Raw genomic sequence first — 54,916 nt, forward strand, 5'->3', positions numbered from 1 at the left:
GTGGTCAGCACGACACTGCCGCGCTGAAGGCGTCACGGTCTGGTGCCGCGCGCGCCGGTGCGGGGTGGGCGCAGAGGGCTGCGGGCCGCAGACGGTGTCTGGCGTGGCATGATAGAGCCCTGATTTGATTCACTTTCCGACCCGCTCCCACCGGAGTCCATGCCTGCCATGTCCCTGCTGACCGCCGCCGCTCGCCCTGTTCTGACCTTCGCCGCCGGCCTGGCCTGCGCCTTTGGCGCTCTCAGTGCCGTGAGCGCCGCCAGCGCGCCCGCCGATGGCCCCGCCCCGATGAGCGCTCCGGCGGCCCGCCAGGACAGCGTGCAAAAACCCCTCGCCGCCGCCGACGGCCACAGCAGCCGCGACGTGCTGGACTGGGAAGGCACCTATCGCGGTACCCTGCCCTGCGCCGACTGCGACGGCATCAAAACCACGATCACGCTGCGCGGCGACGGCAGTTACAGCCAGACTTCGATCTACGTCGGCCGGGGCGCCCGCTTCAGCGAAACCGGCCGCTACACCTGGAACCGCGCCGGATCGCGCATCACCCTGACCGGCAAGGATCACGATCCCAGCCTCTTCATCGTCGGCGAAAACCACCTGGAGATGCTCAACCAGGACGGCAGCCCGGTCACCGGGCCGCTGGCCAACGATTACCGCCTGGACAAGGTGTCCTGAATCTTCTGAGCGCTCATCGTCAGACCCGCCGTCGGGCGTTCTGCAAAAACGGGTGACGCAGGCGCGACGCCAGCAGATCAGCGCGCCGCCAGGTGGCGCACAGCAGTTCTTCCTGCGCCGCATCGGCCCAGACGGCGCTGCCGTCGCACCAGGCCAGTGTGCTCAGGCCGCCGTAGTGCAGGGTCGCGCTGGCCTCCTCCGGCGCGCTGCCGGGGCGGGTTTCCGCGCCGCAGGTGTTGGCGTAGGCCAGCGCGACCTGGCTCTCGTAGGCCCGCGCGGGCAGCAGCAGTTGCGGCACGGCCTCATAGCCTTGCATGTTGGCGGTGGGCACCAGCACCGCATCCGCGCCCGCCTGCGCAAGGGCGCGCACATTGTCAGCAAATTCAACGTCGTAGCAGATCAGCAGGCCGAAGCGCCAGCCACGCCACAGCGCCACCTGACTGTGCTGCGGCAGATCGCCGGGCGTGAAAACCGCCGCCTCGTCGGAACCAAACAGGTGGGTCTTGCGGTAGTTCAGCAGCGTCTGGCCCTGCTCGTCCACCAGGATCGCGGCATTGGCCACGCCGCCAGCCGCCAGGCGCTCGGGGTAGCCGCAGACCAGCGCGATGCGGCTCTCGCGGGCGATGTCGCCCAGGCGCTGCGCCACCGCTTCAGGCGGCTGGGACAGCGCGGCCAGCCGGTCTGCCCCCAGGTGGTAGCCGCTCAAAATCAGCTCGGGCAGGACCAGCAGATCAACCCCCTGCCCGCGAGCGCGCTGCGCCCAGGCGGCGATACGCGCCCAGGCCGCTTCCAGCCCAGCGGCATCCGCACACGGGTGCTGGCGCATCTGCGCTACGGCCACGGTCAGGCTGTCCTGAATCATCGGGAGACTCATCGCCCGGCCGTCAGTCGGGCAGCGAGATCGGGCCCCATTCGGGGAAGGTGTCGCCGGGACCCGGGTTGGCCGGGTCGCTGCGCCCGCCCAGGTGGCTCATGATGCCCCAGACTGCATTGAGCGCCGTCTGCACCGCGCCCTCGACCCAGGCCGGCGTCCAGGAAATATCGTCGCCCGCCAGGAAAATGCCCCGGTGCGCGGGGGCCATCTCCTGCTGCATGAAGTGGGCGTACATGCGCTGGTTGTAGCGGTAATGGCCGGGCAGCGCGCCTTTGAAAGCGCCCAGAAAGTGCGGATCGGCCTCCCAGGACACGGTGATCGGATCGCCAATGATGTGGCTGGCAATATCCACGTCCGGATAGATTTTGCGCAGCGCGTCCAGCGCCAGGCGCACGCGCTTTTCGGGCGGATGCGGCAGCATTTTCAGCGCGTCGCTCATCCAGGCGTAGGACAGGCAGATGACGCCAGGCTGGCCTTCGCCATGATCGAACAGGTAGGTGCCGCGCGTTAGCCGGTCGGTCAGCGTCATGCTCATGGTGTCCCGGCCGGTGGCGGGGTTGATGTCTTTCCAGAACGGACGATCCACCATCACGAAAGTTTTGCTGGACTGCATGTAGCGCGTGCGGTCCAGCGCCATCCAGGTCGGCTGGGCGAAAAGGCTTTCGTCGCACTCGATCTGGGTGGTCAAAAGCCAGCTCTGGCAGGTGACCAGCACGGCGGCGTAGTCGCGGCGGTGGCTCCAGCTGTCGACCAGGGTGATGCGCTGGCCATCGGCGTGGCGGCGCATTTCGCGCACGCCCGGACGCGGCGCGCCGCTATGCAGGCTGGCCAGCGTGGTGCCTGCGGGCCAGTGCGTCAGGCGATCGGGCGCGTGCGTCCACAGGCTGCGCGGCACCTGGTCGGCACCGCCCTGAATGAGGAACTGGTGGCTGTCGCATTCGGTCAGCACCACGCGCAGGATCTCCAGCATCGAGTTGGGGAAATCCGAATCCCAGCCGCCCGTGCCGAAACCGACCTGGCCGAACACCTCGCGGTGGCGGAAGCTCAGGCGCGAAAAGGCCTCGGATGTGGCGACAAAATCGTAGAAGGTGCGGTCGTCCCACTGCGGGATCAGCGCGTTCCACAGGCGCTTGAGCTGCGCCGGATCGCGCTCGCGGATGGCCTGCTGGATGGCGCCAAACTGCGCGTGGGTCTCCAGCGCGCTGTCCCAGGCCTGGGCCACTTCTGCGAACATCGGCGGCAGATCCGCCAGGGTCCGCGCGTAATGCGTGCGGCCTTCCAGGTCGATGACGGTGCTGGAGCAGTGCGGCGTCAGCGGGTTGGGAAAAGGCTGGGTGCGCAACCCCAGCTGGCGCACGTAGTGGAAGAAGCCCATGCTGGACTGCGGAAAGCGCATACCGCCCAGCTCGGCGACGATGCCTTCGGGCGCGGCGTCAAAGCGCTGCGAGCGCAGCCGCCCGCCCAGCCGCGAAGCCTCGTAAACCACGGGTTTCAGGCCCATGCGCATCAGCTCATACGCCGCGACCAACCCGGCCATGCCGCCGCCCACCACCGCCACCTCCTGCCCGTGCTGGCTGGCGGGCACCTGGCCCAGCCCGGCCGGGTGCGCCAGCCAGTCGTCGTAAGCGAAGGGGAAATCCGGCCCGTAGATGCTGATGGGACGCTGTCCGGGGCGGGCAGGATCGCTGCGGCGGGTGTCAACGGGCTGGGTCGTGCTGTTCATATTTAGTGTCTCCTTGCTGAAACTATAGCTCGCCCGCCTGCCACCAGCGCCGGTACCTGAGCCGCCAGCAGCGGTTTTGCGGGGCCGCCAGCGCGTCGCCCGAGCGCCAGCGCCAGGCGCCGCAGGTGTCGCTGCGCAGCGCGGTGTAGCCCAGCGCCGCGTAACGCGCCATCACGCCCGCGTCGGGGTGGCCGTAGCGGTTGAAGGACCCGGCCTGAACCAGCACGACAGATTGGTCCCCAGTCGCATCCGATGGCCTGCGCAGGGCCTTGAGCCAATCGGTCGACGACGAGGTCTGACTGCCGTGGTGCGGTGCGACCAGCACGTCCACCGGGCCCAGACGCTGCCCGGCCTGCCGATACAGGCCCTGCTGCTGCGCCCAGAGCATGTCGGCCTCCTGCAGCACGCCCGTGTCGCCGGGAATCAGCGCCGCCCGCCCCGCCGCATCCTGCACGCGCAGCACGCAGCTGCCCGCATTGCTGCCGCGCACGGCATCGCCCAGGCGCTGCTCCAGTACCGGCAGCGGGTGGACGATGTCAAAGCGCACGCCGTCCCAGACCCAGCTCTGGCCCTGCAGGCAGTGGCGCAGCGGCGTGCCTGCGGCGCGCAGGGTTGATTCCAGCGGGTGACCTTCGGGCAGCGCGGCCAGAGCCTGCAGGGCGGGCACCGCTTCCAGCACAGAACGCGCGCCGCCGATGTGATCCAGATCCGCATGGCTGAGCACCAGCGCGTCCAGCCGCCTCACGCCCAGGGCGCGCAGCACGGGCACGATGACGCGGCTGCCCGCATCGGGCGGTGGCGGCCCGGTAGCGCCCTGTGGCCCCGGCGGCCGGCCGTAGACCGGGCCAGTGTCGAAGAGCAGGCTGTGCTGGCGGGTGCGCACCAGCACCGCGGTGCCCTGACCAATGTCCAAGGTCATCAGCTCAAAAACGCCGTCGGGCGGCGTCGCTGGCCAGGGCCACACCGCCGGGATCAGCGCCAGTGCGCCCAGCACGCGCCAGCGGCCCCGGGTGGCCAGTACGGCAGCGCAGACCCCGGCGCCCGCCAGTGGCCCGGCGATCAGCGCGGGCCAGGACGTCTCCTGAGGCAGCCACCACACCCCGCCCACGCTGTGTTCCAGCGCGCGCAGCAGCGTCAGGAGCGCCTGGACCAGGTGCGCCGCCACCGTCCACAGCGGCGCAGCCACCAGACCCCCAAACAGCAAAGGCAAGACCAGCGCCGTCACCCAGAACACCGCCACCAGGTTGGCCAGCAGCCCCAGCACCGAGAACTGGCCAAAGAACAGCACCGTCAGCGGCGCCAGGCCCAATGTGAGGGTGGCCTGCTCGCCCAGCGTCAGCGCGAGGGTGCGGCCCAGGCGCTGCAGCGCAGGCGGACGGGCGAGCGGCGCCAGCCCCTGCACGGCCAGGACATCGGCCTGCGCACGGGCGTCGCGCTCCAGGCGCTGGCCGCGCAGCACCAGCAGCGCGACAGCGGCGAAGCACAGCCAGAAGCCCGACTGCAGCCAGGCCCAGGGATCGAGCAGCAGCACGGCGCCCGCAACGGCGGACAGCGTCATCGCCGCATTCCAGCGCAGTCGCCACAGACCCAGCGCCGTCAGCACGGCCAGCATGCACACCGTGCGCTGTGCGGGCACGCCAAAACCGGCGATCAGGGCATACACCAGCGCGATCACAAGCCCGCCCAGCGCCGCCGCATCGGCCGCCGGACAGCGCCGCATCAGCGCGGGCGACAGCCGCCACATACGGCGCAGCAGCCCTGCGGCCAGCCAGGCCAGCGCAGTGATGTGCAGGCCGCTGATGCTCATCAGGTGCGTGATGCCCGTGTCGCGGTACAGCTGCCAGACTTCGGGCGAAATCGCGGGCTGGTCGCCCACGGCCAGCGCGACCAGAGTGCCGGTCACCTCAGAAGGCCAGTCGCGCAGGTGCTGGCGCAGTGCGTCGCGCCAGTGCTCGCGCAGGGCATCGACGGCCAGACCGGGCTCGCGGATCAGCAGCGCAAGGAAGCCGGGCGCAGCACTGATCTGGTGCGGTTCCAACTGCGGTGGCCCCCGTGCCTGCACCGTCGCGGTCAGCGACACGCCGCGCAGCCAGGCCCAGAGCTCCGGATCGCGCTGAGTGAAGTTGGCCAGGCCCCGCACCGGCCGCCAGCGCAGCGGCAGGCGCCAGCGCTGGCCCACGCGCACCACCGGGACCGCCTGCCCCGCCTCAACCGGCCAGAAAACCTGCACCTGAACATCGTTGTCCGACGGATGCCACCCCCCGTCGCCCGGCACGGGCTGCCAGCGCTGCACACGCAGCAGCAGACGCACGCCATCCGGCTGAACCTGCGGCAGATCGGTGATCTGCCCTTCGGCCAGCACCGCCTGCGGCTGGCCTTGCGGCAGCATCTGGCGCAAGTCGGCGCTGGGCCAGCGGGACAGGGCACGGCATTCAGTGAGCGCATGGCCTGCGCCCGCGCCCCACAGCACCGACAGCAGCAAGGCCAGCGGCCCAGCGCCCAGCACGCACCGACGCAGTAGTGGCAGCACCGCCAGCGCGAGCAACAGGGCGACAAGCAGGGCGATCAGCGCGGCGCAGGCCCCGGCTGGCCACAGCGTCTGGCCCAGCCCCTGCAGCACCGATCCGGCCATCGCCCCGGCCAGAATCGCCAGCACACCGCCGTGGCCCCAGCGCGACAGCGGCGGCCGCATCTGGCAGACCCAGGCCCGCACCCGCCGCCCCTCTGCCCGGGCCGCAGTGCACCGCATTGCGCGGGTTAAGATATGTGTTTTCCACATGGATTTCAGACCCGCCATGACCGCACCCCACGACCCTTACGCCCGTCTGGACGCCCTGAACATCACCCTGCCCACCGTGGCCACGCCCGCAGCGGCCTACCTGCCCTTTGTGCAGACCGGCGATCTGGTTTTCCTGTCGGGTCACATCGCCAAACGCGACGGCCAAGTGTGGACGGGTCAGCTCGGCGTGAACATCCCCACGCAGGAGGGTCAGGCTGCAGCCCGCGCCGTCGCCATCGACCTGCTGGGCACGCTGCAGGCCGCAGCGGGGGGCGATTTGCGCCGCGTGCGCCGCATCGTCAAGCTGATGTGCCTGGTCAACAGCGCCCCTGATTTCACCGAGCAGCACCTGGTCGCCAACGGATGCTCCAAACTTCTGGCCGATGTCATGGGACCGGCCGTCGGCCCGCACGCGCGCAGCGCTTTTGGCGTGGCGCAGATTCCGCTGGGGGCCTGCGTCGAGATCGAGCTCACCGCCGAACTCTCCCGCTGATTCACCCGGCAGCGCAAAACTCCCGATTCCGCCCCCACGTCCGTCCACCAGCCGCTAGGTCCGCCATGTTTGTCGACAACCCCCTGCCCTCCTTCAACCAGAAAATGCTGTGGCTGGTCGCCCTGCTGGGGCTGGGCAGCGTGGGCATCGCGCTGGTGTCGCAGCACGTGTTCAATATGCAGCCTTGCCCCTGGTGCATCCTCCAGCGGGTGATTTTTCTGGCGATCGCGGCGGTGGCCCTAATCGCCAGCCTGCTCCAGGGCATGTTCAGCCGCCCGACCGGCACGCGTTTTGTCGTGGCGCTGCTGGCGCTGGGGCTGATTGCGCTGGCGTTCAGCGGCGTGGCGGCTGCGGTCTACCAGGAGCAGGTGGCGGTCAAGCTCGATTCCTGCGTGATGACTTTCGCCGACACCTTCATGACCGATCTGGGCTGGGGCGACATCTTCCCGGACGTCTTCCTGGCGCGCGCGACCTGCGCCGAAGCCGCCGTGAACCTGTTGGGCATCCCCTACGCCTACTGGGGCATGCTGGTTTACCTGCTGATCGCCCTGCTGGGCCTGATCGTGCTGGTGCGCAACCTGCGCGGCCAGCGCCGCTGACATTCGGCCATGGCGACCGAACTGCCCCCCATTCCGCCCAAGCGCTACTTCACCATCGGTGAGGTCAGCGAGCTGTGTGGTGTCAAATCCTACGTGCTGCGCTACTGGGAGCAGGAGTTCAGCCAGCTCAAGCCCATGAAGCGGCGCGGCAACCGCCGCTACTACCAGCACCACGAGGTGCAGCTGATCCGGCGCATCCGCGAACTGCTGTACGACGAAGGCTTCACCATCAGCGGCGCGCGCAACCGCCTCTCCGAGCCCGATGCACCGCCGCCCGCTGTCGCGCCTGCACCCGCAGCACCTGCCGCAGTTGTTCGCCCGGCCTTCACGCTGACCCCGCCGCCGTCAAGCGCTGTCCCTGCCGCTCCGCTGGCCTGGCCCGAGCTGCGCCGCGAGCTGCTGGCGCTGCGCGCCGAGCTCGATCAGGCGCTCGGCCCGATTGATGCTTAAAAAATTTCAGTACGGCAGAATTTTGCGGATTTCTTCCCTATAATCTTGGATTCAGTCGGGGCGTAGCGCAGCCTGGTAGCGCACTTGCATGGGGTGCAAGGGGTCGCGAGTTCGAATCCCGCCGCCCCGACCAATGAAAATCAGAGGCCTTGCAGACGAAAGTCTGCGAGGCCTTTGTATTTTCAGCCTCCCCTGTCCTGAATGGAGTCCCGAATATGCTGAAAGCCAGTCTGATCCTGCTGAGTCTCCTGCCCGCCGCCGCACAAGCCGTTGACGTGGGTCGCTTCAAAGAAAGCAGCGGTGCGCCGCCAGCGCCCTGGCGGCTGCAGACCCTCAACGACAAGCTGGCGCCCACGCACTACGCCCTGCGGGACTGGGATGGCGTGAACGCCATCGAGGCCAAAGCGAAAGCCAGCATGGCGCTGATGGCCCGCCCGCTGTCCGTGGATCTGGCCAAAACGCCGGTGCTGTGCTGGCGCTGGCGGGTGGATGCCCCGCTGAAAAACGCCGACCTGCGCACGAAAGAAGGCGACGATTATGCGGCCCGGGTCTACATCACCTTCAAGATCAAGCCCGAAGCGCTGGATTTTGCGACGCGCGCCAAACTGCGCATCGGCCGCGCCATTTTTGGTGACCAGCTGCCCGACGCCGCGATCAACTACGTGTGGGACAACCGCTACCCCGTGGGCACCCGCGAACCCAGCGCTTACACCGACCGCGTGCGCCTGATTGTCGCCCGCTCCGGCGCAGCCGACGCGGGCCATTGGGTCGACGAGCGCCACGACGTGCTGGCCGACGCCACGCAGGCCTTCGGCCCCGACATTGCCGCCGCTCGTCAGCTCGCCGTGGCCAGCGACACCGACAACACCGGCGAAGAAGCCCACGCAGGCTTTGCCGACCTTCATTTTGTGGCGCGCGATGCGCCGTGTGTGTTCTGAAAAATCAAGACATCGCGCCGCGAGCCGCGCTTTCAGAGCAGCGTCACAGCACCACGCCGGATTTGACACCGTAATTATTTGGGTGCACAATAAATTCGTTCAACAGCGCGAAAAGAGCAAAAACATGCTGATGACTGTGACCGAAACCCCTGAATTTATTGCCAGCGTGTCCCGGATCTGGAGCGAAGCCGAAAGGCACGACTTCATTGACTGGATCGCGGACAACCCCGATTCGGGCGATGTCATTCCGGGCTCAGGCGGACTGCGCAAAGTGCGCTGGTCGGCCCAAGGGAAAGGTAAGCGTGGCGGAGCGCGGGTGGTTTATTTTATCCGGACCCAGCAGGGTGACCTTGTGTTGGTGACGGCTTACACCAAAGGCCGTATCGAAAACATTCCCGCGCACCTGCTGCGCTCACTGATGGAGAAATTCAATGTCTGAGCCAACCGCAGAACTCGATAAAGATTCCGCCGCTTTGCTCGCCTCGCTCGAGCGAGGTTTGCAGCAAGTCGCAGAGGACGATGTCCAGCGACATACCTCTGCGCAGATTGCTGCCCGTAGGCGCGGTCGCCCGCCAGGCAGTGTGCAAGCTGTCACCAAAGAAGCGGTCAAGCTGCGGCTGGATGCCGATGTTCTGGCCGCGTTGCGCGCTTCCGGGGAGGGCTGGCAGACCCGTATCAATGACGCCCTGCGTGCTTCCCTCAGGCTGACCGGCAAGGTCTCGTCATGAAAATGAGTGCCTGCGCTCAGGTCACACACTGAAGCGCCAGCACCTGCTCCAGCAGTCTCTGCGGCGGCACCGTCGCATCCAGCACCACGCCCCGTTCGTCGGGCCGCAGCGGCTCTATCGTGCCGAGCTGGCTGTCCAGCAGCGTGGAGCCCATGAAGTGGCTCTCCCGCGTGTCCAGGCGCTGCGCGAGCACCTCACGCGGCGCCTGCAGCAGCACGAAAAAGGCGCGCGGGTCGCCCTGGCGCAGGCGGTCGCGATAGCTGGCTTTCAGCGCCGAGCAGGCCAGCACCGCCGGTCCGGATTCTGTCGTAGCCGCGTGGCGCAACTCCTGCGCCAGCGTGTCCAGCCAGCCCCAGCGGTCTTCATCGGTCAGCGCGATGCCTTGGCTCATCCGGGCGATGTTGGCGGCCGGGTGATAGCTGTCGCCTTCGATGAAGCGGCCGTCCAGATGCTGCGCCAGCATCTGGCCCAGCGTGGATTTGCCGCAGCCCGAAACGCCCATGATGATCAGGGGCGCAGGGCGCAGGGGCGATGCCGGGCGGATGTTCATGAAGTCATGTTAGCGCTATCATTGTTCGACAGTAACCGGGAAAACCCTGGGCAACTGGCGCACCAGTCCAGCACGGCAGCGGATGGCGCGATGATGCGGTCTGTGCGTCGCAGCCCAACGAATCCGCGCGGCGCCGGAACGCTGAAGGATTTCTGCCATGCGCGAGCAATTTCTGGCCCATCTGCGCCAGACCACCGGACAGATCCGGGCGGACGGTTTTTACAAGGACGAGCGCACCATCGCCAGCCCGCAGTCGGCGCTGATCCGGCTGCAGGATGGCCGCGAGGTGCTGAACTTCTGCGCCAACAACTACCTGGGCCTGGCCGACGACCCGCGCCTGGTGCAGGCCGCGCGCAGCGGGCTGGACGACTACGGCTTTGGCATGGCGTCGGTGCGCTTCATCTGCGGCACGCAGACGGTGCACCGCCAGCTTGAAACTGCGCTGTCCGCCTTCCTGGGCACGCAGGACACAATCCTCTACGGCAGCTGCTTTGACGCCAACGGCGGCCTGTTCGAAACCCTGCTGGGCGAAGAGGACGCGGTGATCTCCGATGCGCTCAACCACGCTTCCATCATCGACGGTGTGCGCCTGTGCAAGGCGCGACGCTACCGCTACCGCAACAACGACATGGCCGATCTGGAGGCACAGCTCAAAGCGGCGGTGGCCGACGGCACGCGCTTTCGGCTGATCGCCACCGACGGCGTGTTCTCGATGGACGGCGTCATCGCCGATCTGGCCAGCCTCTGCGACCTGGCTGACCGCTATGGCGCACTGGTCATGGTGGACGATTCGCACGCCGTCGGCTTTGTCGGCACCGGCGGCCGGGGCACGCCGGAGCACTGCGGCGTGCAGGGCCGCGTCGACATCCTGACCGGCACGCTGGGCAAGGCGCTGGGCGGCGCGTCGGGGGGGTACACCTCGGGCCGGGCGGAAATCATCGAACTGCTGCGCCAGCGCTCGCGGCCCTATCTGTTCTCGAACACGCTGGCGCCCAGCATCGCGGCGGCCTCGCTGCGCGTGCTGCAGTTGCTGGACAGCCCCGAGGGCGCCGACCTGCGCCAGCGCGTGCGCGACAACGGTGAGCACTTCCGCCGCGAGATGGCTGCCCACGGCTTCACCCTGGCTGGGCGCGATCACCCCATCATCCCGGTGATGCTGGGTGACGCCCAGCTCGCCGGGCGCATGGCGCAGGCGCTGCTGGACGAGGGCGTTTACGTGGTCGGCTTCTCCTACCCCGTGGTGCCCAAAGGCCAGGCGCGCATCCGCACGCAGATGAGCGCCGCGCACACGCCCGAACAGATACGCCAGGCGGTGGCCGCCTTTGCCCGCGTCGGCCAGACGCTGGGTGCCCTTTAAATTCCGGGAGAAATCACCATGAAAGCCCTCGCCAAACTGCAGCCCGGCCCCGGCCTGACGCTGACGGAAGTCCGCGACCCCGAGGTCGGCCCCAACGACGTGCTGATCCGCATCCGCAAGACCGCCATCTGCGGCACTGACATCCACATCTGGAAATGGGACGACTGGGCGCAGGCCACCATCCCGGTGCCGATGCACGTCGGGCACGAGTACGTGGGCGAGATCGTCGCGATGGGCCAGGAAGTGCGCGGCTTTTCCCTCGGCGACCGCGTGTCGGGCGAAGGCCACATCACCTGCGGTTTCTGCCGCAACTGCCGCGCCGGGCGGCGCCACCTGTGCCGCAACACGCAGGGCGTGGGTGTGAACCGCGAAGGCGCTTTCGCCCAGTTCCTGGCGATTCCGGCCTTCAACGCCTTCCGCATCCCGGACGGTATTTCCGACGAGCTGGCAGCGGTCTTCGACCCCTTTGGCAACGCCACGCACACGGCGCTGTCCTTCCCGCTGGTCGGCGAGGACGTGCTGATCACCGGCGCCGGGCCCATCGGCATCATGGCGGCGGCGATCGCGCGGCATGTGGGCGCGCGCCACGTCGTCATCACCGACGTCAACGACTACCGGCTGGAACTCGCGCTGCGCATGGGCGCCACGCGCGCGGTCAACGTCGCGCGCGACAGCCTGAAAGACGTCATGGACAGCCTGCACATGAGCGAAGGCTTTGATGTCGGGATGGAAATGTCCGGCGTGCCCTCCGCCTTCACCACGATGCTGGAATGCATGAACCACGGCGGCAAAGTGGCGCTGCTGGGCATCCCGCCCGCGCAGACGGCGATCGACTGGAACCAGGTCATCTTCAAGGGCCTGGAGATCAAGGGCGTCTACGGCCGCGAGATGTTCGAAACCTGGTACAAGATGGTCGCCATGCTGCAGAGCGGGCTGGACCTCTCGCCCATCATCACCCACCGCTACCCGGTGACGCAGTACAAGGCGGGCTTCGAGGCCATGCTGTCCGGCCACAGCGGCAAGGTCGTCCTGGACTGGGACGCCCTGCCCGCCTGAAAACGCCTTCCGGCCTTACTTGTAGCCGACGCGGTCCAGCATCTGCTGCACTTCGCGCGTGCGCGACGCGATGCTGGCCAGGGGAATCAGCTCGCGCCTGAAATCGCCCAGGGCTTCCAGCGCCGGGTTGCTGGCCTTGACGCCCGTCGCCGCCGGATACTCGTTGTTGCCGTTGGCGAAGTAGATCTGCGCGGGCGGCGTGCTGAGGTATTCCATGAACTTCACCGCGTTGTCGCGGTGCTTGGCGTAGCGCGCCAGCGCCGCTCCGGCGATGTTCTGGTGCGTGCCCAGGCCCTGCTGGTCGGGGAAGACCACGCCGACTTTCTCGGCCACGGCGATGTCCTCGGGGTTTTTCGAGTTCATCAGCCGCGCCAGGTAGTAGGAGTTGGTCAGCGCCACGCCGCATTCGCCCGAGGCCACGGCCTTGATCTGGTCGGTATCACCGCCCTTGGGGTCGCGCGCCATGTTGGCGACCACGCCCTTGAGCCAGGCCTCGGTTTTGGCGGCGCCCAGGCGCTGATCCATGGACGCGAACAGCGACAGGTTGTACGGGTGCGAGCCCGAGCGCGTGCATACCAGGCCCTTGTTCACCGGATCGGCCAGCGATTCGTAGGTGGCGACCTGCGCAGGCTTCACCTTGATTTTGTTGTAAACGATGATGCGGGCGCGCGTGGACAGGCCGTACCAGGTCGAGCCCTGGCCCTTGTCGATGGCGCGCAGGTTGGCGGGAATGCGCTCTTCCAGCACCTTCGATTTCAGGGGCTGGAAGAGGCCCGCGTCGTCGGCCAGCACCAGACGCGCGGCATCGACCATCATCACCACATCGGCCGGGCTCGACGCGCCTTCGCTGCGCAGACGCTCCATGATGCCCGCGTCGTCTGCCTGGATGATGTTGATCTTGATGCCCGTCGTTTTGGTGAAGTTGTCGTACAGCGCCTGGTCGGTCGGATAATGCCGCGCCGAATACAGGTTGAGCACAGCGTCGCCCGACTGCGCCAGGGCCGGGAGCGACAGGCCCGCCAGTCCGGTCACACCCAGAGCGGTCACGGCCAGGGCGGCGCGAGCCAGCAGCGTTCTGCGGTTTTTCATGCGAATACTCCTTGATTGAAATTTGTTACGGATGAGAATATATCTCATTATTTGTCCCCGGAGATCACCGGGTGACAGGATCAGCGTGTCGCACGCGCCAGCAGCAGCACAGGCAGCAGGCCGGTGAGCACGATGGTCAGCGAGGGCAGCGCGGCTTCGGCCAGGCGCTCGTCGCTGGCCATCTGGAAGGCCTGCACCGCCAGCGTGTCGTAGCCAAAGGGGCGCAGTAGCAGCGTGGCGGGCAGCTCTTTCATCACGTCAACAAAGACCAGCAGCGCTGCCGTGCCACTGGCGCGCATCAGCAGCGGGCGGTGGACGCGCCACCAGAGCAGCACGCCGCGCACGCCCAGCAGGCGGGCGTTGTCGTCCATCGACGTGGGCAGACGCGCATAACCCGCCTCGATGGACTGCAGCGCCACCGAGGTGAAGCGCACCAGACAGGCGTAAACCACGCCGACCAGCGTCCCGGTGATCAGGCCCTGCAGCGGGCTGGTCGGCCAGGCCTGCTGCCACCAGCCCAGCGGCAGCAGGATGCCGACGGTAATGACCGCACCCGGCACCGCGTAGCCCAGCGCGACCGTCTGGCGCAGCACCGCCAGCGGCCAGGGCAGTCCGCCGCGCTGCGCAAAAGACAGCCACCAGGCCAGAAGCAGCGCCAGCACGGCGGCGACCAGCGCCAGCGTCAGGCTGTTGGCCGCCGCTTGGGCGTACGGCGTCTGCCACCAGGGCGGCGCGGGTGCAGCCACCATCTGGCCGGTGGCGAAATCGTAAACCGCCGGGGCGTTGTAGTGCATCTGCCGCCAGGCCAGGCGCAGCAGCGCTGCCACGGGCAGGACAAAACCCAGCAGCAGCGGCAGGCCGCACACCGCCCAGGCCGCCAGCCGCGCACCCGCTGAGCGCAGCGGCAGTCGCGCACCTTCCAGCGTGCGCGTCTGGCCCGGCGCCGTGCTGCGCGCGCTGCCAAAGCGCAGGCGGCGCTGGGCCGATTTCTCCACCGCCACCAGCGCGGCGACGCAGACCAGCATCAGCACCGCCAGCTGCGCCGCCGTGCTGCGGTCGCCCAGCGCCAGCCAGGCGCGGTAAATGCCGGTAGTGAAAGTGTTCAGCCCGAAATAGGCGCCAACGCCGTAATCGGCCAGCGTCTCCATCAGCACCAGCACCACGCCTGCAGCCAGCGCGGGCCGGGCCAGCGGAAGCGCCACGCGCAGCACGCGCCGCGACAGCCCCGCACCCAGCAAACGCGCCGCCTGCATCAGCTGCACGCCACGCTCGGCCAGCGCCGCACGCATCAGCAGGTAAACATAGGGATAAAGGCACAGCACAAACACCGCCACCGCACCGCCCAGGCTGCGCACGTCGGGCCACAGCGCGCCCTGCAGACCCAAAGCGCTGCGCAGCGCCGTCTGCAGCGGGCCGCTGTACTGCAGCGTGTCGGTCCAGACGTAGGCCAGCACATAAGCCGGCATGGCCAGCGGCAGCAGCAGCAGCCATTCCAGCGCACGCCGCCCGGGGAACTCGAACAGCGTCACCGCCAGCGCCGCGCTGCTGCCCACCACGGCCGCGCCCGCGCCCACCCCCAGCGCCAGCCACAGCGAGCTGCTGACATAGCCCGGCAGCGTCGTGCCCAGCAGATGCCACCAGGTCTGCGCCATGCTCACGCCCGGCACATCGGGCGTCAGCCACGCCAGCGCCAGAGCCAGCACCGGCAGCATCAGCAGCGCGCAGGCCGCAGCCAGCAGAATCTTGTTCAGGCGCATGAATTAGAATGATTCCTGATTGCCACAGAATCCCGGATGATAGAAGAAAAATGGGCCTGAACCTCGAATCCCTCACCATCCGCTACGGCAGCGCGCCCCCCGCCGTGCAGGGCGTTTCGCTGGCGCTCGGTGCCGGCCGCATCGCCGCGCTGATCGGGCCGTCGGGTTGCGGCAAAACGTCGCTTTTGCGCGCCGTCGCGGGCCTGGTGCCGGTGGCTGAGGGGCGCATCCGCGTGGCCGGAACCGACGTCAGCGGCGTGGCGCCCGAGCAGCGCCAGGTCGGGATGATGTTCCAGGATTACGCCCTCTTCCCGCACCTGCGGGTGGATCAGAACATCGCTTTTGGCCTGCACCGCCGCACGCGCGCCGAGCGCGAGCGCCGCGTCGCGCAGATGCTGGAGATGACCGGCCTGGCCGATCTGGCCCGCGAGCCCATCCACCAGCTCTCCGGCGGCCAGCAGCAGCGCGTGGCTCTGGCGCGGGCGCTGGCGCCACAGCCGCGCGTGATGCTGCTGGACGAGCCTTTTTCCGCGCTGGACGTCGAGCTGCGCGAGCGTCTGGCCCACGAGGTGCGCCAGATCCTGCGCCAGTCGCAGACGACCACGCTGCTGGTCACCCACGACCAGAGCGAGGCCTTTGCCCTGGCCGACGAGGTCGGCGTCATGAACGCCGGGCGGCTGGAGCAGTGGGGCGAGCCCCAGGATCTGTATCTGCAACCGGCCACACCCTTCGCCGCCGATTTTGTCGGACGCGGCACGCTGATCTCGCCCGCGCTGGGTCAGGCGCTGGGCTTTGGCCCGGGCGTGCTGCCCGAAATCGCCGCACCCGACGGCGGCCCGCCGCACTGGCTGCTGCGCCCGGCTGATCTGTGTATCGCGGACGAAGGCATCCCCCCGGGGAGCGCCGCCCGCCCGGTGCTCAGCGCCGAGCTGGTCCGCAAATCCTTCCGGGGCGCCGACTGGCTCTACACCCTGCGCCTGACTGCCCTGCCCGGTCCCCAAGGCACCGCGCCTGAAGTGCGCGTCCAGGTCCCCGCCTGGTCCCGCCACGACTGCGGCACCGCCCTGCCCCTTCGCCCCGCATTCCGCCCGCTGCACCCCGCGCCGGGGATGGATGTGCCGTCAGCGTGAGTGAAGGTGGAAGCCTGCTGCACAGTCCGTCCGGTCGCAGGCACCTTGTTGCTGATGCGCAGCATCTGAGTCAGCGTCTCCGAAGTGGTTGACGACGACAGATTGAGATGCGCCACCATCAAAGTAATGGCAACCGCATCATTTGGGGCATCGACATCGATGAACATTACATCCGGGCATTTGCCCCTTATCGTATTCAAAGCCTGATCCGGCATTCGCTCAGGGTTTCTTATCGGCCCCGCCCCGGGCCATGACATAGGCCACAACCGCATTCGCGTGGCCATGCCCCAGGCCGTACTGCGTTTTCAGCCAGGCCACGCGCTCCATGTGTTTCATGTCGCCCAAGGCCGCGACGAGGCCCAGCCAGTGGCTGATGGGTTGGCCGTATGTCTTTTCGATGCTGGGGAAGTAGGACGCGGGGCCCTGGATTTTGGCTTCGGTGGGCATGGCTCGCTGTCAGTCCGGGCCGCCGCGCTCCAGTTTGCGCACTTTGTCCCGCAGGCGGGAGAGCTGGCGCAGCGTGGCGGCGTTTTTCTCCCAGACGGCATTTTCAGCGATGGGGAAAACGCCGGTGTACACGCCGGGCTGGGTGATGGATTTGGTGACCAGGCTGGCGGCGGAAATGTGCACGCCCGGCGCCAGTTCCAGGTGACCCAGGACCATGCCCGCGCCACCGACCGTGCAGCCCGCGCCAATGCGGGCGCTGCCCGCCACGCCGACGCATCCGGCCATGGCGGCGTGGGCGCCAATGTGGACGTTGTGGCCGATCTGGACCAGGTTGTCGAGCTTGACGCCATCCTCAATCACGGTGTCGTCCAGCGCGCCCCGGTCCACGCAGGTGTTGGCGCCGATTTCGACGTCGTCACCCAGAAGCACGCCGCCGAGCTGTTCGATCTTGACCCAGCGGCCCTGCTCCGGCGCAAAGCCAAAGCCGTCGCCGCCGATCACGGCGCCGCTTTGCAGCAGGGCGCGCTGGCCCGTGCGGCAGTCCCGGGCCAGGGTGGCGCGCGGGCGCATCACGCTGTCCGCGCCCAGCACAGCGCCCGCTTCGATCACGCAGTGGCTGCCCACCCGGGCGCCCGGCCCGACCACCGCACCTGCGGCGATGTGCGCCAGCGCGTCCACCGTCACGTTCTCGCCCAGGCGCGCGCGTGCATCGACCACGGCGCTGGGATGGATGCGGCAGCTGGCGGGCGGCGACGCTTCCGGCAGTGCGGCCACCTGCTGCTCCCGCAGCGGCTGGTGGCGTTGCACCCACCACTGGGTCAGGCGGGCGTAGGACAGATAAGGGTCAGGGCTGACCAGCACAGCGTGCACGGCCGGGTTGGCCTGCGCGCGCACGAGCTGGTCGGGCCGCACGATGAGCACGCTGGCCTGCGTGCTGTCCAGCTGCGGCGCCAGACGAGCCTGTGACAGAAAGCTGATTTGTCCGGATTTCGCCTGCGACAGGCCCGCAATGCGGTGGATGGCGGCACTGGCGTCGCCCTGAATCGGCAGGCCCAGCGCACGGGCGATCTCGCCCGCGCTGGCGTGGCCGTCCCAGGGGCGGGCCTGCGCCGCGCTCGCGCCCGCGCTCATGGCGTGGGCGGCGTGCTGCTGTTCAGCCCGTCGATGACTTTCTGGGTGACGTCGATGCGCGGGCTGACAAAGACCGCTTCCTGCAGGATCAGATCAAACTTTTCGCGGTCGAAAATGCGCTTCATGACCGCATTGGCGCGCTGAATGACGCTGGACAGCTCTTCGTTTTTGCGCTGCGCCAGATCGTCCTGGAAGGAGCGCCGCTTGACCTGGTAATCGCGGTCGTCCTGCGCCAGGCTGCGTTCGCGTCTGGCGCGATCGGCGGCGGCCAGCGTCGGGCCGTCACGGTCGAGCTGGGCGTAGGCGGTCTTGAGGCGCTCTCCCTCCTGGTCCAGCGCCTTTTCGCGGCGGGCGAATTCGCGCTCCAGGCGCTGCTGCGCCACCTTGGCGGGCTGGGCTTCGGCCAGGACGCGATCAAAATCGACAAAGCCGATCTTGATGGGGTCGGAGCTGCTGGCCGCAGCTCCCGCAGCCCCGGCCACAGCCGGAACGGCTGCCGCCGCGAGCGCCAGACCCGCTGCGACGGCATCGCGACGCGACGCGGTATCCATCAGAAGGCCGTCCCGATCTGGAACTGGAACTTCTGGATGCGGTCGCCCTGCAGCGAGCGCAGCGGGCGGCCGTAGCTCAGGCTCAGCGGTCCGACAGGCGACAGCCAGCTCAGGCCCACGCCGGCCGAGGCGCGCACGGTGGCGGTCGTGATGGGCTCGTCAGCGCCCCAGACGTTGCCCGCGTCCATGAAACCAAAGAAGCGCAGCGTGCGGTCGCGGCCGGTGCCCGGCACCGGCACGTACAGCTCGGCGTTGACGTTGGCGCTGCGCGTACCGCCCAGGTAAACGCCAGTCGGATCGACACGGCCCAGCGAGCCCTGGTCAAAGGCACGCACCGAGCCCAGACCGCCGCCAAAGAAGTTCTTGAAGAAGGGGTACGGGCTGCCGCCCAGGCCCTTGCCGTAGCCCAGTTCGGCGTTCAGGCCCAGGCTCATGCCAGCCGGGAGTTCGGCGTACTGCTGCGCCTGCGCGTTCAGGCGGGCGTAGCGCGAGGCCGAGAAGGGGCTCAGCTCCAGGTTCAGGCGCTGGTAGGAGCCCGAGGTGGGCGCCAGCGCGCTGTTGCGCTGGTCGCGCTCCCAGCCCAGCGTCAGCGGTATGGCGGTGCTGCGGCGGCCGTACTGCAGCGCGTACTGCTGGTAAGCCAGTGGCAGCGTGTCGGAAGTGCCGATGATGTTCTGCTCGGCGCCGATGCCCAGGAAAACGCGGTCGGTTTCCGACACCGGGATGCCAAAGCGCACGGCGGCGTTCAGCGTCGCCAGCTCGAAGCTGGTGGCGGTGCTGTTGAAGGGCCGCGAGGTGCGGTAGCCCACGTCCAGCGAGCGCGAAATGCCCGATTGCGTGAAGTAAGGCTGGACCAGGCGGAAGCCCAGGCTGCGCGAGTATTTGCTGGTGTTGAGTTCGGTCGAGAACAGGTTGCCCGTGCCAAACAGGTTGTCCAGCGTCAGCGAACCCTGGATGGAGAACTTCTCGGTCTGCGAGTAGCCCGCGCCCAGGTTCACGTTGCCGGTCGAGCGCTCGGTCACCGCCACGTCCAGATCGACCTGGTCGGGGTAGCCGGGAACAGGTTTGGTGTTGATGGCCACATCCGAGAAAAAGCCCAGGCGGTCGATGCGGTCGCGCGACAGGCGGATTTTTTCGGCGTCGTACCAGCCGGCTTCCAGCTGGCGCATTTCGCGGCGGATGACGCTGTCGCGCGTCTGCGCGTTGCCCGACACGTTGATGCGGCGCACATACACACGCTGGCGCGGATCGGCCCGCACGGTGAGCTGCACCAGGCCGTTGGCACGGTCCAGCTGCGGCGTGATGCTGACGTCGGCAAAGGCGTAACCGTAGCCCGAGTAGCGCTTGGCGATGGCCTCCTGGCTGGCCTTGACCTGGTCGGCGTCGTAGGTTTTGCCAGGCTGGACGGTGATCAGGCTGGCGAACTCGGCATCGCGGCCCAGAAAATCGCCCGACAGCGCCACGCCGCTCACCGTGTAGGGGCGGCCTTCGCTGACCGTGATATTGATGTCGATGTTCTGGCGGTCGGGCGAGATGCTGACGTCCGGCGACAGCACATCAAAATCCAGATAGCCGCGGCGCAGGTAGAACTGGCGCAGCTTGTCCAGATCGGCGTCCAGCTTCTCGCGGCTGTAGCGGTCGTTCTTGCTGATCCAGCTGAACACGCCGGTGGCGCCCAGGCTCATCTCGGACAGCAGCGTGGATTCGCTGAAGGCCTTGTTGCCCGCAATGTGCAGCCGCGTGATGCGCGCAGGCCCTCCCTCGCTGACCTTGATCGCCACGCGCACGCGGTCCGGTCCGGCAGGCAGCAGGCTGGCGGTGACCTGCGCGCCGTACAGGCTGCGGCTGAGGTACTGCTGGCGCAGTTCCTGCTCGACCCGGTCGAGCACCGCCTGGCTGACGGGCTGGCCCACGGCCAGACCCACGCTTTTCAGGGCGGGCAGCACGGTGTCCTTGGGGAATTCCTTCATGCCCTCGATGTCAATGGACGACACAAAAGGCCGCTCAGCCACCACGACCACCAGGGCGCTGCCGCGCACGTCCAGACGCACGTCGTTGAAGAGCCCGGTGGCAAAAAGCGCGCGCAGCGCGGCCGTGCCGCCGTCGTCGGTGTAGGTCTGGCCGACCTTGAAAGGCAGCGCCGCCAGCACGGTGGCCGGATCGGTGCGGGTCAGGCCCTCGACGTCGATGCGGGAGATGGCAAAGGGCTGGACGGCCGACGCCACACCGGGCAGGACGACAAAGGCACTGGCCAGCGCCACAGGCAGGGCGCGCAGGAAACGATCAGGATTCATGAAACTCCGCAAATCTGGCAGGGGAAAGGCCGGGGGCCGGGCGTGTTTGTATCACGACTCAGGCGCCCATCAGCCGGGAGACATCGTTGAACAGCGCCACCGCCATCATCAGCAGCAGCACGCTGGCACCGGCTTTCTGCAGGCGCTGCTGCCACGCGTCACTGACGGGACGGCCCGCGACCGCCTCATAGGCGTAATAGACCAGGTGCCCTCCATCGAGCATCGGAAGCGGCAAAAGGTTCATCACGCCCAAGGACACGCTGACCATGGCCATGAAGCCCAGAAAGGCCGCCGCGCCGATCATGACCGACCGCCCGGCGTAATCGGCGATGGTGACCGGGCCGCTGATATTGCGCACCGAGGCTTCGCCGGTGAGGATGCGGCCCAGCATGGTCAGCGTCATCACCGAGACATCGCGCGTGCGCTCCAGCCCTTGGGACAGCCCGCCCAGCAGGTCCTGACGCACCAGCGCCATCGCCGGGGCGGGCAGAACCACGCCCACGCGGGCGCGGCCGGTGTCCTCGTCAAAGCGGGGCTGCAGGGACAGGTCCAGCTCGCGGCCATCGCGCAGGACGCGCCACTGCATGGGGGCGCCGCCTGCTGCGGCATGGTCGGCGATGCGGCGCACCAGCGTGGCCGCATCAGGCACGGCCTCGCCATGGGTGGCCAGCACCAGATCGCCCGCCTGCAGTCCGGCCTCGTCAGCGACGCTGCCGGGTTCGACCTCTTCCACCCGGGGCTCGGCCCAGGGGCGGCCCAGGCCCTGATCGGCCAGCCAGGCGGTGCTGACATCCGAGCTGCCGGGCGTGGGCGGAATCTGGATCTGGCGCGTCTGCGTGCTGCCCGGACGCAGCACATTGAGCCACAGCGGCTCCTGCGACAGGCTGGCCTGCGAGAAGCGCCAGCGCAGATCGGTGAAAGTGTCAATGGGCGTGGCGTCGTCGATGCTGTCGGACGTGCTGCTGGCTGAGACCACGCGGTCGCCCGCGCGCAGGCCCGCGTGGAAGGCCACCGAACTGCTGCTGGGCGCGGAGACCACGGGCAGCGCCTCGTTCTGGCCGATCCAGGCGGCGCCCGCATACAGCAGCACCGCCAGTGCGAAGTTGGCCAGCGGCCCGGCCGCCACAATGATGGCGCGCTGGCGCAGCGGGCGGTGGTTGAAGGCGCGTTCGCGCTCTTCGGGGGCGACTTCGCCCTCGCGACTGTCCAGCATGCGCACATAGCCGCCCAGCGGCAGCGCGGAGATCACGTATTCGATGGTGTCCGGGCCGCGCTGGCGCTTGAGGCGCGCGATCACCGGCCCGAAGCCCACCGAGAAGCGCAGCACGCGCACGCCGCAGGCCAGAGCAGCGCGGTAGTGGCCGTACTCGTGGACCACCACCAGCACGCCCAGTGTGAAGAGAAAAGCCAGCAGCGTGGTCAACATCATGCGCGGTATTGTGCCACCAGGCGCTGCGCTTCAGCGCGCGCCAGAGCGTCCACGGCCAGCAGGTCGTCCACGCCGTCGCTGGCCTCGTCCGGCCCGGACAGCTCGCGCGACCACAGCGGCAGTTCCAGCGTTGCGGCATTGACGCGGTGGATGTCGGTGAAACGCAGTTGCCCGTCCAGGAACGCCGCCACGGCGACCTCGTTGGCGGCATTGAGCACCGCCGTCGTGCCCTGCGGCGCGTTCAGGGCGTCCCAGGCCAGGAAGAGGCCGGGAAAACGCTCGCGCAGCGGCGCCTCGAACGTCAGCGCGCCGCAGCCCAGCAGATCAAGCGCGGGTGCGCCGCTGGCGATGCGCTCGGGGAAGGACAGGCCGTAAGCGATGGGCACACGCATGTCGGGCGAGCCCATCTGCGCCAGCACCGAGGCGTCGCGGCAGACCACCATCGAGTGCACGATGCTCTGCGGGTGAATCAGCACCCGGATCTGCTCCGGGGCCAGATCAAACAGCCAGCGCGCTTCGATGACTTCCAGCGCCTTGTTCATCATGGTCGCCGAATCGACCGAAATCTTGCGCCCCATCACCCAGTTGGGATGGGCGCAGGCCTGATCGGGGGTGATGTCTTTCAGGCTGGCCGGATCGCGCTGGCGGAAAGGCCCGCCCGACGCCGTCAGCACGATGTGGTCGATGACGCCGGACCAGGTCGTGGCGTCCTGCGGCAGACACTGGAAAATCGCCGAGTGCTCGCTGTCGATGGGCAGCAGCGTGCCCCCACCCTCGCGCACGGCGCGCATGAAGCGCGCCCCGCCGACCACCAGCGCCTCTTTGTTGGCCAGCAGCAGGCGTTTGCCCGCGCGGGCGGCCGCCATGCAGGGCGCCAGGCCCGCCGCACCGACAATCGCGCCCATGACGGTATCGACCTCGGGCGCCTGCGCCACCTGCACCAGGGCCTCGGGGCCGCAGAGCACCTCGGTGGCCAATCCGGCGGCGCGCAGCTGCTGCTGGGCGGTCTGCGCCAGCGCCGCATCGGCCAGCACCGCCCAGCGCGGGCGCCACTGCAGGCACTGCGCCACCAGCGCGTCCACCTGGCGGTGCGCGGCCAGCGCGACCACGCGATAGCGCTCCGGATGGCGCGCCAGCACGTCCAGCGTGTTGACGCCGATCGAGCCGGTCGAGCCCAGAATGCAGACGCTTTGAACAGACTGAGCGGACGAGATCATGGCGCAGTCCTCACAGATTGCCGGTCAGCCACATCAGCGCCAGCGCAAAAGGCAGCACAGGCAGCCAGGCGTCGATGCGGTCCAGCACCCCGCCGTGACCGGGCAGCAGCGCGCTGGAATCCTTGACCTGCACCGCGCGCTTGACCAGCGATTCCAGCAGATCGCCCGCGATGCTCATTACCGTCAGGGCGATCACCGCGTAGACCAGGCCCTGCCAGTCCCAGCTGGCCTGGATGACGCTGAACAGGCTGTGCACATTGATGACACTGGTCTCGAAGGCGCCACTGTCCGCCGCGCCCGCCATCATCTGGCTGAGCTGCGCCGCATCAACCGGCATCTCGCCCACCGCGCCCAGCAGCCAGCCGTCGATCCAGACCCAGATCCCGGCCAGGCACAGCACGCCCAGCAGGCCAAAAAAGGCCCCTTCCCAGGTTTTGCCCGGGCTGATGCTGGGCGCCAGACGGAAGCGGCCAAAGCGCTTGCCGCCGAAATAGGCCGCCGTGTCGGCCACCCAGATCAGCGCCAGCACCGAGAACAGGAAGTTCAGCCCCAGCACATAGCTTTGCGCCAGCGCGCACCACAGCACGAAAAGCGCACCGCAGCCCAGCGACCAGCGCCAGCGCAGCGGCACCGACAGCCAGTGACGCGGCCCCAGCACCAGGCCCGCAGCGGCCAGAATCAGCCACAGCACGCCCAGCCAGGGCCAGACCCACACCGGCAGCAGCCAGCCCACGGCCATCATGCCCAGACACAGCAGCGCGACCACGGCCGGGCCGGTGATCTGGTGGCGCAGCGGCGCGCCGTTCATGCGCATCCACTCCCAGCTCGCGGCGGTGACCATGACGGCCATCAGCGTGAAAAAGGGCAGCGGCTCGGCGCGCGTGGAGGTGAGCAGGCTGGCGACCAGCAGCACCAGCAGGACGACGGCGGTGATGATGCGGTGCTTGAGCATAGGCCTGCGACAGTTGAGCCGCCCTCAGGGCGACGGGGATACGGAAGAGGAAGACGGTGGTGGCGCAGCCGCGTCCAGCACCCGGCCAAAGCGGCGTTCGCGCCCGGCGTAGCTGGCCAGCGCCGCGTCGATGTCGGCGGCGTCGAAATCCGGCCACAGCGTGGGGCTGAAGAAAAACTCGGTGTAAGCGCTCTGCCACAGCAGAAAGTTGCTGATGCGGTATTCGCCGCCGGTGCGAATGAACAGGTCGGGGTCGGGCAGATGGCGCATGGCCATGTAGCCAGACAGTGCCTCTTCGGTCAGGGCCTCAGGGGCCAGACCGTCGCGCAGCGCCTGCTGGCAGGCCTGGACGATGTCCCAGCGGCCGCCGTAGTTGAAGGCGACGGTGACGCTGATGCGCGTGTTGGCAGCGGTGGCTTCTTCGGCCTGCCGCCAGGACGCCAGCACGCTGTCGGCCACGCGGCTGCGGTCGCCCACGATGTGGATGCGCACGCCTTCTTCGTTCATCTTCTGCAGATAATGCGCGACCGCCGTCGAAAACAGGCCCATCAGTCCGGAGACTTCCTGCTCGGGGCGGTTCCAGTTCTCGGACGAGAAAGCAAACACGGTGACGTGGCGCACGCCCCGGTCGGCGCACAGGCGGATGACGCGCATCAGCGCGTCCACACCGTATTTGTGGCCGATCACGCGCGGCAGGTGGCGTTTTTTGGCCCAGCGCCCGTTGCCATCCATGACGATGGCGATGTGGCGTGGCACGGCCGAATCGTCTGCAGCGCCCTGCAGCGCCGCCGTGGCGGTCTGCGAGACCGCGGAATCGCGCGCCAGGCGCTTGCGCAGCCAGCCGGCAGCCATCACACCGCCATGATGTCGGCTTCCTTGGCCTGGATCAGCTTGTCGATCTCGGCCACGAAGCGGTCGGTGAGCTTCTGCACGTCGTCTTGGCTGCGGCGGTCGTCGTCCTCGGAGATGTCCTTGTCCTTGAGCAGTTTTTTGGCCTGCTCGTTGGCGTCGCGGCGCAGATTGCGTATGGCCACTTTGGCCTCTTCCCCGGCGTGGCGGGCGATTTTGCTCAGATCGCGGCGGCGCTCTTCGGTCAGGGCGGGCATGGGAATGCGCAGCAGGTCGCCCTGGGCGCTGGGGTTCAGGCCCAGATCGCTTTCGCGGATGGCTTTCTCGATCTTGGGCGCCATGCCCTTTTCCCAGGCCTGGACGCTGAGCGTGCGCGCATCCAGCACGCTAACGTTGGCCACCTGGCTGATGGGCACGGGGGAGCCGTAGTAATCGACGCTGACCTGGTCCAGGATGCCCGGGTGGGCGCGACCGGTGCGGATCTTCTGCAGATCGGTCTTGAGCGATTCAAGGGTCTTGCCCATTTTGTCCTGGGCGTTGGATTTGATGTCTGGCAGGCTCATGTCGTCTCCGGAGAAATACGGGTCGAGGCGGATTGTGTCAGTGCTGCGTCACCAGCGTGCCTTCGGCTTCGCCCATGACCACGCGCCGCAGGGCGCCGGGCTTGAGGATGCTGAACACGCGGATGGGCAGGTTCTGGTCGCGGCACAGGGCGAAGGCCGTGGCGTCCATCACCTGCAGGTTGCGCGACATGGCCTCGTCAAAGGTGATGGTATCGTAGCGCCGCGCCTGGGGGTCTTTTTTGGGATCGGCGGTGTAAATGCCGTCCACCTTGGTGGCCTTGAGCACCACCTGGGCCCCGACTTCCGCACCGCGCAGCGCGGCGGCGGTGTCGGTGGTGAAGAAGGGGTTGCCGGTCCCGGCGCCAAACACCACGACCTTGCCTTCTTCCAGATACTGCAGCGCCTTGGGGCGCACATAGGGCTCGACCACCTGGTCGATGCTGATGGCCGACATCACGCGCGCGGTGATGCCGTTGACGCGCATGCAGTCGGCCAGCGCCAGCGCGTTCATCACGGTGGCCAGCATACCCATGTAGTCGGCAGTGGCACGATCCATGCCCTTGGAGCCGCCGGCCACGCCGCGAAAAATATTGCCCCCGCCGATCACCACCGCCACCTGGCAGCCCAGGGCCGTCACGTCGCCAATCTCCTGCACGGTGCGGGTGATCACGTCGTGGTTGATGCCAAAGGCATCGTCGCCCATCAAGGCCTCGCCCGACAGTTTCAGCAGGATGCGGTTGTAGGCGGTCATGGCGGGCTCCGGTCAGTCAGGGGGAATCTTCTTGAGTTAAGGCAAGGCAGTGGGCAGTGGGGACAAGCGGCCTGCACCCCGCGGCGCAGGCCTGTTGCGTCAGCCGCGTGCGGCGGCCGCAGCAGCAGCGGCAGCGGCCTGGGCGGCCACTTCGGCGGCGAAATCGTCCACCTTCTTCTCGATGCCCTCGCCCACCACGTACAGGGTGAAACCCTTCACGGCGGTGGATTTGTCCTTGAGCATCTGTTCCACCGTCTGCTTGCCGTCAGCCGCCTTCACGAAGACCTGGTTGAGCAGGCTGACTTCTTTCAGGTACTTCTGCACGGCGCCTTCGATGCGCTTGGTGACGATCTCGGCGCTCTGTGCGGGCTTGCCAGCGGCGACCAGCTCGCGGTTGGCTTCGTCGGCCTTGGCGGTGGCGACGCTGCGCTCTTTGTCGATCAGCTCGGAGGGCACTTCGCTGCTGGACAGCGACACGGGCTTCATGGCGGCCACGTGCATGGCAACGTCCTTGGCAGCGACGGCGTCACCGGTGAACTCGACGATCACGCCGATGCGCGTGCCGTGCAGGTAGCTGGCCAGCTGGCCGCCAGCGGCGTAGCGCTTGAAGCGGCGGATGGACATGTTCTCGCCGATCTTGCCGATCAGGCCCTTGCGCACGTCTTCGACGGTGGGGCCGAAACCGGCCAGGCTCAGCGGCAGGGCCGACAGCGCGGCCACGTCGGCCGGGTTGCTGCTGGCGACCAGGGCAGCCACGGCGTTGGCGAAGGCCAGGAAATCGTCGTTCTTGGAGACGAAGTCGGTTTCGCAGTTGATTTCGATCAGCGCGCCGGTGTCGCCGGAGACGGCGGAGGCAATCACGCCTTCGGCGGTGATGCGGTCGGCGGCCTTGCTGGCCTTGCTGCCGAGCTTGACGCGCAGCAGCTCTTCGGCCTTGTCCATGTCGCCAGCGGCTTCGGTCAGGGCTTTCTTGCACTCCATCATGGGAGCGTCGGTTTTGGCGCGCAGGGCGGCGACCATGGAGGCGGTGATGGCGGTCATGGGGGTTCTCCTTGTCAGGTTTTCGGACAGTTCGGCTGCAAAAAAGGGGCCACAAGCCCCTTCCTTGCTGGCCGGGTCAGGCGGTTCAGCTGGCGCTGACCTCGACGAACTCGTCGCCTTCAGCAGCTTCCTGCACGGCCTGGACGACTTCGTTCACGGCCTGGTTCTTGCCTTCCAGAACGGCTTCGGCGACCGCCATGGCGTACAGCGCCACGGCCTTGGCCGAGTCGTCGTTGCCGGGGATGACGTAGTCGATGCCGATGGGCGAGTGGTTGGTGTCCACCACGCCGATGACAGGAATGCCCAGCTTCTGCGCTTCGGCGATGGCGATCTTGTGATAGCCGACGTCGATGACGAAGATGGCGTCAGGCAGCACGTTCATGTCTTGGATGCCGCCGATGTCTTTTTCCAGCTTGGTCAGCTCGCGCTGGAACAGCAGGGCTTCCTTCTTGATCATCTGCTCGGTACCGGCCTCGACGACGGCCTGCATGTCCTTGAGCTTTTTCAGCGAGCCCTTGACCGTCTTGAAGTTGGTCAGCATGCCGCCCAGCCAGCGCTGTTCGACGAAAGGCATCCCGCAGCGGGCGGCCTGAGCGGCCACCACGTCACGCGCCTGGCGCTTGGTGCCGACCATCAGGATGGTGCCGCGACGGGCTGCCACCTGGCGCACGAACTTGAGCGCCGCCTCGAACATCGGGGCGGTTTTTTCCAGGTTGATGATGTGAATCTTGTTGCGATGGCCGTAGATGTAAGGGGCCATCTTGGGGTTCCAGAAGCGCGTCTGGTGTCCAAAATGAACACCGGCTTCCAGCATGTCACGCATACTGACGGGCATAAGCCACTCCGAATTGTCTAAAGGTTGGGTCTTAAGTCCGGCTGTCACCCCTGCACTGCAGGAGCACCTTTGGGTGCCGGAACTTGCGATTTGTTCTGCCGCTATCCGGCAAAACCCGCGCATTCTAGCACGGGTGGCGGGGCCTGGCATCATCCCTGGTTCTGCCCTCGGCCACGGGGGTGCGCACTCCGGGCTGGGGCATACTCGACCCGTGACAGCGCGAACAGTGGCCATTTCCAGCCGCTTTTCAGCGTCTGGACGCGCAACCTTTTCTGTTTCAGCCCCCAAGGAACTCCCGTGGTCATGATTCCCACTGCCCCCAGCGAGCCACAGGCCCGTCCCCGCTTCTACCAGATCCTTTATGTGCAGGTGCTCATCGCCATCGCGCTGGGCATCGCCCTGGGCCATTGGTTTCCCAGTTACGGCGAGGCGCTCAAGCCGCTGGGCGACGCCTTCATCAAGCTGGTGAAGATGATCATCGCGCCGGTGATTTTTCTGACCGTCGTCACCGGCATCGCCGGGATGCGCGACATGCGCCAGACCGGTCGCGTCATCGGCAAAGCGATGATTTACTTTCTGACCTTCTCGACGCTGGCGCTCATCGTCGGCCTGATCATCAGCAACATCGTCCAGCCCGGCAGCGGCCTGAACATCGACCCGGCCACGCTCGATTCCAGCAAGGTCGCCGATTACGTCACCAAGGCGCACGACAGCACGGTGACGGGCTTTCTGATGAACATCATCCCGGCCACGCTGGTCAGCCCGCTGGTCAGCGGCGACATCCTGCAGGTGCTGTTCGTGGCCGTGCTGTTTGGTCTGGCGCTGGCCAGCATCGGCGAGATCGGCGTGCCGGTGCTGAACTTCTTCCACCAGCTCACCACGCCGGTCTTCAAGCTGGTGGCGATGCTGATGAAGTTCGCGCCCATCGGGGCGTTTGGCGCCATGGCCTTCACCATCGGCAAGTACGGCGTGGGCTCGGTGACCAACCTGCTCTTTCTGATCCTGACTTTCTACGCCACCTCGCTGATTTTTGTGCTGGTGATCCTGGGCGCCGTGGCGCGCTACAACGGTTTCTCCATCCTGAAGCTGATCCGCTACATCCGTGAAGAGCTGCTACTGGTGCTGGGCACCAGTTCGTCCGAAGCCGCCCTGCCCACCCTGATGCAGAAGCTGCAGCGTGCGGGCTGCGCGCGTTCGGTGGTCGGCCTGGTGGTGCCCACAGGCTATTCCTTCAACCTGGACGGCACCAACATCTACATGACGATGGCGGCGCTGTTCATCGCGCAGGCCTGCAACATCCACCTGACGCTGGAGCACCAGATCGTGCTGCTGCTGGTCGCCATGCTGAGCTCGAAAGGCGCTGCGGGCGTGACAGGGGCGGGCTTCATCACCCTGGCCGCCACGCTGTCGGTGGTGCCCGGCCTGCCGGTGGAAGGCATGGCGCTGATCCTGGGCATCGACCGTTTCATGTCCGAATGCCGCGCACTGACCAACCTGACCGGCAACGCCGTGGCCGGCATTGTCGTGGCACGCTGGGAAGGCGCGCTGGACAAGGACAAGCTGCACGCCGCCCTGAATGGCGAGCTGGAAGCCGAAGACCTGTCCGACACCGCACCGCAGGCCGCTCACGCCTGAGCGTTTTCGGTCACTGGGCCAGCACCGCAAACGCGGCCCATTGCTGCATCAGCCCGGCCTTCCGGGCCAGCACGGGCCAGAGCGCATCCAGCGCCCGCGCCCAGCGGCCCGATAGCGTGATCTTGCGCGGCGCCTGGCCGTTTTTCGACCAGATCACAGGCCAGCACCGCGTCGGCCTGCTGGGTGTTGATGCGCACCTGCTTGAGCGCGCTGGGGCCTTTGCCGTACCACATCCCGAACCCGCCCGGCACCGCGCGCTCGGGATCGGATTCGACGCGCTGCGGGCCCACAGACTGTCTTTCAGGCGGTAATCGGTGCGGACAATGGCGCTCATGGCGCCTCCTGCGGGCGCTGTTGTGGCTGTTGTTCTGTCGCGCCAGAGTAAGGATCAGCCCCCGGATCAGCTTCCTTCTTTTCCCCCCGGAAAACCCTTGGTCGTGAAATAATTTTTGCCACTTCATCGATTTCGGAGAGAAATCTGCCATGAGCTCGCTGGACCGCGCCAGCCTGCAGCTGCTGCAGGCGCTGCAGGACGATGCCCGCCAGACCGTGCAGGAGCTGGCCCGGCAGGTCGGGCTGTCCAGCACGCCCTGCTGGAAGCGCATCAAGGACATGGAAGCCGGCGGCGTCATCCGAGGCTACACCGTGGTCGTGGACCGCGAAAAAGTGGGGCTGGGCCTGCAGGTGATGGTCGAGGTCAACCTGGACCGCCGCAGCGCCAGTCTGGTCCAGGAGTTCGAGGATCAGGTGCGCGCCTGCCCGTCCATCGTCCACTGCCTGAGCACCACCGGCCAGGCCGATTTCGTCCTGACCGTGCTCACCCAGGACATCAAAAGCTACGAGCGCCTGCTGCAGTCGGTGCTGGTGCGCCTGCCGGGCGTGACGCACCTGCGCTCCAGCATCGTGCTGCGCGAGGTCAAGCCGCTGTCGCACCTGCCTTTGCAGTTCTGAGGTCTGCCGCTGCCATTCTGAAGCCGCCGGGCGATGCGCTAGCATGGGGTTTTGATGACCCTTGCGCAGGAGCCGCTCATGACCCAGACGCTATCCCCCGGCATTTTTGACGACAACGCCCTGACCATAGGCCGCACCCCGCTGGTGCGCCTGAACCGCGTGACCGACGGCGCCCAGGCCACCGTTCTCGCGAAAATCGAAGGCCGCAACCCCGCCGGATCGGTCAAATGCCGCGTCGGCGCCGCGCTGATCTGGGACGCCGAAAAGCGCGGCCTGGTCGGGGCCAGCGCACCGGGCCGCGAACTTGTCGAGCCCACCAGCGGCAACACCGGCATTGGCCTGGCCTTTGTCGCCGCTGCGCGCGGCATCCCGCTGACGCTCACCATGCCCGACAGCATGAGCATCGAGCGGCGCAAGCTGCTGCTGGCCTACGGCGCAAAACTGGTCCTGACCGAAGGCGCCAGAGGCATGAAGGGCGCCATCGCCAAAGCCGAAGAAATTGTGGCCAGCGACCCGGCCCGCTACGTGCTGCTGCAGCAGTTCGACAACCCCGCCAACCCGGCCATCCACGAAGCCACGACCGGCCCGGAAATCTGGCAGGACACGGGCGGCGCCATCGACATCTTCGTCAGCGGCGTGGGCACGGGCGGCACGCTCAGCGGCGTGTCACGCTACATCAAACAGACCTGCGGCAAGGCCATCACCACCGTGGCGGTCGAACCCACGCACAGCCCCGTCATCACCCAGACGCGCGCGGGCGAGCCCGTGCAGCCCGGCCCGCACAAAATCCAGGGCATCGGTGCGGGCTTCGTGCCCAAAAACCTGGATCTGGCGATGGTCGATGCCGTCGAGCAGGTCAGCAGCGACGAAGCCATCGCCATGGCCCGCCGCTTGGCCCGCGAAGAAGGCCTGCTGGTCGGCATCTCCTGCGGCGCCGCTGCGGCAGCGGCCGTGCGCCTGGCGCAGAAACCGGAGAACGCGGGCAAGACCCTGGTCGTCGTGCTGCCCGATTCCGGCGAGCGCTATCTCAGCTCGGCGCTGTTCGAGGGCGTGTTTGATGCGCAGGGGATGGCGGGCTGATCAGCGGGTCAGCCAGCACGACAGCGCGCGCGTCTCTGGCGCAATAAGGCATTTCCCCCCGGGAAACCCCCTTGCGGGTTTAGCCTGGGGTGCCCGGCTGCGAGGCGGATGCGGTGGGTGATGGCGCTATCATCCTTGGCGATACAGGCCACGACGCAAGGACCGCCATGCTGAACAACGACGAACTCCGCGCCCTCCAGCAGGGCAGCCACGCTGACCCGTTCTCGGTGCTGGGCCTGCACGAGAAGGACGGCCAGCTCTGGGTGCACGCCATGCTGCCCGGCGCCATCGCCGTCGATGTGCTCGACCGCGCGGGCGGCAAAAAAGTCGCCAGCCTGGAGCGACTGGGCCCAACCGACATTTTTGGCGGCACCATGGGCCGGCGCAAAAAGCGCTTTGACCACCTGCTGCGCGTCACCTGGGGCGTGCACCAGCCGGGAGAGGCACCCGTCACCACGATCATCGAAGATGCCTACCGCTTCGGCGAGGTGCTGGGCCCCATGGACATCTGGCTGCTGGGTGAAGGCTCGCACCTGCGCCCCTTCGAGGTGCTGGGTGCGCACCCGCGCGTCTATGGCGATGTGGCCGGAACCACCTTCGCCGTCTGGGCGCCCAACGCCCGGCGCGTGTCGGTCATCGGGCCCTTCAACGGCTGGGACGGCCGCCGCCACCCCATGCGCCTGCGCCGCGAGTGCGGGGTGTGGGAAATATTCGTGCCGCACGTTCAGGCAGGCGATCTGTACAAGTACGAGATCATCTCGGCGCAGGGCGAGCGCCTGCTCAAGACCGACCCTTACGCCTTCCGCGCCGAACTGCGCCCCGACACTGCCAGCATCGTCCACCCCCTGCCCGAGCGCCGCCCCATGTCGCCCGAGCGCCAGCGCGCCAACGCGCTGGATCAGCCGCTGTCCATTTACGAGGTCCACCTGGGCTCGTGGCGCAAGAACGAGGGCTGGCGCTGGATGTCCTACCGCGAGCTGGCCGACAGCCTGGTGCCTTACGTTGCCGGGCTGGGCTTCACGCACCTGGAGCTGCTGCCGGTGTCGGAGCACCCTTTTGATGGCTCCTGGGGCTATCAGCCCGTGGGCCTGTTTGCGCCGACCTCGCGCTTTGGCACGCCGGAGGATTTCCGCTACTTCGTCGACAAGGCGCACGAAGCCGGGCTGGGCGTGATCCTGGACTGGGTGCCCGCGCACTTCCCGTCCGACGCGCACGGCCTGGCCCGTTTTGACGGCACCCACCTGTACGAGTACGCCGACCCCAAGGAAGGCTTCCACCAGGACTGGAACACGCTGATCTACAACTTCGACCGCATCGAAGTGCGCAACTACCTGGTCAGCAACGCGCTGTACTGGCTGGAGCGCTACGGCATCGACGGCCTGCGAGTGGACGCGGTCGCGTCCATGCTCTACCGCGACTACAGCCGCAGCGAAGGTCAGTGGTTGCCCAACCGCTATGGCGGCCGCGAGAACCTGGAGGCCATGGCCTTCCTGCGCCGCATGAACCACGTCGTCGGCACCGAGCGCCCCGGCGCCATCACCCTGGCCGAGGAATCGACCGCCTTCCCCGGCGTCAGCCGCCCGCCTTCCGACGATCTGAACAGCGGCGGCCTGGGCTTCCACTACAAGTGGAATATGGGGTGGATGCACGACACGCTGAACTACATGGGCAACGAGCCCGTGCACCGCTCCTGGCACCACAACCAGCTCACTTTCGGGCTGATGTACGCCTTCACCGAAAACTTCGTGCTGCCGCTGTCGCACGACGAGGTCGTCCACGGCAAGGGCTCGCTGCTGGCGCGCATGCCCGGCGACGACTGGCAGCGCTTCGCCAACCTGCGCCTGCTGTACAGCTTCATGTGGGCGTATCCGGGCAAGAAACTGCTCTTCATGGGCAGCGAGTTCGGTCAGGGCAGCGAATGGGCCGCGCAGGGCGAACTGCCCTGGCACCTGCTGGAGCAGCCCGTCAACAAGGGCGTGCACGACCTGGTGCGCGATCTCAACCACGCTTACCGCAGCGAACGCGCCCTGCACGAGCTGGACATCGAAGGCCAGGGCTTCGCCTGGATCGCCCACGACGATGCGGGCCAGTCGGTGATCGCCTTCCAGCGCCTGGACCGCGACGGCCACGCCATCGTGGCGGTGTGCAACTTCACGCCCGTGGTGCGCCACGATTACCGCATCGGTGTGCCGCAGGGCGGCCACTGGCAGGAGATCGTCAACAGCGACGACAGCCGCTACGGTGGCAGCGGCGTGCACTGCGGCCCGGGCAACGCGCCGGGCGTGGACAGCGATGGCGCGCCTGCGCACGGCATGGCGCAGTCGGTCAGCCTGACCCTGCCGCCACTGGCCTGCGTGCTGCTGCGCCGCGTGGCCTGAAACCCTTGAAAACGCCGCTGATGACTGATATCTCGCCCCGCCAACTGCTCCCCGGACAGCCCCACCCGCTGGGTGCCTGTCTGGCGGCGGATGGCGTCAACTTCGCGGTGATCGCCCCTTCGGCGACCCGCGTGGAGCTGTGCCTGTTTGATGCCCAGGGCCACGAAACCCGCCACGATCTGCCCGTGTGCACGGCGGGCGTCTGGCACGGCTTTGTGCCTGCGGCCCAGGGCGGCGTGGCGGGCGCGGTCTACGGCTTTCGCGCCCACGGCCGCTGGGCCCCGCGCGAGGGCCTGCGCTACAACGCGGCCAAACTGCTGCTGGACCCCTGCGCCATGGAGGTCGTCGGCCAGTACGACGGCAGCGACATCCACGGCGGACATGTCCCGAACGGCACGCCAGCGCCCGACCAGAAACCCGATGGCCGCGACAACGCCGCCACGGCGCTCAAGGCCCGCGTGGTCGCGCCGCTGCCCGAGGTGCCGCAGGGCGCGCGCCCGCGCATTGCGCCGCACGAACGCGTGATTTACGAGGCCCACGTCAAGGCCCTGACCGCCCTGCACCCCGACGTGCCGCCCGCCCAGCGCGGACGCTACGCCGCGCTGGGCCACCCTGCCGTCATGGCGCACCTGAAGCGCTTGGGCGTGACCACCGTCAGCCTCATGCCCGTGGCCTGCCGCGCCGACGAGCCGCGCCTGCTGGCCATGGGCCTCGTCAACCACTGGAGCTACAACCCGGTGGCCTTCAGCGCCCCGGAGCCGCGCTACGCCAGCACGCCGCAGGCCGCCCGCCAGGAGCTGCGGGCCGCCATCGATGCGCTGCACGCGGCGGGCTTCGAGGTGATTCTGGACGTGGTCTACAACCACACGGCCGAAAGCGACGAGTTCGGCCCCACCTTTCACCTGCGCGGACTGGACAACGCGCTCTTTTACCCCCTGCGAGCCGGCGACCGGGCGCGCTACGAGAACTGGACCGGCTGCGGCCACGGCCTGAACCTGAGCCAGCCGCTGGTGCAGCGCCTGGTTATGGACAGCCTGCGCCTGTGGGTGACGCAGTACGGCGTGGATGGTTTCCGCTTTGATCTGGCGCCGGTGCTGGCACGCGGTGCCATGGACGGCGCGCATGGCCTGATGCAGGGCGCGCCGGGCGAGTTCTCGGGCCACGCGCCGCTGCTGGCCGCCATCGCGCAGGACCCGCAGCTGCAGGGCGCCCTGATGATCGCCGAGCCCTGGGACATCGGCCCCGGCGGCTACCAGCTGGGCGCCTTCCCCAGCGGCTGGCTGGAATGGAACGACCGCTTCCGCGACGTGATGCGCGCCTTCTGGCTGCACGGCGCCACCAGCGCCGGACTGTGGGCCTGCCGCCTGGCGGGCTCCAGCGACGTGTTTGGCGCACGCAGCGCCAGCAGCAGCGTCAACTTCATCACCGCGCACGACGGCTTCACCCTGCGCGATCTGGTCAGCTACAGCCAGCGCCACAACGAGGCCAACGGCGAGCACAACCGCGACGGCCACGGTGACAACCTCAGCGTGAACAACGGCACCGAAGGCCCCAGCGACGATCCGGCCGTGAACGCCGCCCGCGCCCGCCAGCAGCGCGTGCTGCTGGCCACGCTGCTGCTGGGCCTGGGCACGCCCATGCTACTGTCGGGCGACGAAATTGGCCACAGCCAGCGCGGCAACAACAACGCCTACTGCCAGGACAACGCCACCACCTGGCTGGACTGGGCCCACGCCGACACCGGACTGCTGGAGCACATCGCCGCGCTGCTGGCCCTGCGCCGCCGCCTGCCCGCCCTGCACAGCCCACGCTGGTGGCTGGCCGCCGACGCCGCCCTGCCCGCCCCGCATGAAGCGGCTGGCGCCGTCATCGCCCGCTGGCTGCGCCCGGACGGCCAGCCGCTGCAGGGCGACGCCTGGGACAGCGCCCGCGCCCTGATGCTGCACCTGCTGCCGCTGGACGGCTCGCCGCAGGTGCTGCTGGCCCTCAATGCGGGCGATCAGGCTGTGGAGCTGGCCCGGCCCGATGGCGTCACCTGGACCGAGCCACTGGCGCTGGCCCAGAACGCCAGCGAAAGTCATCTCCCCCCGCAGTCGCTGCGCCTTTTCGTGTCGTCACCTGATTCGATCTCCCCGCCGCTTTCCCAACCCGCAACGCCCCCGGACCGCGCATGAGCCTCATCCACACCCCCAGCCCCCGTTTTGACGGCCAGAAACCCGGCACCTCGGGACTGCGCAAAAAAGTCAGCGTCTTCCAGCAGACTGGCTATCTGGAACAGTTTGTCCAGGCGCTGTTCGACGTGCTGCACGGCCCGGACGGCTCCGCCAGCGGCCAGACCCTGGTCGTCGGTGGCGACGGCCGCTTCCACAACCGCGTGGCCATCCAGTCCATCCTGAAAATGGCGGCGGCGCGCGGTTACGCCCGCGTGCTGGTCGGCCAGGGCGGCATCCTGTCCACGCCCGCGGCCAGCGCGGTGATCCGCACCCAGCAGGCCAGCGGCGGCATCATCCTGTCAGCCAGCCACAACCCGGGCGGCCCCGATGGCGATTTCGGCATCAAGTACAACGGCGCCAACGGCGGCCCCGCCCCCGAGAAAATCACCGAGGCCATCGCCGCGCGCAGCGGCCAGCTTGAGCGCATCACCACCTGCGACGGCGCCGACATCCCGCTGGATGCCCTGGGCACGCACACGCTGGAAGGCTGCAGCATCGAGGTCATCGATCCGCTGCGCGACTACATCGCGGTGATGCGCGGCCTGTTTGATTTTGACGCCATCCGCGCCCTCTTCGCCCGGGGATTCCGTCTGCGCTTTGACGCCATGAACGCCGTGGGTGGCCCCTACGCCCAGGCCCTGATCGAGGGCGAGCTGGGCGCCCCGGCCGGCACCGTGGTCAACGCCGTGCCGCTGGAGGATTTCGGCGGCCTGCACCCCGATCCCAACCCGGTCAACGCCGAAGACCTGATCGCGCACATGATGGCCGCCGACGCCCCGGACATGGGGGCCGCCAGCGACGGCGACGCCGACCGCAACATGATCGTCGGGCGCGGCTTCCCGGTCTCGCCCTCGGATTCGCTGGCCGTCATGACCGCCCACGCGACCCGCCTGCCGGGCTACGCGGCGGGCCTTTCGGGCGTGGCGCGCTCCATGCCCACGTCCACCGCCAGCGACCGCGTGGCCGCGCGCCTGGGCATTCCCGCCTACGAAACGCCCACGGGCTGGAAGTTTTTCGGCAACCTGCTGGACGCCGGGCGCATCACCCTGTGCGGCGAGGAAAGCTATGGCACGGGCTCCAGCCACGTGCGCGAAAAGGACGGCGTCTGGGCGGTGCTGTTCTGGCTGAACCTGATCGCTGTCACCGGCCAGACGGTCGAAGGCCTGGTGCGCGGCGTGTGGGCGCAGGACGGCCGCTGTTTTTACTCGCGTCACGATTACGAGGCCATTCCGCTGGAAGCCGGCAACGCCCTGATGGCCTCGCTGCGCGGGCGCCTGCCGACGCTGGCCGGGCAGACGCTGGCCGGACAGACCATCGCCACCGCCGACGATTTCGCCTACACCGACCCGGTGGACGGCAGCACCAGCCGCGCGCAGGGCGTGCGCCTGATTTTGCAGGACGGCTCGCGCGCCGTGCTGCGCCTGTCGGGTACAGGCACCGAAGGCGCGACGCTGCGGCTCTACCTCGAGCGCCACGAGGCCAACCCGGCGCTGCACGACACGCCGGTGCAGGAAGCGCTGGCCCCGCTGGTGCAGCTGGCGCAGGCCGTCGCCGACATCGCCGGACACACCGGCATGGACGCGCCCAGCGTGATGACCTGATCCGCCCTCTTCCATCCCATTTTCTCTTTCAGATCAACAACATCCCCAGGAACCCAAGGAGACGACATGAACACCCCTGACGCCGCCCACATCGCCGCCGACCGCGCCATGCAGCCCCACATGCTGGTGCGCCGCACCATCGCCCTGGTGCTGGCGGGCGGGCGCGGTTCGCGCCTGAAACAGCTCACCGACACGCGCGCCAAACCGGCCGTGTACTTCGGCGGCAAGTTCCGCATCATCGATTTCGCGCTGTCCAACTGCGTCAACTCCGGCATCCGCCGCATGGGCGTGATCACGCAGTACAAATCGCACTCGCTGCTGCGCCACCTGCAGCGCGGCTGGAGCTTTCTGCGCGCCGAACTCAACGAAATGGTTGATCTGCTGCCCGCACAGCAGCGCGTGGACGAGGAATCCTGGTACCGCGGCACCGCCGACGCCATCTACCAGAACATCGACATCATCGAATCCAGCAAGCCCGATTACATCGTTGTGCTGGCGGGCGACCACATCTACAAGATGGATTATTCGCTGATGCTGCAGGACCACGTCATGCACGGCGCGGGCTGCACCGTGGGCTGCATCGAGGTGCCGCGCCAGGAGGCCACCGCCTTTGGCGTGATGGCCGTGGACGAGCAGCGCAACGTCACCGCCTTCGTCGAAAAGCCCGCCGACCCGCCGCCCATGCCCGGCAACGACGCCGTCTCGCTGGCCAGCATGGGCATTTACGTGTTCAACGCCGACTACCTCTACCAGCTCCTGAAGGAAGACCTGGCCGACCCCAGCTCCAGCCACGACTTCGGCAAGGACGTGATCCCCCGCGTGGTGCGCGAAGGCCGCGCCTTGGCCCACCCCTTCTCCATGTCCTGCGTGTCATCCACCCCCGGCGCCGTGCCCTACTGGCGCGACGTCGGCACCATCGACGCCTTCTGGGAAGCCAACCTGGACCTGGCCTCGGTCACGCCCGAACTGGACATCTACGACACCCAGTGGCCCATCTGGACCAGCCAGCGCCAGCTGCCGTCGGCCAAATTCGTGCAGGACGCCTACGGCAAGCACGGCCTGGCGATCAACACCATGGTTTCAGGCGGCTGCATCGTATCGGGCTCGACGGTCAGCAACTCGGTGCTGTTCTCCAGTGTGCGCATCCACTCCTTCTGCCAGGTCGACCAGACCGTCCTGCTGCCCGACGTCATCGTCAACCGCAGCTGCCGCCTGCGCAAGGTCGTCGTTGACCGCGGCTGCGAACTGCCCGAGGGCCTGGTGATCGGCGAAGACGCCGAACTCGACGCCCAGCGCTTCGAACGCACCGCCAACGGCGTGGTGCTGGTGACCAAGCCAATGCTGGAAAAGCTGGCGAAGGTCGCCTGATCGGATAGAGGTGAGCGTTCACAGCCTGGGAAGGCTGAGGGCGCCACCCACCGCTGGGATGTTGGGCGATATGATGTGCAGAATCATGTACATCCAGCCACCAGGAGCCCCCCATGGCAATTACTGCAGGCGACGTGATTTCCCTGTCGCAAGCCCGGGCGACGCTGTCTGAACTGGCCGACCAGGTAAAAGCAGGGGCCGAAAAAATCATCACCAAGAACGGTGAGAGCTACGTCGCGCTCATCGACTCACAGCGGCTGGACTATTACCACCAGCTTGAGCGCGAACGCATCCACCTGCTCCTGATCGATGAAGCCAGTCGCGGCCTGGCCGACGTAGCGGCGGGCCAGGTCAAAGACGCCCGAACTGCTTTGGCGGAAATCAAGCTCAGGCGCTCAGCAAACACTGCAGGATGAGGCAGGCTGCAGCGTTAGCGCACCCGTCAGCGTCCAGATCACCAGCAACTTCGAGCGCAACCTGATGGAACTCGACATATTCCTCGCGCAGGCCCAAGCGTGCCAAGCCTTTGATGCCTTGCTGGACGAACAGACCCATACCGTGATACCGAACCTGGAGCTATTTCCAGCCATGGGGCGCCTGTTCCTTGCGCATCAGCCCCGATCCGTGGAAGTCGCCAACGGCATTACACGTCTTAAAACCCAACTGAGCTCGATCACCCCAGCAGGCGAATTGCGCGAGTATGTAATGACACACTATCTGGTGCTGTATGCGCAGGGGAAAGACACGGTCTTCCTGCTGTCGATCCGGCACCAGAAACAGCTTTCATTTGATTTTAAGGCCCTTTGGGCGGGAAGCTGACACGCCAGCCAAGTCAGAATGCAAGGAAAATTTATTGCTGCGACCTGCTCCAGATGGGCTTTATTGTGGAATAGAATAAATCTGATCGCCCACTGAACGTACTTCTTTTCGGTCCGCAGGCTGTAGTGCATAACCCGCAGCTTGCCGCGAAGCTGATCCAGCAGCTTGGGACGTTGTGGTTCTGCGGCTGGTGTCATATCGCCTCCTGTCCCTGAAAAAACAACAAGTTACAAGCGATTTCATTTTTTATCCACCATCCTTGTACAGTTATACCCCTGACAGGGGGTATAAAAACAAGTTAGGCCTCTCAAACCTACACCGGTTGAACATGCAGCCACTTCCAGAAGATCCCGACATCGAGTTCGACTATCAGCTTGACCCGAACAAGCCACTTGTACTGCTCCTGGGTTGGGTAGACCACGAGGGAGTGATCAGTTCGCTGAAAACATCGGGGCGCCAGTACAAGAAGAAGATATTGAACTCATACCCAGACAACTGGGCTGCCACAGCAGATCTCTTTGATCAGTTCAAGATCTCTTCTGTCATTGGCAAGTTTCCGGCGAACGTCATGAAACTGATTGTCGACGAATCCTACCGTCAGGTACGGGAGCGCCTATTCGGTGCTATTGGGTCAGTCCCCAATCAGATTTATCTATTTGAGGACATCCTTGCCGGCGAGCAATCAGACAAGTTCCGCGAGGAATACAGGCCCTACCCTGAGCGGGCGATCCTAGAGGAAGCACTCGCATTTCTAAAGCAGCACAACATCGAGGTGATTCCGTACGCCCGGAAGGCCGAGGTCACCGTCCTAGCTGACGCTTTTCTAGACGAGACCGACAAGAACCTTATTTTTCGACTATATGTTCCAATCGGTCGCCTTTGGTCCGGCGAGGCTGATCGCTTTCTTCAGCTATTCCAGGACTACCTTGTCAAGGTCGAGCACCTCCAGGTCCGACTTGATCAAAAGAGAACCGAGCATGGGGTCATCTACGAGTTCCACGGCCAGCCTCCAGAAGGGCAACATAGTCTTGGCCCCGAGTTCCAAGAGTTTTCGAAGTTGATGGCGCTTTTCCAGACCGACACTGAGGCCGCCTCAGTGCTTATCGCGTCTAAGGGAGGAAATCCGCAGGACGTTCTTAAGGTCGTATCCCGATACGCCAAGGAGGCACGGCGATTACAACTGGATATCAAGCACGAAGCCGAAGCCAAGGCCGTCTCGATCAGACACCGACTGGAGTCGGAGTTGATGGACGCCGGTCTGTCTACCGAAGAGTGGGCTCAATTGCCTGCACTTGTATCTAAAGCAGTGCCGCAGATCACTGGCCAGGTCGGAGGAGACGCGCTCCTTCTGGGTCGGCCCAGCCAAGGCACAGGTGGTCCAACTCACGTAACGTACAACTTCCGACCGCAGTTCATAGGCACTGTGAACGGCGTCATTGCCGAAGAGATCAATGGCAATCAGCATTTTGATCCTGAACACCATCAGTTGCTCGAACTTGTCGGGCAACATGGCGGCACAGAAGCAAAGAAGCTGGAGACCGCCGTCTACGAAATCGCTGATAAAGGAGTTGACAAGGTCGATCGGCTAAAGGCGAAACAGAAGCTGACTGCCTTTCTAATTGAAATCGGCAGGAAAACTGGTGACCTCGCTTTTGGAGTCCTTCAGACCTATATCGAGAAGCAACTTGGCCTGTAGCCGCCTTAGCAAGGAGAGGCCTCTCAAGAAACACCCTCCAACTGACTGATTTTCATAGTGATTTCATGCAGCGCTTTCCGAGGGCACGAGCTGCATGCCCATCGCACTGGCCTTCTGGGCGGGGTTATTCAGGTCTTGCTGGCGATAGCGCTCTTCGAAGTACTTCCTGTCCCAGCTTGGTGTATTCCGTCAATCAGTAAGCACGACACAACTCAGTCTGGCTAGCTTGTAGGGAGCAAGATGCACCGTCTTTGCGCCACACGAATCCTTCCGTCGCGCCACTGCTGTAATTGCTGCACGTCCTGGATCTGCTTACAGCAGTCCGAATCGTCAAATACCAAACCACCCCATGCACACCATCCTCAATTTCTGGTTCGAAGAACTCTCCCCGGCCCAGTGGTGGCGGGTTGATCCTGACCTGGACAAGACAATTTCTGACCGATTCGGCGAAACTCACCGCGCCGCTCACGCGGGTGAACTGTTTGAGTGGCGTGTATCACCCGAAGGACGCCTGGCCGAAATCATTGTTCTGGATCAGTTCTCACGCAATATCCACCGGGGCACGCCGCTGGCCTTTGCCTGCGATCCGATGGCACTGGCGCTTGCTCAGGAAGCCGTCCGTACTGGCGCAGATCAAACCCTGCCCGCCCAGCACAGGGCCTTTCTGTACATGCCCTACATGCACAGCGAATCAGCGGTGATTCACCGTCTGGCGGAACCCCTGTTTCGCACGATGGCGCCTGAGGCCAACCACCAGGCGGAACTGAAGCACAAGGCCATCATTGACCGGTTCGGGCGCTACCCACATCGCAATGCCATACTCGGGCGCACATCAACCCCGGAAGAGCTTGATTTTCTGCAGCAGCCGGGCTCCAGTTTTTGATTCGGATCGCCACTAAGCGAGAAATAGCCTGTGAATCCCGGGCACCACATCGCATAGAATATTTCCATGAAACTCGCTCAAGCCCTTCTCCTGCGCGCTGATGTGCAGAAAAAAATTGCCTCGCTGCGCGAGCGCATCGCCCGCAACGTCATGGTGCAGGACGGCGACACGCCGCACGAGGACCCTGCGGCGCTGCTGCTTGAGGCTGGAGCCACTCTCGAAGAACTCCAGAAACTGGTGGTGGCGATCAACACCGCCAACCTCAGCCATACCCTGCCCGATGGCCGCAGCCTGACCGAGGCCATGGCGGCGCGCGATGCGCTGGTGCAGCGGCACGCGCTGTACCAGTCTGCCATCGACGCGACGCAGCGAGAGCCTGACCGCTACAGCGCCCGCGAAATCAAATGGACGACGGCGATTGATATTGCCAGCATCCAGAAACAGTCCGAAGACCTGGCCCGCCAGATTAGGGAGCTGAACGGGTTGATTCAGGAAACCAACTGGAAGGTCGATCTGTAACTGAAACAGTTTCGGGGCGCCGGGCGAGCGTGAGACCCCGGCACGGGGCCAGGGGGTTGAAAACATTCTGGGCCCGCTGCGCGCGCTGTGGGCAGCGCACCAAATGACACATCAGCCCAGCACCATTCACTCGTCAACGAGCACAGTGCATATTTCACTACCCCACGCTGACGGCGCCCCACCTCATCCGTCGATTCATTGTCCCGAGGAGCCCTGCCATGATTGAAGTCTCCTGGTGGCTGTTTATGGCCACATCGCTTCTGGTGATCGCCACGCCCGGTCAGGACATGGTGCTGGTCATGTCGCGGTCCATCGCGCAGGGGACGGCGGCGGGGATTGTCACGGCGGCCGGCGTCAGCGTGGGCCTGATCGGGCATACCGTGCTGGCCACGCTGGGGCTGGGCGCCCTGCTTCGGGCCTCGGAATGGCTGTTTCTGGTGCTGAAACTGGTCGGCGCAGCCTACCTGGTTTACATGGGCGTACAGCTGCTGCGCACGCGCCAGTCAGAGCTGGCCATCACCGCCGGGGCGCCCAAGTCCCTGCTGCGGCTGTTTGTCGATGGCGCGCTGTCGAATCTGAGCAACCCGAAAATTGCGGTCTTTTATTTCGCCTTCCTGCCGCAGTTCGTGCTGCCCGGCGCCACGCACCCGACGCTGTCGGTGTTCGCGCTGGGTCTGGTCTTTGCGACGCTGACTTTCCTGGTCAAAGGCCCCATCGGACTGGCCTCGGGCATTCTGTCCAAGTGGCTGCGCAGCCATCCGCGCTTTCTGCTCTGGATCTTTCGCACCAGCGGGGCCGTTCTGCTGGTTCTGGGGCTCAAGCTGGCGCTGGAACGGCGCCCCTGACACCGGGCAGTGCTAAGCTCAGCCCCTTGTGCACCAGCAAGGAACTGCCATGCAACTTCGTCACCTGCCCCTTCTGGCCTGCAGCCTGCTGCTGGGGGCCTGCGCCACACAGGGCACCTGGACTTCAGCGCCACCGCCTCCGGAGCCTGACGCGACGGTGCCGACAGCCACGCAGGCTGCGGCGCCCAGCGTGGCGCCCATCACAGCGTCTGCACCACCAGCCGTCGCTCCTGCGGCAGTCCCCCGGGCCGGGGTGCCTGCGGCCAAACCGCCCGCTGCGCCCCGGGTGCTGGGGAAGCGCCAGATCTATCGCTGCCCCAGCGGCAAGGCAGCGGTGGCGCAGTACGACACGTCCGGCGAGCGGCTGCGGCTGCGCTACGGCAAGCGCTACTACGCCATGACCATCGCGCCATCGGCCAGCGGTGCGCGCTATGAAGGCGGTGGCCTGGTCTGGTGGTCCAAAGGCTCAGGCCCGGGCTCTACCGCCATGGTCATAAAAGCCAGCACAGACCGGGCCCTTGAAACCTGCACCCGCTGAACGAAGACCCGCTGTTCCCATCCCACAGGCTGGGCTGCAGGGTTCACAAAAAAACCCGGCCGAGGCCGGGTTTTCTGTTCGAGGGGAAAGCGCTCAGGGCAGTTTCACGCCGCGCATGTAGCCGTCGAAGCTGGCCTGCGAGAAGCGGTCCCACAGCAGCTGGTCTTTCTGGAAAGCCAGGTAATCGCCGTAGATTTTCTTCCACACGGGGTTGCTGGCATTGAGCTCGCTGTAAATCGCCATCGACTGCTTGAAGGCCTCGTCCATCACCGCCTTGGGGAAGGCCGCGACCTTCACCTTCTGGGCCACCAGCTGCTTGAGCGCGCCGGGGTTCTTGGCGTCGTATTCGGCCTGGATCGACACGTGGGCCGCACGCGTGGCGGTGTCCAGAATGGCCTTGTTCTCGGCCGACAGGCCGTCGTAGGCCTTCTTGTTGACGAAAAAGTCCAGCTCGGCGCCACCCTCCCACCAGCCCGGGTAGTAGTAGTTGGGCGCCACTTTGAACAGGCCCAGTTTCAGATCGTCGTACGGCCCGATCCACTCGGCGGCGTCAATAGTGCCTTTTTCCAGCGCCTGATAGATTTCACCGGCGGGAATCTGCTGCGGCACGGCGCCCATGCGCTCCAGCACCTTGCCGGCAAAGCCGCCAATGCGCATTTTCAGGCCCTTCATGTCGGCCAGGGTCTTGATTTCCTTGCGATACCAGCCGCCCATCTGGGTGCCGCTGTTGCCGCCGGGGAAGTTGACGATGTTGTAACCGGCGTAGAACTCGCTCATCAGCTTGCCGCCGTTGCCTTCCAGCATCCAGGCGGTCATCTGGCGGCTGCCCATACCGAAGGGAATGGCGCAGCCCAGGGTGAAGGCCTCGTTCTTGCCGAAGAAATAGTAAGGCGCCGTATGGCACATTTCGACGTTGCCGCCCTGCACGCCGTCCAGCACGCCCAGCGGGGGCATCAGCTCGCCGCCCGGGTGAACGGAGATTTCAAACTTGCCGCCCGACATGGCCTTGACCTGCTTGGCCATGTATTCGGCCCCGCCCATCAGCGTGTCGATGGATTTGGGGAAGCTGGACGCCAGGCGCCAGCGCACCGTCGCCTGGGCATGCACGGCCGGGGCAGCGCCCGCCGCCAGGATACCGGCCAGGCCGGCAAATTTCACCATTGAACGTCGATCCATGAAAATCTCCAGTGAGTAAGAAAAAGGACAGCGGGGCTTCGGGGTTCAGGACGCAAACTTGGTCAGACCAAATTTGCGACGATTCTATGCACGAATTCCGGAAAAAAACTTACGGGTAAACACCCATCCAGACGGCGGCAGCGTCACTTTTGCGCCGCCTTGCTGGCTTCTTCCAGCTGTTTGAGAGCGTCGGCATCGCTCTCGGCGGGGGGCGCTTCAGCGGGAGCCGTAGCCGGGTCCGCAGGCGCGGCCGCATCGGGCGCCGCGGCATCGGGGGCGGCCGGAGCCTGCAGCGCGCCCGCATCCGCCGGCGCATCGCCCCAGCCTTCCGACGACGAATCCTGGTTCAGGATGTCCAGCACCTGCGTGTTGTCCAGCTGGACCTCGTGCTCGACGCCGCCGGTGACGATTTTCGGGAAGGCGATCACCGTGGCCACCATGACCAGCTGCAGCAGGATGAAGGGCACCGAGCCCCAGTAGATCTCGGTGCTCTTCACGCCCTGGATGGTGCGGCCATTGACCTTGTCGCGGTAGGGCCCGCTGGGCGCCACGCTGCGCAGGTAGAACAGCGCAAAGCCAAAGGGCGGGTGCATGAAGCTGGTCTGCATGTTCAGCGCCAGCAGCACGCCGAACCAGACAAGATCAATCCCCAGCTTGTCAGCCACTGGCGCCAGCAGGGGCACCACGATGAAGGACAGCTCAAAAAAGTCCAGGAAGAAGGCCAGGAAGAAGACCAGGATGTTGACGACGATGAGGAAGCCCAGCTGCCCACCCGGCAGGCCGGACAGCAGGTGCTCGACCCACAGCGGACCATCCACGCCCTGGAAGGTCAGGCCAAACACCGTCGCGCCAATCAGGATGAAGACCACGAAAGTCGACAGCTTCATCGTCATGTCCATGGCCTGCTTGAGCAGTGTGAAGGACATGCGCCGGCGGGCTGCCGCCATCAGCAGGCCGCCCATGGCGCCCATGGCACCGCCTTCGGTCGGCGTGGCCCAGCCCATGAAAATGGTGCCCAGCACCAGGAAAATCAGCCCCAGCGGCGGGATCAGCACGAAGGTCACGCGCTCGGCCATCTGCGACAGCAGGCCGAGTCTGAAGCTCTTGTTGACCACGGCGGCGACAAAAGCCACCGCCGTGCCCACGCACAGCGACAGCACGATCAGCTCGTCGCGCGGCATGGTATCCGGGCGGGTGTGGGCAAAGGCCAGCGCGCAGCCGACCGACACCAGGGTGAGCAGGCCCAGCGAGCGCAGACCGCTGTCGCCATTGCTTTCGCGGATGGTGCGCGCCTCGGCGGGCAGCGCAGGCAGCCACTGCGGTCGGAAAATCGCCACGCCCACCACAAAGAGGATGTACATGGACATCAGCATGAAGCCGGGCAGAAAAGCGCCCTTGTACAGATCGCCCACCGAGCGGCCCAGCTGGTCGGCCAGCACGATCAGCACCAGCGACGGCGGGATGATCTGCGCGAGTGTCCCGGACGCCGCGATCACCCCGCTGGCGATGCGCCGGTCGTAGCCGTAGCGCAGCATGATGGGCAGCGAAATCAGGCCCATGGAGATCACCGACGCGGCCACCACGCCCGTCGTCGCGGCCAGCATGGCGCCGACCAGCACCACGGCGATCGCCAGACCCCCGCGCAGCGGGCCAAAGAGCTGGCCCACGGTGTCCAGCAGATCCTCGGCCATGCCGGAGCGTTCCAGGATCAGCCCCATGAAGGTGAAGAAGGGAATCGCCAGCAGCGTCTCGTTCTGCATGATGCCGAAGATGCGCAGCGGCAGCGCGCTCATCAGCGATTCCAGCCCCGGCACACCAATCTCGATGCCGACCAGGCCAAAAAACAGCCCGCAGGCGCCCAGCGAGAACGCCACCGGGTAACCCATGAGCAGAAAGATGATCAGCCCGCAGAACATCAGCGGGGCCATGTTTTCCAGCATGAAGGCGATCATGAACGTTCTCCGGCGGTGGCGGTGGCTGCGGCGGCCTTGTCAGCGTTCTGCTGCGCCAGGATGGCCTCGGCCAGCTCCTGCTCGGCGGATTTCTCGCTGGCTTTGCGTGTGGGGTCGTCAATCAGGCCCTTGAGGTAAGCCCAGCGCTTGATGAATTCGGACACCCCCTGCAGGCCCAGCAGCGCAAAACCGATGGGCACCAGGGCGTACACCGGCCAGCGGATCAGGCCACCGGCCTGGTTGGACATCTCGCCCGATTCAAACGCGCGGATCACCAGCGGCATCACCATGGTGATCACAAAGTAAACCACCGGCATCAGGAAGATGCAGATGAAGAGCATGTCCAGCTTGATCTGCGTGCGCTTGGAGAATTTGCTCACCACCAGATCAATGCGCACGTGCTCCTGGCGCATCAGCGTGTAGCCGGCGGCCAGCAGGAAAATCGCCGAAAACATGTACCACTGCGCTTCCAGAAATGCGTTCGAACTGGTCGAAAACACCTTGCGCACGACAGCGTTGGCAGCACTCACAAAAGCGCAGGCGAACACCAGCCACATCACCGCCCGGCCCACCCGCTCATTGAGCGAATCAATCAGGCGCGACAGCCCAAGTAAAGCATTCATGGTGGATCACTTTCCAAAAAACAATCGAGCGCATCGGCTCTTGGTCTGACCAAAAACGGCTTGATTCTAGCTGCGCTGTAAGGGGCTTTCGCCTCGGGGTTTACCCTTTGGGTGCTTTTGCGCTACGCCATACAGAAACCGCGCGCCGCCGGGGCTTGCGGGCAGCACGGGCTTATCATCGCGGCCATGCTGCAGATCCTGCTGGTCACCCTGCCCTTCTTCGCTCTGGTGCTGTGTGGCTTCGCGGCCACCTGGCGCGGTGCGCTGCCGCTGTCGGCCATCCCGGGGCTGAACGGCTATGTGCTGTTTTTCGCCCTGCCCGCCATGCTGTTCCAGTTTGGTGCGCGCACGCCGCTGGCGCAGCTGCTGGACGTGCCGGTGTTCGCCAGCTACACCGCAGTCGCACTGGTGATGGTGGCGCTGGCCGTTCTGGTCAGCCGCAAACCGTGGCGCGCCGGGCCGCCCGCCATGGGCTGGAACGACAGCGCGTTTGGCGCGCTGGTCGCGGCCTTTCCCAACACCGGCTTCATGGGCGTGCCGCTGCTGGTGGCGCTGCTGGGCCAGGCGGCGGCCGGGCCCATGATCGTCATGATCGCTGTCGATATGGTGCTGACCTCCAGCCTGTGCATCGCGCTGTCGCGACTGGACAGCGAAGGCGGTTGGCGCATCGCGCTGCGTCAGGCGCTGCGCGGCATGGCGGGCAACCCCATGCCGTGGGCGATCGCGCTGGGCGTGCTGTTTTCCGCCCTGCAGTGGCAGTGGCCGGGGCCGGTTGCGCGCACGCTGGACATGCTGGCGCAGTCGGCCTCGCCCGTGGCGCTGTTCACCATCGGCGCGGTGCTGGCCCGCTCGCAGCGGCTGATGCGCGAGGACCACAGCCACCGCATCGCGTGGAGCGAGGTGCTGCCGGTGACGCTGCTCAAGCTCTTCGTCCACCCGCTGATGATGGCGCTGGCCCTGAAGGCCATGGCCCTGCTGGGCGCTGGTGTACCGCCCACGACGGCCACGGTGCTCATCGTGGCGGCGGCGCTGCCCAGCGCCAGCAACGTCTCGCTGCTGGCCGAACGCATGGGCGCCAACAATGGCCGCATCGCGCGCATCATCCTGGTGACGACAGCGGCGGCGTTCTTCACGTTTGCGCTGATACTTTCGGCGCTACAGCGCTAAAGATCGAACAGCGGGCACGCCAGACGGGTCACCGCAGTAGCCATGGCATAAACTGGTCTGCCCCTGGGGCTGTTGGGCCGCTGGTGCCTGTCAATAGAAAGTGAAACTATGGAAATTCTGATCCTGCTGGGTCTTGTCATGCTCAACGGCATCTTTGCGATGTCCGAAATTGCGCTGGTGACAGCCCGCAAGGCCCGTCTGATGAAACTGGCTGCCGAAGGTGACCCGGCTGCAGCGATTGCGCTCAAGCTGGGCGAAGACCCGACCCAGTTTCTGTCGACCATCCAGATCGGCATCACCTCGATTGGCCTGCTCAACGGGATCGTGGGTGAAGCCGTCCTGGCGGGCCCTTTCTCACTGTGGCTGCAATCCATCGGTGTTCCCGTCGGGGTCGCAAACATCGGCGCCACCGCGGTGGTCGTGGTTGGGGTGACGTATGTCTCCATTGTCGTGGGCGAGCTGGTGCCCAAACGCCTGGGCCAGATCACACCAGAGCCCGTGGCCCGGCTGGTGGCCCGGCCCATACAGATTCTGGCGCTGGTCACGCGGCCTTTTGTGATTCTGCTGTCGGTTTCGACCCATACCCTGCTGCGCATTATGGGGGTGAAGCAGAACACCGCATCCAGTGTGACCGAGGAAGAAATTCATGCCATGCTGGAAGAAGGCTCCGAGGCCGGTGTTATCGAGCAGCAGCAGCACGAGATGGTGCGCAATGTGTTCCGGCTCGATGATCGCCAGCTGGGCTCACTGATGATTCCGCGCTCGGATGTGGTCATCATCGATATCGAGCTGCCCCCGGAAGAAAACCTGCGCCGCCTGATTGAATCAGAACATTCGCGCTTCCCGGTGTGCGATGGCGGTCTGGACACGATACTGGGGGTGATTCATGCCAAGCAGGCGCTGGCCTGCGTGGCCAAAGGGCAGACTCCAGATTATTCCGCCAATCTGCATCCCAGCATTTATGTGCCCGAGACACTGACCGGCATGGAATTGCTGGAGCAGTTCCGGAACAATCACATGCAGATGGCTTTTGTGATTGACGAATATGGCGAAGTGGAAGGCATCGTGACCCTGCAGGACGTGCTTGAGGCGCTCACGGGCGAATTCAGTCCGCGTAACGCCAATGATGCGTGGGCCGTGCAGCGCGAGAATGGGTCCTGGCTGCTGGATGGCGCCATTCCCATTCCGGAAATGAAAGACTGCCTTGAACTCAAGCAGGTTCCCGAAGAGGACAAAGGCCGCTACCACACGCTCAGCGGCATGATGATGTTACTGCTGGGCAAGGTGCCAGCCACGGGCGATCATGCCGATTGGGAAGGCTGGCGGTTCGAGGTCGTTGATATGGACGACAAGCGCATCGACAAGGTGATGGCTACACCGCTGCTGAATGGCACGCCGGCAAAAGACATCATCACGGCTTGACCCTAAAGGGGCTTATTCCCCGCCGTTGATTCCCCGCCGTTTATTTCCAGCGAACGGGTTCGACGCTGATGCTGCCGGCCTCGCTGCTCAGTGTCACGGCGCCGTCCTGCACCGTGGCCTGCAGCACCATGCTGCGCTGCGCGAGCGCGGCCAGCTCGGGCGCGGCTTCGGGCGGCAGGCCCCAGACCTGCAGGCGGTCCATGCGCGCCACCTTGTTCTGGAGCGCCGGCCACCAGATGCGCGCCGAAGACGCAAAGGCGTACACCGCCACCGCATCGGCCTGGTTGCAGGCGCGCTGCAGGGCACGCTCCTCGGGCTGGCCGACCTCGATCCACAACCGGTGGCGGCCCGTGAAATCGGTCAGGACCACGTCCGGATCAGAAGGGTCGCTCAGGCCCGCGCCAAAACGCAGCACGCCATCGCCCTGGCAGACGTCGGCCAGCTGCCAGGCGTTCAGGGCCAGCGCCAGCAGGCGCACCATCATGCGTTCGTCGGTTTCGCTGGGGTGGCGCGCCAGGGTCAGCGCGTGGTCGGAGTAGTAGCTGTGGTCGATGTCGGCCACAGCGACCTGCGCCTTGAAAATGGTGGATTTCAGCGCCATGGTTTACAGATCCTGCCGGTGCAGCCCGTCGGGCGTCCAGACCAGCACCTGGGCCTGTGTCAGGGAGAATTTTCGGGAAGTGTCCGCGTCAGCGCCGCCGCCCTGTTCGCGCCAGTCCGCCAGCACGTGGCACAGGCGTCCGTCCGGCAGCGTGTGGTCCTGCGGGCGGTGGGTGTGGCCGTGGATCAGGCGCTGGCAGCCGCTGGCGTCCAGCAGGGCTGCAGGCGCATCGGGGTGGATATCGCCCGGTTCGCCTTCACCCGCAGCCCGGGCGGCGGCGTGAGCCTGCTGCTGCGACTGCGCGCTGCGCTCGCGGGCGGCGCGGGCGAACGCCTGGCGCTCAACCAGCGGCCGGGCCAGAAACGCCTGCTGCCAGGCCGGGCTGCGCACACTGGCGCGAAAGGCCAGGTAATCGCCATCGTCCAGGCAAAGCGCATCGCCGTGGGTCAGCAGTGCGGTCTGGCCCCAGGCGCGCACGCGCAACGGATCAGGCAGCGGCTGCACGCCCGCACGCTGCAGGAGCGCATCGCCCAGCAAAAAATCGCGGTTGCCGCGCATCAGGGCAATTTGCAGCCCCGGGCGCGCTGCGGCAGCGGCCAAAACGGCGATCTGCTGGGCCTCGAAAGCGCCTTCAACCTCGGCCGCATCGTCGCCCACCCAGACCTCGAACACATCGCCCAGCAGCCAGACGGCATCGGCCGGGGTCTGCGCCAGGTGCGCCTGCAGCGCGGCGGCAATGGCAGGGGTGTCGGGCGACAGGTGCAGGTCGGAGACGATGTCCACCCGGCGCCAGTGCGCAGGCAGCTCCCGCCAGGGCAGACGCGCCAGCTCGTCCGGCGCAAAGCCGGGCGGCCAGGGCAGGCGGGAGGGAGAGCTGCCCAGGGGAATCACTCGGCGGTGTCGTCCACCACGGTCATGGATTCGATGGTCACGGCCTCGACGGGCACATCGTCGTGGAAGCCCTTGCGGCCGGTCTTGACCTTCTCGATGGCATCGACCACTTCGCGGCCTTCGGTGACTTCGCCAAACACGGCGTAGCCCCAGCCCTGGCCCGACGGCGCGGTGTGGTCCAGAAAACCATTGTCCTTGGTGTTGATGAAGAACTGCGCGGTGGCCGAGTGCGGATCGTTGGTGCGCGCCATCGCCAGCGTGTACTTGACGTTCTTCAGGCCGTTAGCGCCTTCGTTGGGGATGGGGTCGCGGGTGGGTTTCTGCTTCATGGCCGCATCCATGCCGCCGCCCTGGATCATGAAGTTCTTGATGACGCGGTGAAACACGGTGCCGTCGTAGTGGCCGCTGCGCACATAGGCCAGGAAGTTTTCAGCCGATTTCGGCGCTTTTTCAGCGTCCAGCTGGATGCGAAACTCACCGGCGGAGGTTTTGACGAGAACGGAGGTCATTGAAATCCTTCAGAAAAATCAGATCAGAAAAAGTCACTGGACCACGCTGGCCGAGCGGATGATGACGGGCTGCGCGGGCACGTCCTGATACGGGCCGACGCTGGTGGTGCGCACGGCGCGGATTTTGTTCACCACATCCATGCCCTTGACGACCTTGCCGAACACGGCGTAACCGTTGCCATCTGGCGAGCGCGCCGGATCCAGGAAGAGGTTGTCCTTGACGTTGATGAAGAACTGCGCCGAGGCCGAATCCGGATCGCTGGTGCGCGCCATGGCCACGGTGCCCACGGTGTTCGAGAGGCCGGTTTTCTCCAGCGCAATGGGCGCGCGGGTGGGCTTCTCTTTGAAATCGGGGGTGAAGCCGCCGCCCTGGATCATGAAATCGGCAATGACGCGGTGAAACACCGTGCCGTTGTAATGCCCGCTTTTCACGTACGACAGGAAGTTGGCGACCGTTTTGGGCGCTTTGGCGGCGTCCATCTGCAGGACGATCTCGCCCGCGCTGGTGTCCAGTCGGACCTCCTGGGCCTGCGCGGGGCTGGCCCACGCGAGGGTGGCGATGCTGCTGCACAGCCCCACCGCCAGCAGCGCGCGGCGCGAGCGTGACGTCGTGGAGCGGGAGGACGGACTGGCGGACTGGCGGGGGGTCTGGCGGGTGTTCCGGGTGCTCATGGCCTGGCCCTAAAGTTATACTGGAGGCGCGATTCTACCCACTGCGGCTTGTCCACCCGCTGCGTCGGGGTGTATCGCCCCGCACCGGCACCCGCTGCCGGTTTTTTCTTCCCGGAACCACCATGACGCAACGCATCTACAACACCCTCAGTCACCAGATCGAGCCACTTGTTCCGCTGCAGGACGGCCATGTGCGCATGTACGTCTGCGGCATGACGGTCTACGACCTGTGCCACATGGGCCACGCCCGCGTGCTGGTGGCTTTCGATGTGGTGCAGCGTTGGCTGCGCGCCAGCGGGCTGCGCGTGACCTATGTGCGCAACATCACCGACATCGACGACAAGATCATCCGCCGCGCCGCCGAGAACGGTGAAACCCTGCGCGCCCTGACCGACCGCATGATCTCTGAAATGCACCGTGACGCCGACGCCCTGGGCGTGCAGCGCCCCGACCACGAGCCCCGCGCCACCGATTACGTGCCGCAGATGCTGGACATCGTGCGCCGCTTGGAGGAGCGCGGTCTGGCCTATCAGGCCCCGCAGGGCGATGTGAACTTCGCCGTGCGCGCCTTCCCCGGCTACGGCCGCCTGTCGGGCAAAAGCCTGGACGACCTGCAGGCCGGCGAGCGCGTGGCCGTGCAGGACGACAAGCGCGATCCGCTGGATTTCGTCCTTTGGAAAGCCGCCAAACCCCAGGAGCCCGACGAGGCCCAATGGGACAGCCCTTATGGCGCCGGTCGCCCGGGCTGGCACATCGAGTGCTCGGCCATGAGCTGCGCGCTGCTGGGCGAGCACTTCGACATCCACGGCGGCGGACAGGATCTGCAGTTCCCCCACCACGAAAACGAGATCGCCCAGAGCGTGGGCGCCAGCGGCCAGCCGTTCGCCAACGTGTGGATGCACAACGGCTTCGTCAACATCAACGACGAGAAGATGTCCAAATCGCTGGGCAACTTCTTCACCATCCGCGAGGTGCTGAAAACCTTCGACGGCGAAACGCTGCGCTTTTTCATGCTGCGCACGCACTACCGCAGCCCGATCAACTTCAGCGACGCCGACCTGCGCGAGGCCCAGACCGCCCTGCGCCGCATCTACACCGCACTGCAACAGGCGCAGGACG

55 protein-coding genes and 1 tRNA gene (2 of these 56 only partly in view) are annotated in these 54,916 nt (G+C 66.3%); 29 read left to right on the plus strand and 27 right to left on the minus strand.

Translation table 11 applies throughout. The annotated features are described in order from the left end of the window. Positions 1-27, plus strand: the end of a protein-coding gene (locus RV045_RS01575) for an AzlD domain-containing protein (RefSeq protein WP_423234004.1). Its footprint begins 315 nt before the window's first position; 27 of the gene's 342 nt are visible here — the last part of the coding sequence; its start codon lies beyond the left edge, outside the window; its stop codon occupies positions 25-27. 132 nt (positions 28-159) lie between these two features. Beyond that, positions 160-675: a copper resistance protein NlpE gene (locus RV045_RS01580; protein WP_423234005.1), complete on the plus strand. Its 516-nt coding sequence runs from the start codon at positions 160-162 to the stop codon at positions 673-675. Positions 676-694: 19 nt separating this feature from the next. Here the strand turns inward: RV045_RS01580 and RV045_RS01585 are convergent, their stop codons facing one another. Genes RV045_RS01585 through RV045_RS01595 form a run of 3 tightly spaced genes read right to left on the minus strand, consistent with a single transcriptional unit; the run spans position 695 to position 5,964 of the window. Continuing rightward, positions 695-1,549, minus strand: a complete 855-nt coding sequence (locus RV045_RS01585) for a nitrilase-related carbon-nitrogen hydrolase (protein ID WP_423234006.1) — start codon at positions 1,547-1,549, stop codon at positions 695-697. Positions 1,550-1,559: 10 nt separating this feature from the next. After that, entirely contained in the window at positions 1,560-3,272 is a 1,713-nt protein-coding gene (locus RV045_RS01590; RefSeq protein WP_423234007.1) for a flavin monoamine oxidase family protein, read from the minus strand. A gap of 22 nt (positions 3,273-3,294) precedes the next feature. Continuing rightward, positions 3,295-5,964 carry a DNA internalization-related competence protein ComEC/Rec2 gene (locus RV045_RS01595; RefSeq protein ID WP_423234008.1) on the minus strand — a complete coding sequence of 890 codons (2,670 nt, stop codon included), beginning with the start codon at positions 5,962-5,964 and terminating at the stop codon, positions 3,295-3,297. A gap of 103 nt (positions 5,965-6,067) precedes the next feature. On the opposite strand from RV045_RS01595, the gene RV045_RS01600 reads away from it, so the two are divergent. The 7 genes from RV045_RS01600 (at position 6,068) to RV045_RS01630 (ending at position 9,259) form a co-directional block, all read left to right on the plus strand. After that, a complete protein-coding gene (locus RV045_RS01600) occupies positions 6,068-6,544 on the plus strand; it encodes a RidA family protein (protein ID WP_423234009.1) in 477 nt (158 codons plus the stop codon). A gap of 65 nt (positions 6,545-6,609) precedes the next feature. Beyond that, entirely contained in the window at positions 6,610-7,143 is a 534-nt protein-coding gene (locus tag RV045_RS01605) for a disulfide bond formation protein B (RefSeq protein WP_423234010.1), read from the plus strand. 9 nt (positions 7,144-7,152) lie between these two features. Continuing rightward, positions 7,153-7,593 carry a MerR family transcriptional regulator gene (locus RV045_RS01610; protein ID WP_423234011.1) on the plus strand — a complete coding sequence of 147 codons (441 nt, stop codon included), beginning with the start codon at positions 7,153-7,155 and terminating at the stop codon, positions 7,591-7,593. 56 nt (positions 7,594-7,649) lie between these two features. Continuing rightward, positions 7,650-7,726 (plus strand) — tRNA-Pro (locus tag RV045_RS01615). Between the two features lie 82 nt (positions 7,727-7,808). Continuing rightward, positions 7,809-8,531 carry a DUF3047 domain-containing protein gene (locus RV045_RS01620; RefSeq protein ID WP_423234012.1) on the plus strand — a complete coding sequence of 241 codons (723 nt, stop codon included), beginning with the start codon at positions 7,809-7,811 and terminating at the stop codon, positions 8,529-8,531. A 124-nt stretch (positions 8,532-8,655) separates the two neighbouring features. After that, the gene (locus tag RV045_RS01625) at positions 8,656-8,970 is read left to right on the plus strand and encodes a transcriptional regulator (protein WP_423234013.1); all 315 of its coding nucleotides are present in this window, start codon (positions 8,656-8,658) and stop codon (positions 8,968-8,970) included. Next, entirely contained in the window at positions 8,963-9,259 is a 297-nt protein-coding gene (locus RV045_RS01630; protein ID WP_423234014.1) for a BrnA antitoxin family protein, read from the plus strand. The genes RV045_RS01625 and RV045_RS01630 overlap by 8 nt, the downstream gene beginning before the upstream one ends. A 16-nt stretch (positions 9,260-9,275) precedes the next feature. Here RV045_RS01630 and RV045_RS01635 read toward each other — a convergent pair whose 3' ends face one another. After that, a complete protein-coding gene (locus tag RV045_RS01635) occupies positions 9,276-9,809 on the minus strand; it encodes a gluconokinase (RefSeq protein ID WP_423234015.1) in 534 nt (177 codons plus the stop codon). 157 nt (positions 9,810-9,966) lie between these two features. On the opposite strand from RV045_RS01635, the gene RV045_RS01640 reads away from it, so the two are divergent. Continuing rightward, positions 9,967-11,166: a glycine C-acetyltransferase gene (locus RV045_RS01640; protein WP_423234016.1), complete on the plus strand. Its 1,200-nt coding sequence runs from the start codon at positions 9,967-9,969 to the stop codon at positions 11,164-11,166. 18 nt (positions 11,167-11,184) lie between these two features. Next, the gene (tdh, locus tag RV045_RS01645) at positions 11,185-12,222 is read left to right on the plus strand and encodes an L-threonine 3-dehydrogenase (RefSeq protein ID WP_423234017.1); all 1,038 of its coding nucleotides are present in this window, start codon (positions 11,185-11,187) and stop codon (positions 12,220-12,222) included. A 15-nt stretch (positions 12,223-12,237) separates the two neighbouring features. Here the strand turns inward: tdh and RV045_RS01650 are convergent, their stop codons facing one another. Together RV045_RS01650 and RV045_RS01655 are read right to left on the minus strand one after the other, a co-directional pair. Further along, positions 12,238-13,311, minus strand: a complete 1,074-nt coding sequence (locus RV045_RS01650) for an extracellular solute-binding protein (protein ID WP_423234018.1) — start codon at positions 13,309-13,311, stop codon at positions 12,238-12,240. 80 nt (positions 13,312-13,391) lie between these two features. Continuing rightward, a complete protein-coding gene (locus RV045_RS01655; RefSeq protein ID WP_423234019.1) occupies positions 13,392-15,068 on the minus strand; it encodes an ABC transporter permease in 1,677 nt (558 codons plus the stop codon). A 50-nt stretch (positions 15,069-15,118) separates the two neighbouring features. Here RV045_RS01655 and RV045_RS01660 point away from each other — a divergent pair, with 50 nt between their 5' ends. Further along, the gene (locus RV045_RS01660) at positions 15,119-16,198 is read left to right on the plus strand and encodes an ABC transporter ATP-binding protein (RefSeq protein WP_423234020.1); all 1,080 of its coding nucleotides are present in this window, start codon (positions 15,119-15,121) and stop codon (positions 16,196-16,198) included. 219 nt (positions 16,199-16,417) lie between these two features. Here RV045_RS01660 and RV045_RS01665 read toward each other — a convergent pair whose 3' ends face one another. From RV045_RS01665 to rpsB, 12 genes are all read right to left on the minus strand, one after another. Further along, positions 16,418-16,645, minus strand: a complete 228-nt coding sequence (locus RV045_RS01665; protein ID WP_423234021.1) for a DUF4287 domain-containing protein — start codon at positions 16,643-16,645, stop codon at positions 16,418-16,420. A gap of 9 nt (positions 16,646-16,654) precedes the next feature. After that, the gene (lpxD, locus tag RV045_RS01670; RefSeq protein WP_423234022.1) at positions 16,655-17,776 is read right to left on the minus strand and encodes a UDP-3-O-(3-hydroxymyristoyl)glucosamine N-acyltransferase; all 1,122 of its coding nucleotides are present in this window, start codon (positions 17,774-17,776) and stop codon (positions 16,655-16,657) included. Beyond that, complete coding sequence (locus RV045_RS01675) at positions 17,773-18,327, minus strand: OmpH/Skp family outer membrane protein (protein WP_423234023.1); 555 nt, start codon at positions 18,325-18,327, stop codon at positions 17,773-17,775. Before RV045_RS01675 ends, lpxD begins: the two co-directional genes overlap by 4 nt. Next, positions 18,327-20,621 carry an outer membrane protein assembly factor BamA gene (gene bamA / locus RV045_RS01680; protein WP_423234024.1) on the minus strand — a complete coding sequence of 765 codons (2,295 nt, stop codon included), beginning with the start codon at positions 20,619-20,621 and terminating at the stop codon, positions 18,327-18,329. Before bamA ends, RV045_RS01675 begins: the two co-directional genes overlap by 1 nt. A gap of 58 nt (positions 20,622-20,679) precedes the next feature. Then, entirely contained in the window at positions 20,680-22,050 is a 1,371-nt protein-coding gene (gene rseP, locus RV045_RS01685; protein WP_423234025.1) for an RIP metalloprotease RseP, read from the minus strand. Next, the gene (locus RV045_RS01690) at positions 22,047-23,267 is read right to left on the minus strand and encodes a 1-deoxy-D-xylulose-5-phosphate reductoisomerase (protein WP_423234026.1); all 1,221 of its coding nucleotides are present in this window, start codon (positions 23,265-23,267) and stop codon (positions 22,047-22,049) included. The genes rseP and RV045_RS01690 overlap by 4 nt, the downstream gene beginning before the upstream one ends. A 10-nt stretch (positions 23,268-23,277) precedes the next feature. After that, complete coding sequence (locus RV045_RS01695; protein WP_423234027.1) at positions 23,278-24,219, minus strand: phosphatidate cytidylyltransferase; 942 nt, start codon at positions 24,217-24,219, stop codon at positions 23,278-23,280. A gap of 24 nt (positions 24,220-24,243) precedes the next feature. Further along, entirely contained in the window at positions 24,244-25,071 is an 828-nt protein-coding gene (gene uppS / locus RV045_RS01700; RefSeq protein WP_423234028.1) for a polyprenyl diphosphate synthase, read from the minus strand. Further along, positions 25,071-25,631: a ribosome recycling factor gene (frr, locus tag RV045_RS01705; RefSeq protein ID WP_423234029.1), complete on the minus strand. Its 561-nt coding sequence runs from the start codon at positions 25,629-25,631 to the stop codon at positions 25,071-25,073. Before frr ends, uppS begins: the two co-directional genes overlap by 1 nt. Before the next feature lie 37 nt (positions 25,632-25,668). After that, the gene (gene pyrH, locus RV045_RS01710; RefSeq protein ID WP_423234030.1) at positions 25,669-26,382 is read right to left on the minus strand and encodes a UMP kinase; all 714 of its coding nucleotides are present in this window, start codon (positions 26,380-26,382) and stop codon (positions 25,669-25,671) included. Positions 26,383-26,481: 99 nt separating this feature from the next. After that, the gene (tsf, locus tag RV045_RS01715) at positions 26,482-27,423 is read right to left on the minus strand and encodes a translation elongation factor Ts (RefSeq protein ID WP_423234031.1); all 942 of its coding nucleotides are present in this window, start codon (positions 27,421-27,423) and stop codon (positions 26,482-26,484) included. A gap of 85 nt (positions 27,424-27,508) precedes the next feature. Beyond that, a complete protein-coding gene (gene rpsB / locus RV045_RS01720) occupies positions 27,509-28,258 on the minus strand; it encodes a 30S ribosomal protein S2 (protein WP_423234032.1) in 750 nt (249 codons plus the stop codon). 303 nt (positions 28,259-28,561) lie between these two features. Here rpsB and RV045_RS01725 point away from each other — a divergent pair, with 303 nt between their 5' ends. Further along, positions 28,562-29,893 (plus strand): dicarboxylate/amino acid:cation symporter, encoded by a 1,332-nt coding sequence (locus RV045_RS01725; RefSeq protein WP_423234033.1) that lies wholly within the window; start codon positions 28,562-28,564, stop codon positions 29,891-29,893. Here RV045_RS01725 and RV045_RS01730 read toward each other — a convergent pair. Then, entirely contained in the window at positions 29,884-30,378 is a 495-nt protein-coding gene (locus RV045_RS01730; protein ID WP_423234034.1) for a hypothetical protein, read from the minus strand. The genes RV045_RS01725 and RV045_RS01730 overlap by 10 nt on opposite strands. On the opposite strand from RV045_RS01730, the gene RV045_RS01735 reads away from it, so the two are divergent. From RV045_RS01735 to RV045_RS01770, 8 genes are all read left to right on the plus strand, one after another. Continuing rightward, a complete protein-coding gene (locus RV045_RS01735; RefSeq protein WP_423234035.1) occupies positions 30,377-30,844 on the plus strand; it encodes an Lrp/AsnC family transcriptional regulator in 468 nt (155 codons plus the stop codon). The genes RV045_RS01730 and RV045_RS01735 overlap by 2 nt on opposite strands. Before the next feature lie 78 nt (positions 30,845-30,922). Further along, positions 30,923-31,924, plus strand: coding sequence for a cysteine synthase A (cysK, locus tag RV045_RS01740; RefSeq protein ID WP_423234036.1), 1,002 nt, complete (start codon positions 30,923-30,925; stop codon positions 31,922-31,924). A gap of 167 nt (positions 31,925-32,091) precedes the next feature. Further along, positions 32,092-34,302 carry a 1,4-alpha-glucan branching protein GlgB gene (glgB, locus tag RV045_RS01745; RefSeq protein WP_423234037.1) on the plus strand — a complete coding sequence of 737 codons (2,211 nt, stop codon included), beginning with the start codon at positions 32,092-32,094 and terminating at the stop codon, positions 34,300-34,302. 20 nt (positions 34,303-34,322) lie between these two features. After that, positions 34,323-36,476, plus strand: coding sequence for a glycogen debranching protein GlgX (glgX, locus tag RV045_RS01750; RefSeq protein WP_423234038.1), 2,154 nt, complete (start codon positions 34,323-34,325; stop codon positions 36,474-36,476). Further along, positions 36,473-38,116: an alpha-D-glucose phosphate-specific phosphoglucomutase gene (locus tag RV045_RS01755; protein WP_423234039.1), complete on the plus strand. Its 1,644-nt coding sequence runs from the start codon at positions 36,473-36,475 to the stop codon at positions 38,114-38,116. Before glgX ends, RV045_RS01755 begins: the two co-directional genes overlap by 4 nt. A 66-nt stretch (positions 38,117-38,182) precedes the next feature. Continuing rightward, positions 38,183-39,484: a glucose-1-phosphate adenylyltransferase gene (gene glgC, locus RV045_RS01760; protein WP_423234040.1), complete on the plus strand. Its 1,302-nt coding sequence runs from the start codon at positions 38,183-38,185 to the stop codon at positions 39,482-39,484. Between the two features lie 113 nt (positions 39,485-39,597). Beyond that, positions 39,598-39,900 (plus strand): type II toxin-antitoxin system Phd/YefM family antitoxin, encoded by a 303-nt coding sequence (locus RV045_RS01765; RefSeq protein WP_423234041.1) that lies wholly within the window; start codon positions 39,598-39,600, stop codon positions 39,898-39,900. A gap of 37 nt (positions 39,901-39,937) precedes the next feature. After that, on the plus strand, positions 39,938-40,303 hold the full coding sequence (locus tag RV045_RS01770; protein WP_423234120.1) for a type II toxin-antitoxin system RelE/ParE family toxin: 366 nt from the start codon (positions 39,938-39,940) through the stop codon (positions 40,301-40,303). Here the strand turns inward: RV045_RS01770 and RV045_RS01775 are convergent. Further along, positions 40,198-40,500, minus strand: a complete 303-nt coding sequence (locus RV045_RS01775) for a phage integrase N-terminal SAM-like domain-containing protein (protein WP_423234042.1) — start codon at positions 40,498-40,500, stop codon at positions 40,198-40,200. The two genes, RV045_RS01770 and RV045_RS01775, sit on opposite strands and share 106 nt — an antisense overlap. Positions 40,501-40,631: 131 nt before the next feature. Here RV045_RS01775 and RV045_RS01780 point away from each other — a divergent pair, with 131 nt between their 5' ends. From RV045_RS01780 to RV045_RS01800, 5 genes are all read left to right on the plus strand, one after another. Beyond that, positions 40,632-41,999, plus strand: coding sequence for a hypothetical protein (locus RV045_RS01780; protein ID WP_423234043.1), 1,368 nt, complete (start codon positions 40,632-40,634; stop codon positions 41,997-41,999). 349 nt (positions 42,000-42,348) lie between these two features. After that, positions 42,349-42,882 (plus strand): DUF924 family protein, encoded by a 534-nt coding sequence (locus RV045_RS01785; RefSeq protein WP_423234044.1) that lies wholly within the window; start codon positions 42,349-42,351, stop codon positions 42,880-42,882. Positions 42,883-42,948: 66 nt separating this feature from the next. Beyond that, on the plus strand, positions 42,949-43,401 hold the full coding sequence (locus RV045_RS01790; protein ID WP_423234045.1) for a DIP1984 family protein: 453 nt from the start codon (positions 42,949-42,951) through the stop codon (positions 43,399-43,401). A 218-nt stretch (positions 43,402-43,619) separates the two neighbouring features. After that, positions 43,620-44,246, plus strand: coding sequence for a LysE family translocator (locus RV045_RS01795; RefSeq protein WP_423234046.1), 627 nt, complete (start codon positions 43,620-43,622; stop codon positions 44,244-44,246). Between the two features lie 49 nt (positions 44,247-44,295). Then, positions 44,296-44,784, plus strand: coding sequence for an MliC family protein (locus RV045_RS01800; protein ID WP_423234047.1), 489 nt, complete (start codon positions 44,296-44,298; stop codon positions 44,782-44,784). 93 nt (positions 44,785-44,877) lie between these two features. Here RV045_RS01800 and RV045_RS01805 read toward each other — a convergent pair whose 3' ends face one another. The 3 genes from RV045_RS01805 to RV045_RS01815 all read right to left on the minus strand — a co-directional run bounded on the left by RV045_RS01805 (position 44,878) and on the right by RV045_RS01815 (position 48,535). Beyond that, a complete protein-coding gene (locus RV045_RS01805) occupies positions 44,878-45,960 on the minus strand; it encodes a TRAP transporter substrate-binding protein (RefSeq protein ID WP_423234048.1) in 1,083 nt (360 codons plus the stop codon). A gap of 143 nt (positions 45,961-46,103) precedes the next feature. Further along, a complete protein-coding gene (locus tag RV045_RS01810) occupies positions 46,104-47,912 on the minus strand; it encodes a TRAP transporter large permease (protein WP_423234049.1) in 1,809 nt (602 codons plus the stop codon). Further along, positions 47,909-48,535 carry a TRAP transporter small permease subunit gene (locus RV045_RS01815; protein WP_423234050.1) on the minus strand — a complete coding sequence of 209 codons (627 nt, stop codon included), beginning with the start codon at positions 48,533-48,535 and terminating at the stop codon, positions 47,909-47,911. The genes RV045_RS01810 and RV045_RS01815 overlap by 4 nt, the downstream gene beginning before the upstream one ends. A 186-nt stretch (positions 48,536-48,721) precedes the next feature. On the opposite strand from RV045_RS01815, the gene RV045_RS01820 reads away from it, so the two are divergent. Both RV045_RS01820 and RV045_RS01825 read left to right on the plus strand, forming a co-directional pair. Beyond that, a complete protein-coding gene (locus RV045_RS01820) occupies positions 48,722-49,702 on the plus strand; it encodes an AEC family transporter (protein ID WP_423234051.1) in 981 nt (326 codons plus the stop codon). A gap of 108 nt (positions 49,703-49,810) precedes the next feature. Beyond that, complete coding sequence (locus RV045_RS01825; RefSeq protein ID WP_423234052.1) at positions 49,811-51,124, plus strand: hemolysin family protein; 1,314 nt, start codon at positions 49,811-49,813, stop codon at positions 51,122-51,124. Positions 51,125-51,164: 40 nt separating this feature from the next. Here RV045_RS01825 and RV045_RS01830 read toward each other — a convergent pair whose 3' ends face one another. From RV045_RS01830 to RV045_RS01845, 4 genes are read right to left on the minus strand one after another with little or no spacing between them, the layout of a single operon-like run. Beyond that, positions 51,165-51,725 carry a YaeQ family protein gene (locus RV045_RS01830; protein WP_423234053.1) on the minus strand — a complete coding sequence of 187 codons (561 nt, stop codon included), beginning with the start codon at positions 51,723-51,725 and terminating at the stop codon, positions 51,165-51,167. Between the two features lie 3 nt (positions 51,726-51,728). Beyond that, positions 51,729-52,616, minus strand: a complete 888-nt coding sequence (locus tag RV045_RS01835; RefSeq protein ID WP_423234054.1) for a UDP-2,3-diacylglucosamine diphosphatase — start codon at positions 52,614-52,616, stop codon at positions 51,729-51,731. Next, complete coding sequence (locus tag RV045_RS01840) at positions 52,613-53,125, minus strand: peptidylprolyl isomerase (RefSeq protein ID WP_423234055.1); 513 nt, start codon at positions 53,123-53,125, stop codon at positions 52,613-52,615. The genes RV045_RS01835 and RV045_RS01840 overlap by 4 nt, the downstream gene beginning before the upstream one ends. Before the next feature lie 33 nt (positions 53,126-53,158). After that, complete coding sequence (locus RV045_RS01845) at positions 53,159-53,797, minus strand: peptidylprolyl isomerase (protein ID WP_423234056.1); 639 nt, start codon at positions 53,795-53,797, stop codon at positions 53,159-53,161. 122 nt (positions 53,798-53,919) lie between these two features. Between RV045_RS01845 and cysS the strand changes: the two genes are divergently transcribed. Continuing rightward, a protein-coding gene (cysS, locus tag RV045_RS01850) for a cysteine--tRNA ligase (RefSeq protein ID WP_423234057.1) crosses the window boundary here: on the plus strand, positions 53,920-54,916 show its 5' portion. It continues 449 nt past the right edge of the window; 997 of the gene's 1,446 nt are visible here — the first part of the coding sequence; its start codon is at positions 53,920-53,922; its stop codon lies off the right edge, out of view.

The organism is Amphibiibacter pelophylacis (genome assembly GCF_037688875.1).
GTDB lineage: Bacteria > Pseudomonadota > Gammaproteobacteria > Burkholderiales > Burkholderiaceae_C > Amphibiibacter > Amphibiibacter pelophylacis.

Bases quoted from the DNA above. Each gene is read 5' to 3' on its own strand.
- RV045_RS01580 (WP_423234005.1), top strand. From the start codon at position 160: ATGCCTGCCATGTCCCTGCTGACCGCCGCCGCTCGCCCTGTTCTGACC.
- RV045_RS01585 (WP_423234006.1), bottom strand. From the start codon at position 1,549: ATGAGTCTCCCGATGATTCAGGACAGCCTGACCGTGGCCGTAGCGCAG.
- RV045_RS01590 (WP_423234007.1), bottom strand. From the start codon at position 3,272: ATGAACAGCACGACCCAGCCCGTTGACACCCGCCGCAGCGATCCTGCC.
- RV045_RS01595 (WP_423234008.1), bottom strand. From the start codon at position 5,964: ATGCGGCCGCCGCTGTCGCGCTGGGGCCACGGCGGTGTGCTGGCGATT.
- RV045_RS01600 (WP_423234009.1), top strand. From the start codon at position 6,068: ATGACCGCACCCCACGACCCTTACGCCCGTCTGGACGCCCTGAACATC.
- RV045_RS01605 (WP_423234010.1), top strand. From the start codon at position 6,610: ATGTTTGTCGACAACCCCCTGCCCTCCTTCAACCAGAAAATGCTGTGG.
- RV045_RS01610 (WP_423234011.1), top strand. From the start codon at position 7,153: ATGGCGACCGAACTGCCCCCCATTCCGCCCAAGCGCTACTTCACCATC.
- RV045_RS01620 (WP_423234012.1), top strand. From the start codon at position 7,809: ATGCTGAAAGCCAGTCTGATCCTGCTGAGTCTCCTGCCCGCCGCCGCA.
- RV045_RS01625 (WP_423234013.1), top strand. From the start codon at position 8,656: ATGCTGATGACTGTGACCGAAACCCCTGAATTTATTGCCAGCGTGTCC.
- RV045_RS01630 (WP_423234014.1), top strand. From the start codon at position 8,963: ATGTCTGAGCCAACCGCAGAACTCGATAAAGATTCCGCCGCTTTGCTC.
- RV045_RS01635 (WP_423234015.1), bottom strand. From the start codon at position 9,809: ATGAACATCCGCCCGGCATCGCCCCTGCGCCCTGCGCCCCTGATCATC.
- RV045_RS01640 (WP_423234016.1), top strand. From the start codon at position 9,967: ATGCGCGAGCAATTTCTGGCCCATCTGCGCCAGACCACCGGACAGATC.
- tdh (WP_423234017.1), top strand. From the start codon at position 11,185: ATGAAAGCCCTCGCCAAACTGCAGCCCGGCCCCGGCCTGACGCTGACG.
- RV045_RS01650 (WP_423234018.1), bottom strand. From the start codon at position 13,311: ATGAAAAACCGCAGAACGCTGCTGGCTCGCGCCGCCCTGGCCGTGACC.
- RV045_RS01655 (WP_423234019.1), bottom strand. From the start codon at position 15,068: ATGCGCCTGAACAAGATTCTGCTGGCTGCGGCCTGCGCGCTGCTGATG.
- RV045_RS01660 (WP_423234020.1), top strand. From the start codon at position 15,119: ATGGGCCTGAACCTCGAATCCCTCACCATCCGCTACGGCAGCGCGCCC.
- RV045_RS01665 (WP_423234021.1), bottom strand. From the start codon at position 16,645: ATGCCCACCGAAGCCAAAATCCAGGGCCCCGCGTCCTACTTCCCCAGC.
- lpxD (WP_423234022.1), bottom strand. From the start codon at position 17,776: ATGAGCGCGGGCGCGAGCGCGGCGCAGGCCCGCCCCTGGGACGGCCAC.
- RV045_RS01675 (WP_423234023.1), bottom strand. From the start codon at position 18,327: ATGGATACCGCGTCGCGTCGCGATGCCGTCGCAGCGGGTCTGGCGCTC.
- bamA (WP_423234024.1), bottom strand. From the start codon at position 20,621: ATGAATCCTGATCGTTTCCTGCGCGCCCTGCCTGTGGCGCTGGCCAGT.
- rseP (WP_423234025.1), bottom strand. From the start codon at position 22,050: ATGATGTTGACCACGCTGCTGGCTTTTCTCTTCACACTGGGCGTGCTG.
- RV045_RS01690 (WP_423234026.1), bottom strand. From the start codon at position 23,267: ATGATCTCGTCCGCTCAGTCTGTTCAAAGCGTCTGCATTCTGGGCTCG.
- RV045_RS01695 (WP_423234027.1), bottom strand. From the start codon at position 24,219: ATGCTCAAGCACCGCATCATCACCGCCGTCGTCCTGCTGGTGCTGCTG.
- uppS (WP_423234028.1), bottom strand. From the start codon at position 25,071: ATGGCTGCCGGCTGGCTGCGCAAGCGCCTGGCGCGCGATTCCGCGGTC.
- frr (WP_423234029.1), bottom strand. From the start codon at position 25,631: ATGAGCCTGCCAGACATCAAATCCAACGCCCAGGACAAAATGGGCAAG.
- pyrH (WP_423234030.1), bottom strand. From the start codon at position 26,382: ATGACCGCCTACAACCGCATCCTGCTGAAACTGTCGGGCGAGGCCTTG.
- tsf (WP_423234031.1), bottom strand. From the start codon at position 27,423: ATGACCGCCATCACCGCCTCCATGGTCGCCGCCCTGCGCGCCAAAACC.
- rpsB (WP_423234032.1), bottom strand. From the start codon at position 28,258: ATGCCCGTCAGTATGCGTGACATGCTGGAAGCCGGTGTTCATTTTGGA.
- RV045_RS01725 (WP_423234033.1), top strand. From the start codon at position 28,562: ATGATTCCCACTGCCCCCAGCGAGCCACAGGCCCGTCCCCGCTTCTAC.
- RV045_RS01735 (WP_423234035.1), top strand. From the start codon at position 30,377: ATGAGCTCGCTGGACCGCGCCAGCCTGCAGCTGCTGCAGGCGCTGCAG.
- RV045_RS01730 (WP_423234034.1), bottom strand. From the start codon at position 30,378: ATGGCAGATTTCTCTCCGAAATCGATGAAGTGGCAAAAATTATTTCAC.
- cysK (WP_423234036.1), top strand. From the start codon at position 30,923: ATGACCCAGACGCTATCCCCCGGCATTTTTGACGACAACGCCCTGACC.
- glgB (WP_423234037.1), top strand. From the start codon at position 32,092: ATGCTGAACAACGACGAACTCCGCGCCCTCCAGCAGGGCAGCCACGCT.
- glgX (WP_423234038.1), top strand. From the start codon at position 34,323: ATGACTGATATCTCGCCCCGCCAACTGCTCCCCGGACAGCCCCACCCG.
- RV045_RS01755 (WP_423234039.1), top strand. From the start codon at position 36,473: ATGAGCCTCATCCACACCCCCAGCCCCCGTTTTGACGGCCAGAAACCC.
- glgC (WP_423234040.1), top strand. From the start codon at position 38,183: ATGAACACCCCTGACGCCGCCCACATCGCCGCCGACCGCGCCATGCAG.
- RV045_RS01765 (WP_423234041.1), top strand. From the start codon at position 39,598: ATGGCAATTACTGCAGGCGACGTGATTTCCCTGTCGCAAGCCCGGGCG.
- RV045_RS01775 (WP_423234042.1), bottom strand. From the start codon at position 40,500: ATGACACCAGCCGCAGAACCACAACGTCCCAAGCTGCTGGATCAGCTT.
- RV045_RS01780 (WP_423234043.1), top strand. From the start codon at position 40,632: ATGCAGCCACTTCCAGAAGATCCCGACATCGAGTTCGACTATCAGCTT.
- RV045_RS01785 (WP_423234044.1), top strand. From the start codon at position 42,349: ATGCACACCATCCTCAATTTCTGGTTCGAAGAACTCTCCCCGGCCCAG.
- RV045_RS01790 (WP_423234045.1), top strand. From the start codon at position 42,949: ATGAAACTCGCTCAAGCCCTTCTCCTGCGCGCTGATGTGCAGAAAAAA.
- RV045_RS01795 (WP_423234046.1), top strand. From the start codon at position 43,620: ATGATTGAAGTCTCCTGGTGGCTGTTTATGGCCACATCGCTTCTGGTG.
- RV045_RS01800 (WP_423234047.1), top strand. From the start codon at position 44,296: ATGCAACTTCGTCACCTGCCCCTTCTGGCCTGCAGCCTGCTGCTGGGG.
- RV045_RS01805 (WP_423234048.1), bottom strand. From the start codon at position 45,960: ATGGATCGACGTTCAATGGTGAAATTTGCCGGCCTGGCCGGTATCCTG.
- RV045_RS01810 (WP_423234049.1), bottom strand. From the start codon at position 47,912: ATGATCGCCTTCATGCTGGAAAACATGGCCCCGCTGATGTTCTGCGGG.
- RV045_RS01815 (WP_423234050.1), bottom strand. From the start codon at position 48,535: ATGAATGCTTTACTTGGGCTGTCGCGCCTGATTGATTCGCTCAATGAG.
- RV045_RS01820 (WP_423234051.1), top strand. From the start codon at position 48,722: ATGCTGCAGATCCTGCTGGTCACCCTGCCCTTCTTCGCTCTGGTGCTG.
- RV045_RS01825 (WP_423234052.1), top strand. From the start codon at position 49,811: ATGGAAATTCTGATCCTGCTGGGTCTTGTCATGCTCAACGGCATCTTT.
- RV045_RS01830 (WP_423234053.1), bottom strand. From the start codon at position 51,725: ATGGCGCTGAAATCCACCATTTTCAAGGCGCAGGTCGCTGTGGCCGAC.
- RV045_RS01840 (WP_423234055.1), bottom strand. From the start codon at position 53,125: ATGACCTCCGTTCTCGTCAAAACCTCCGCCGGTGAGTTTCGCATCCAG.
- RV045_RS01845 (WP_423234056.1), bottom strand. From the start codon at position 53,797: ATGAGCACCCGGAACACCCGCCAGACCCCCCGCCAGTCCGCCAGTCCG.